At 64.9% G+C, this 56,300-nt stretch carries 53 protein-coding genes and 1 pseudogene (2 of these 54 cut by a window edge); 28 read left to right on the forward strand and 26 right to left on the reverse strand.

Annotation, left to right across the window (positions count from 1 at the left end; translation table 11 throughout):
• Positions 1-194, reverse strand: partial view of a YajD family HNH nuclease gene (locus tag CCOS865_RS20105; protein ID WP_119144066.1) — the 5' portion only. 172 nt of this gene lie to the left of the window's left edge; the window shows 194 of its 366 coding nt (coding positions 1-194); it begins with the start codon at positions 192-194; the stop codon falls past the left edge of the window.
• 132 nt (positions 195-326) lie between these two features.
• Between CCOS865_RS20105 and CCOS865_RS20110 the strand changes: the two genes are divergently transcribed.
• The gene (locus tag CCOS865_RS20110; RefSeq protein ID WP_119144068.1) at positions 327-605 is read left to right on the forward strand and encodes a hypothetical protein; all 279 of its coding nucleotides are present in this window, start codon (positions 327-329) and stop codon (positions 603-605) included.
• Here CCOS865_RS20110 and CCOS865_RS20115 read toward each other — a convergent pair.
• Positions 602-1,069 carry a cyclic nucleotide-binding domain-containing protein gene (locus CCOS865_RS20115; RefSeq protein WP_119144070.1) on the reverse strand — a complete coding sequence of 156 codons (468 nt, stop codon included), beginning with the start codon at positions 1,067-1,069 and terminating at the stop codon, positions 602-604. The genes CCOS865_RS20110 and CCOS865_RS20115 overlap by 4 nt on opposite strands.
• A 92-nt stretch (positions 1,070-1,161) precedes the next feature.
• The gene (locus tag CCOS865_RS20120) at positions 1,162-3,207 is read right to left on the reverse strand and encodes a S9 family peptidase (protein ID WP_119144072.1); all 2,046 of its coding nucleotides are present in this window, start codon (positions 3,205-3,207) and stop codon (positions 1,162-1,164) included.
• A 203-nt stretch (positions 3,208-3,410) separates the two neighbouring features.
• Here CCOS865_RS20120 and CCOS865_RS20125 point away from each other — a divergent pair, with 203 nt between their 5' ends.
• The 11 genes from CCOS865_RS20125 to CCOS865_RS20175 all read left to right on the forward strand — a co-directional run bounded on the left by CCOS865_RS20125 (position 3,411) and on the right by CCOS865_RS20175 (position 17,660).
• Positions 3,411-3,905: an MFS transporter gene (locus tag CCOS865_RS20125; protein ID WP_119144074.1), complete on the forward strand. Its 495-nt coding sequence runs from the start codon at positions 3,411-3,413 to the stop codon at positions 3,903-3,905.
• 13 nt (positions 3,906-3,918) lie between these two features.
• Positions 3,919-4,692, forward strand: coding sequence for a class II glutamine amidotransferase (locus tag CCOS865_RS20130; protein ID WP_119144076.1), 774 nt, complete (start codon positions 3,919-3,921; stop codon positions 4,690-4,692).
• A 9-nt stretch (positions 4,693-4,701) separates the two neighbouring features.
• Positions 4,702-5,223: a DUF2937 family protein gene (locus CCOS865_RS20135; protein WP_119144078.1), complete on the forward strand. Its 522-nt coding sequence runs from the start codon at positions 4,702-4,704 to the stop codon at positions 5,221-5,223.
• A gap of 642 nt (positions 5,224-5,865) precedes the next feature.
• The gene (locus CCOS865_RS20140) at positions 5,866-7,662 is read left to right on the forward strand and encodes a phospholipase D-like domain-containing protein (RefSeq protein WP_119144080.1); all 1,797 of its coding nucleotides are present in this window, start codon (positions 5,866-5,868) and stop codon (positions 7,660-7,662) included.
• An 86-nt stretch (positions 7,663-7,748) separates the two neighbouring features.
• Positions 7,749-8,927: an SEL1-like repeat protein gene (locus CCOS865_RS20145; RefSeq protein ID WP_341868397.1), complete on the forward strand. Its 1,179-nt coding sequence runs from the start codon at positions 7,749-7,751 to the stop codon at positions 8,925-8,927.
• 60 nt (positions 8,928-8,987) lie between these two features.
• Entirely contained in the window at positions 8,988-10,253 is a 1,266-nt protein-coding gene (locus CCOS865_RS20150) for an SEL1-like repeat protein (protein WP_119144084.1), read from the forward strand.
• A 61-nt stretch (positions 10,254-10,314) separates the two neighbouring features.
• Positions 10,315-11,604 carry an SEL1-like repeat protein gene (locus CCOS865_RS20155; RefSeq protein ID WP_119144086.1) on the forward strand — a complete coding sequence of 430 codons (1,290 nt, stop codon included), beginning with the start codon at positions 10,315-10,317 and terminating at the stop codon, positions 11,602-11,604.
• A 59-nt stretch (positions 11,605-11,663) separates the two neighbouring features.
• Positions 11,664-12,833, forward strand: coding sequence for an SEL1-like repeat protein (locus tag CCOS865_RS20160; protein WP_244216145.1), 1,170 nt, complete (start codon positions 11,664-11,666; stop codon positions 12,831-12,833).
• An 8-nt stretch (positions 12,834-12,841) separates the two neighbouring features.
• Entirely contained in the window at positions 12,842-13,105 is a 264-nt protein-coding gene (locus tag CCOS865_RS20165) for a PAAR domain-containing protein (protein ID WP_119144088.1), read from the forward strand.
• Between the two features lie 115 nt (positions 13,106-13,220).
• Complete coding sequence (locus CCOS865_RS20170; protein ID WP_244216146.1) at positions 13,221-14,339, forward strand: hypothetical protein; 1,119 nt, start codon at positions 13,221-13,223, stop codon at positions 14,337-14,339.
• Between the two features lie 9 nt (positions 14,340-14,348).
• Positions 14,349-17,660: an ImcF-related family protein gene (locus tag CCOS865_RS20175; RefSeq protein ID WP_119144092.1), complete on the forward strand. Its 3,312-nt coding sequence runs from the start codon at positions 14,349-14,351 to the stop codon at positions 17,658-17,660.
• Positions 17,661-17,676: 16 nt separating this feature from the next.
• Here CCOS865_RS20175 and CCOS865_RS20180 read toward each other — a convergent pair whose 3' ends face one another.
• Entirely contained in the window at positions 17,677-18,294 is a 618-nt protein-coding gene (locus tag CCOS865_RS20180; RefSeq protein ID WP_119144094.1) for a LysE family transporter, read from the reverse strand.
• A gap of 179 nt (positions 18,295-18,473) precedes the next feature.
• Between CCOS865_RS20180 and CCOS865_RS20185 the strand changes: the two genes are divergently transcribed.
• From CCOS865_RS20185 to CCOS865_RS20200, 4 genes are read left to right on the forward strand one after another with little or no spacing between them, the layout of a single operon-like run.
• On the forward strand, positions 18,474-18,695 hold the full coding sequence (locus CCOS865_RS20185; RefSeq protein ID WP_119144096.1) for an MbtH family protein: 222 nt from the start codon (positions 18,474-18,476) through the stop codon (positions 18,693-18,695).
• A 10-nt stretch (positions 18,696-18,705) separates the two neighbouring features.
• Complete coding sequence (locus tag CCOS865_RS20190; protein ID WP_119144099.1) at positions 18,706-19,425, forward strand: thioesterase II family protein; 720 nt, start codon at positions 18,706-18,708, stop codon at positions 19,423-19,425.
• Positions 19,426-19,482: 57 nt separating this feature from the next.
• Positions 19,483-20,034 (forward strand): hydrolase, encoded by a 552-nt coding sequence (locus CCOS865_RS20195; RefSeq protein ID WP_119144101.1) that lies wholly within the window; start codon positions 19,483-19,485, stop codon positions 20,032-20,034.
• Positions 20,031-21,113 carry a DUF1615 domain-containing protein gene (locus CCOS865_RS20200; RefSeq protein ID WP_415842722.1) on the forward strand — a complete coding sequence of 361 codons (1,083 nt, stop codon included), beginning with the start codon at positions 20,031-20,033 and terminating at the stop codon, positions 21,111-21,113. The genes CCOS865_RS20195 and CCOS865_RS20200 overlap by 4 nt, the downstream gene beginning before the upstream one ends.
• 90 nt (positions 21,114-21,203) lie before the next feature.
• Here the strand turns inward: CCOS865_RS20200 and CCOS865_RS20205 are convergent, their stop codons facing one another.
• The 9 genes from CCOS865_RS20205 to CCOS865_RS20245 form a co-directional block, all read right to left on the reverse strand.
• A complete protein-coding gene (locus CCOS865_RS20205; RefSeq protein ID WP_119144103.1) occupies positions 21,204-22,109 on the reverse strand; it encodes a metal ABC transporter substrate-binding protein in 906 nt (301 codons plus the stop codon).
• Positions 22,106-23,005 carry a metal ABC transporter permease gene (locus CCOS865_RS20210; protein WP_119144105.1) on the reverse strand — a complete coding sequence of 300 codons (900 nt, stop codon included), beginning with the start codon at positions 23,003-23,005 and terminating at the stop codon, positions 22,106-22,108. The genes CCOS865_RS20205 and CCOS865_RS20210 overlap by 4 nt, the downstream gene beginning before the upstream one ends.
• On the reverse strand, positions 23,005-23,751 hold the full coding sequence (locus CCOS865_RS20215; RefSeq protein WP_119144107.1) for a metal ABC transporter ATP-binding protein: 747 nt from the start codon (positions 23,749-23,751) through the stop codon (positions 23,005-23,007). Before CCOS865_RS20215 ends, CCOS865_RS20210 begins: the two co-directional genes overlap by 1 nt.
• On the reverse strand, positions 23,748-24,665 hold the full coding sequence (locus tag CCOS865_RS20220; protein ID WP_119144109.1) for a metal ABC transporter substrate-binding protein: 918 nt from the start codon (positions 24,663-24,665) through the stop codon (positions 23,748-23,750). Before CCOS865_RS20220 ends, CCOS865_RS20215 begins: the two co-directional genes overlap by 4 nt.
• Positions 24,666-24,681: 16 nt before the next feature.
• The gene (locus CCOS865_RS20225; protein ID WP_119144111.1) at positions 24,682-25,251 is read right to left on the reverse strand and encodes a DUF6162 family protein; all 570 of its coding nucleotides are present in this window, start codon (positions 25,249-25,251) and stop codon (positions 24,682-24,684) included.
• Complete coding sequence (locus CCOS865_RS20230; protein WP_119144113.1) at positions 25,248-25,568, reverse strand: hypothetical protein; 321 nt, start codon at positions 25,566-25,568, stop codon at positions 25,248-25,250. The genes CCOS865_RS20225 and CCOS865_RS20230 overlap by 4 nt, the downstream gene beginning before the upstream one ends.
• Complete coding sequence (locus CCOS865_RS20235) at positions 25,565-26,104, reverse strand: thiamine pyrophosphate-binding protein (protein WP_119144115.1); 540 nt, start codon at positions 26,102-26,104, stop codon at positions 25,565-25,567. Before CCOS865_RS20235 ends, CCOS865_RS20230 begins: the two co-directional genes overlap by 4 nt.
• Positions 26,101-27,300, reverse strand: a complete 1,200-nt coding sequence (locus CCOS865_RS20240; RefSeq protein ID WP_119144117.1) for a PepSY-associated TM helix domain-containing protein — start codon at positions 27,298-27,300, stop codon at positions 26,101-26,103. Before CCOS865_RS20240 ends, CCOS865_RS20235 begins: the two co-directional genes overlap by 4 nt.
• A 175-nt stretch (positions 27,301-27,475) precedes the next feature.
• The gene (locus CCOS865_RS20245; protein WP_119144119.1) at positions 27,476-28,804 is read right to left on the reverse strand and encodes a lysine N(6)-hydroxylase/L-ornithine N(5)-oxygenase family protein; all 1,329 of its coding nucleotides are present in this window, start codon (positions 28,802-28,804) and stop codon (positions 27,476-27,478) included.
• 197 nt (positions 28,805-29,001) lie between these two features.
• Between CCOS865_RS20245 and CCOS865_RS20250 the strand changes: the two genes are divergently transcribed.
• Positions 29,002-29,445 (forward strand): hypothetical protein, encoded by a 444-nt coding sequence (locus CCOS865_RS20250; RefSeq protein ID WP_119144121.1) that lies wholly within the window; start codon positions 29,002-29,004, stop codon positions 29,443-29,445.
• 68 nt (positions 29,446-29,513) lie between these two features.
• Here the strand turns inward: CCOS865_RS20250 and pbpG are convergent, their stop codons facing one another.
• The 3 genes from pbpG to CCOS865_RS20265 all read right to left on the reverse strand — a co-directional run bounded on the left by pbpG (position 29,514) and on the right by CCOS865_RS20265 (position 34,409).
• A complete protein-coding gene (gene pbpG / locus CCOS865_RS20255; RefSeq protein WP_119144123.1) occupies positions 29,514-30,434 on the reverse strand; it encodes a D-alanyl-D-alanine endopeptidase in 921 nt (306 codons plus the stop codon).
• A gap of 1,027 nt (positions 30,435-31,461) precedes the next feature.
• A complete protein-coding gene (locus tag CCOS865_RS20260) occupies positions 31,462-33,003 on the reverse strand; it encodes an FAD-dependent oxidoreductase (RefSeq protein ID WP_119144125.1) in 1,542 nt (513 codons plus the stop codon).
• A gap of 77 nt (positions 33,004-33,080) precedes the next feature.
• Positions 33,081-34,409, reverse strand: coding sequence for an MFS transporter (locus tag CCOS865_RS20265; RefSeq protein WP_119144127.1), 1,329 nt, complete (start codon positions 34,407-34,409; stop codon positions 33,081-33,083).
• Positions 34,410-34,571: 162 nt separating this feature from the next.
• On the opposite strand from CCOS865_RS20265, the gene CCOS865_RS20270 reads away from it, so the two are divergent.
• Together CCOS865_RS20270 and CCOS865_RS20275 are read left to right on the forward strand one after the other, a co-directional pair.
• A complete protein-coding gene (locus CCOS865_RS20270) occupies positions 34,572-35,669 on the forward strand; it encodes a sugar diacid recognition domain-containing protein (protein ID WP_119144129.1) in 1,098 nt (365 codons plus the stop codon).
• Positions 35,670-35,791: 122 nt separating this feature from the next.
• Entirely contained in the window at positions 35,792-36,937 is a 1,146-nt protein-coding gene (locus tag CCOS865_RS20275; RefSeq protein WP_119144131.1) for a glycerate kinase, read from the forward strand.
• A 2-nt stretch (positions 36,938-36,939) separates the two neighbouring features.
• Here the strand turns inward: CCOS865_RS20275 and CCOS865_RS20280 are convergent, their stop codons facing one another.
• A complete protein-coding gene (locus CCOS865_RS20280) occupies positions 36,940-38,124 on the reverse strand; it encodes an MFS transporter (protein ID WP_119144133.1) in 1,185 nt (394 codons plus the stop codon).
• A 289-nt stretch (positions 38,125-38,413) separates the two neighbouring features.
• Between CCOS865_RS20280 and CCOS865_RS20285 the strand changes: the two genes are divergently transcribed.
• From CCOS865_RS20285 to asnB, 7 genes are read left to right on the forward strand one after another with little or no spacing between them, the layout of a single operon-like run.
• Entirely contained in the window at positions 38,414-39,730 is a 1,317-nt protein-coding gene (locus CCOS865_RS20285) for a phenylacetate--CoA ligase family protein (RefSeq protein WP_119144135.1), read from the forward strand.
• A complete protein-coding gene (locus CCOS865_RS20290; RefSeq protein WP_119144137.1) occupies positions 39,727-41,457 on the forward strand; it encodes a prenyltransferase/squalene oxidase repeat-containing protein in 1,731 nt (576 codons plus the stop codon). The genes CCOS865_RS20285 and CCOS865_RS20290 overlap by 4 nt, the downstream gene beginning before the upstream one ends.
• Before the next feature lie 10 nt (positions 41,458-41,467).
• Positions 41,468-41,875 carry a hypothetical protein gene (locus CCOS865_RS20295; protein ID WP_119144139.1) on the forward strand — a complete coding sequence of 136 codons (408 nt, stop codon included), beginning with the start codon at positions 41,468-41,470 and terminating at the stop codon, positions 41,873-41,875.
• Entirely contained in the window at positions 41,872-42,156 is a 285-nt protein-coding gene (locus CCOS865_RS20300; RefSeq protein WP_119144141.1) for an acyl carrier protein, read from the forward strand. The genes CCOS865_RS20295 and CCOS865_RS20300 overlap by 4 nt, the downstream gene beginning before the upstream one ends.
• The gene (locus tag CCOS865_RS20305) at positions 42,153-43,145 is read left to right on the forward strand and encodes an acyl-CoA synthetase family protein (protein WP_119144143.1); all 993 of its coding nucleotides are present in this window, start codon (positions 42,153-42,155) and stop codon (positions 43,143-43,145) included. The genes CCOS865_RS20300 and CCOS865_RS20305 overlap by 4 nt, the downstream gene beginning before the upstream one ends.
• A complete protein-coding gene (locus CCOS865_RS20310; RefSeq protein ID WP_119144145.1) occupies positions 43,132-44,517 on the forward strand; it encodes an amidase family protein in 1,386 nt (461 codons plus the stop codon). The genes CCOS865_RS20305 and CCOS865_RS20310 overlap by 14 nt, the downstream gene beginning before the upstream one ends.
• 11 nt (positions 44,518-44,528) lie before the next feature.
• Positions 44,529-46,364, forward strand: a complete 1,836-nt coding sequence (gene asnB / locus CCOS865_RS20315) for an asparagine synthase (glutamine-hydrolyzing) (RefSeq protein ID WP_119144148.1) — start codon at positions 44,529-44,531, stop codon at positions 46,362-46,364.
• Here the strand turns inward: asnB and CCOS865_RS20320 are convergent.
• Positions 46,353-47,324 (reverse strand): LysR family transcriptional regulator, encoded by a 972-nt coding sequence (locus CCOS865_RS20320; RefSeq protein ID WP_119144150.1) that lies wholly within the window; start codon positions 47,322-47,324, stop codon positions 46,353-46,355. The genes asnB and CCOS865_RS20320 overlap by 12 nt on opposite strands.
• 271 nt (positions 47,325-47,595) lie before the next feature.
• On the opposite strand from CCOS865_RS20320, the pseudogene CCOS865_RS28470 reads away from it, so the two are divergent.
• Positions 47,596-48,204, forward strand: a pseudogene (locus tag CCOS865_RS28470) (SDR family NAD(P)-dependent oxidoreductase); the annotation flags it as partial.
• Positions 48,205-48,255: 51 nt separating this feature from the next.
• Positions 48,256-49,308, forward strand: coding sequence for an SMP-30/gluconolactonase/LRE family protein (locus CCOS865_RS28475; RefSeq protein WP_244216162.1), 1,053 nt, complete (start codon positions 48,256-48,258; stop codon positions 49,306-49,308).
• Here CCOS865_RS28475 and CCOS865_RS20330 read toward each other — a convergent pair.
• The 8 genes from CCOS865_RS20330 to CCOS865_RS20365 all read right to left on the reverse strand — a co-directional run.
• Positions 49,298-50,248, reverse strand: a complete 951-nt coding sequence (locus CCOS865_RS20330; protein WP_119144154.1) for a site-specific integrase — start codon at positions 50,246-50,248, stop codon at positions 49,298-49,300. The genes CCOS865_RS28475 and CCOS865_RS20330 overlap by 11 nt on opposite strands.
• A 59-nt stretch (positions 50,249-50,307) precedes the next feature.
• Positions 50,308-50,559: a P-loop NTPase family protein gene (locus tag CCOS865_RS20335; protein ID WP_119144156.1), complete on the reverse strand. Its 252-nt coding sequence runs from the start codon at positions 50,557-50,559 to the stop codon at positions 50,308-50,310.
• 127 nt (positions 50,560-50,686) lie between these two features.
• On the reverse strand, positions 50,687-51,631 hold the full coding sequence (locus tag CCOS865_RS20340) for a PDR/VanB family oxidoreductase (protein WP_119144158.1): 945 nt from the start codon (positions 51,629-51,631) through the stop codon (positions 50,687-50,689).
• The gene (locus CCOS865_RS20345; RefSeq protein ID WP_119144160.1) at positions 51,628-53,058 is read right to left on the reverse strand and encodes an amidohydrolase family protein; all 1,431 of its coding nucleotides are present in this window, start codon (positions 53,056-53,058) and stop codon (positions 51,628-51,630) included. The genes CCOS865_RS20340 and CCOS865_RS20345 overlap by 4 nt, the downstream gene beginning before the upstream one ends.
• Before the next feature lie 44 nt (positions 53,059-53,102).
• Entirely contained in the window at positions 53,103-53,831 is a 729-nt protein-coding gene (locus CCOS865_RS20350) for an ABC transporter permease (RefSeq protein WP_341868398.1), read from the reverse strand.
• Positions 53,832-53,916: 85 nt separating this feature from the next.
• The gene (locus tag CCOS865_RS20355) at positions 53,917-54,762 is read right to left on the reverse strand and encodes an ABC transporter ATP-binding protein (RefSeq protein ID WP_119144164.1); all 846 of its coding nucleotides are present in this window, start codon (positions 54,760-54,762) and stop codon (positions 53,917-53,919) included.
• A gap of 69 nt (positions 54,763-54,831) precedes the next feature.
• Complete coding sequence (locus CCOS865_RS20360; protein WP_119144166.1) at positions 54,832-55,857, reverse strand: aromatic ring-hydroxylating dioxygenase subunit alpha; 1,026 nt, start codon at positions 55,855-55,857, stop codon at positions 54,832-54,834.
• 30 nt (positions 55,858-55,887) lie between these two features.
• On the reverse strand, positions 55,888-56,300 hold the 3' portion of the coding sequence (locus tag CCOS865_RS20365; protein ID WP_119144168.1) for an ABC transporter substrate-binding protein. Its footprint extends 622 nt past the window's final position; the window shows 413 of its 1,035 coding nt (coding positions 623-1,035); its start codon lies off the right edge, out of view — the gene reads right to left on this strand; its stop codon occupies positions 55,888-55,890.

Here is a 56,300-nt window from a genome sequence, read left to right on the forward strand (position 1 = left end):
TTGTTGTCGTGGTTGTGGTCACGGTGGTGCACGGTCAGCTCCGACAGGCGCTTGCCGGCAAACTCACGGGCGCAGCGCCCACAGACGTGCGGGTACATCTTCAGGGCCTTGTCGCGGTAGCCCATTTCCTTGTCGCGCTTGGCGTCGGCAATGATCCGGTCGAGGCGGGCGGTGGCGGAGAGGGTGGAGCTCATGGTGTTACCTTTCTTGTAATCAGGCGAATGACGGTTATAGGGTTGAGTCTAGCGCGCTTGCGGGCCAGCCGGACAGGCAAAAACCGCAACAAGCGCGTAGGCTGTAAACAGATTCCCGACAGGAGGTTGCAGATGTTGCATGCGATCCTCGCCGCATTGATCGTGGCTGCCGTACCGTTGGCCGAAGCCGCTGGGCAGCAGCCACGCATCAGCACCCCGGTGCCTGGCGCACCGGGCACGGCCACGCCCACGCCGTACCCACAGATCACCCCCAGCGCGCCGCCCAAGGCTTACGACAGCCAGCCCGGCGCGCCACTGCTGCCGCCCATGCCGGTGCCCGGGCCGCCCAGGGACCAGCCGTTGCCCGGCCTCCAGCAACCGCCGTCGCGGCCGCCACCCAAGGACGACTAGACCTGCGCCAGGCGCTGGCCGTCCTGCATGCGCAGGCGTTTCGACAGGGCCACGGCCAGCGCGCGGATGATCCGTGCGGCGATGCGCGGCGCCTCGTTGAGCATCTTTTCCAGCGAGTCCTTGCCCAGGGTGAGCAGCTGGCACTCGCTGGCGGCAATGCAACTGGCCGAGCGCCGCTCGCCGTCGAGCACGGCCATTTCACCGAAAGCGCCGCGGCGCAGGGTGGCGATCTCGACTTGCTGGCCAGCGCTGTCGGTCTTGCGCACCGAGACCTGGCCACGGTGCAGGATGCACATGAAGGTGCCGGCGTCGCCTTCTGCAAAAATGCTTTCACCCGCATTCATGTGGGCGAGGCTGAAGTAGCCGGCGACGGCCTGGAATTCGGTGGGTTGCAGGGTATCGAACAAGCCGCAGTCCATGAGCATGTCGCGGATCTCGGCATTCAGCTGGGATTGGTCAGGCATCTGTTGTTCTTCTGTTCATCTCGCGGACGCGCGGTCGGCGCGCCCACGAGGGAGTGTTGTCGGTCGCAGGCTATGACAACCAAAAACGCGTTTTACGCCACGCCCAGCTCATTGAACACGAACGCATATTCCAGCGCCACATCACGCAGGCCCTGGTAACGCCCGCTCATGCCGCCGTGCCCGGCGCCCATCTCGGTCTTGAGCAGCAGCAGGTTGTCGTCGGTCTTGTGCGTGCGCAGGCGTGCCACCCACTTGGCCGCTTCCCAGTACTGCACGCGGCTGTCGTTATAGCCGGCGACCACCAGCATCGCCGGATAAGCCTGCGCCTTGACGTTCTCGTAGGGTGCGTAGGCCTTGATCCGCGCGTGCACCTCGGGCTCCTCGGGGTTGCCCCATTCGTCGTACTCGGTGACGGTCAGCGGTAGCTCGGGGTCGAGCATGGTGTTGAGCACGTCGACGAACGGTACTTCGGCAATCGCGCAGCGGAACAGCTCCGGGCGTTGGTTGAGCACTGCGCCGATCAGCAGGCCACCGGCGCTGCCACCGCTGATCGCCAGCCGGTCACTGCGGGTGACGCCTGCGGCGATCAGGTGCTCGGCGCAGGCGATGAAGTCGTCGAAGGTGTTCTGCTTGTGTTCCTGCTTGCCGGCGCGGTACCACGCCTCGCCGAGCTCGCCACCGCCGCGCACATGGGCGATGGCAAAGGCCACGCCACGCTCCAGCAGGCTCAGGCGGGCGTGCGAGAACCACGGGTCGAGGCTTTCGCCGTAGGCACCATAACCATACAGATAGAGCGGCACGACCTGGTCGAGCTGGTCACGGCGGCGGACCAGGCTGATCGGCACCTGGGTGCCGTCCTGGGCGGTCGCCCACAGGCGCTGGCTGACGTAGGCATCGGCGTCGAAGGCGCCGAGTACCGGGGTCTGCTTGAGCACCTGCTGGGCGCCGTTGGCGAGCTCCAGCTGGCGCACCTGGGCCGGGCGGTTGAGCGCCTCGTAGCGCAGCCGGATGCGCGTGCTGGCGAACTCCAGGCTGTCTTGCACGTACAGGCTGTAGGCCGCGTCCGGCAGCTCGACGCGGTACGGCGCGAGGCCCTGCGGGTGGACTTCGATGATCGGCAGGCCTCCTTCGCGCAGGCTCAGCGACAAGGCGCTGGCATTCAGGCTGAGGCCTTCGAGCATGATGGTTTCGCGGTGGGCTACCAGGACCTGCCACTGATCGCGGCTGGGCACCTGCGCGGCCGGTGCCTGGTACAGGGCGAAGTTGATGCCGTCCTGGTTGCTGCGGATAAACCAGCGCCATTCGCCGTCGAGCTGACCGTGGTCGGGGTAGTACTCGTGGTCTTCCTGGCGCGCCGCCAGGCAGGTGAAGTCGCCGTGCGGGGTATCGGCATCGAGCACCCAGGCTTCGCTGGTGGTCTTGCTGTTGAGCAGCAGGATCAGCTGGCGCTCGGAGCTGGCCCGGTAGCAATGCAGGAAGAAGCGCCCGTCCGGCTCTTCGAACACGGTCTGCGCGTCGGCCTCGCCCAGCGTGTGGCGGCGCAGGCGCCAAGGGCGGTGGGTGTCGTCGAGTTCGGCGAACAACAGCGTCTGGCTGTCGTTGGCCCAGGTCATGCTGCCGTCGCAGTCCTCGAAGGGCAGGGTGGTGATGCCACCGCTGGCCAGGTCCTTGACGTACAAGGTGTAGGTTTCTTCGCCGCTGGTGTCGAGGCTGTAGGCCAGCAGGCGGTGGTCGGGGCTGACGTTGAACGCGCCGAGCGAGAGAAAACCGCCGGCGGCCAGGGCGTTGGGGTCGAGCAGCAGTTGTTCGTGGCTTTCGTCGACCGTGTTGCTGTCGTCGGCCGGGCGCGGGCAGCGGTAGTGGCGCGGGTATTCGTCACCGGCGGTGGTGCGCGTGTAGTAGAGCCAGGGGCCCCACGGTGAGGGCAGCGACAGGTCGGTTTCGAGGATGCGGCTTTTGATTTCCTCGAACAATTGTTCGCGCAACGGGGCCTGGTCGGCCAGGCAGGCTTCCTGGTAAGCGTTTTCGGCTTGCAGGTAGGCCAGCACCTCGGGGGTGTCGCGGTCCTGGAGCCAGGCGTACGGGTCATCGCCGGGGGCCTGGTGGGCGAGGGGGGCGAGGGCGGGTTTGGCGGACATCGATGTTCCTCTGGCTCTGAACGTAGGGTGGCTTTACCGCCCTCTTCGCGGGTAAACCCGCTCCCACAGAGTCTGCGCGAATCTCTGTGGGAGCGGCTTTACCCGCGAAGGGGCCATAACAGGCGCCTTGGATTGGCTGAGCGGGCGCCTGCGCCTAAAAGTGTTTATCATAGGCATCTCTTTGCCTGGCTTGCACGAACACCATGACCGAGAACGACTATACCCTCGCCTGGGGCCTCTACGCCGTGGCCGCACTGGGCTGTCTGCTGGTGAGCTTCAAACTCACTGGCTGGATGTGGCGTTGGCTGCGCGAACCGCTGCGGGTGATCGTCGCGGTGCTGCTGCTGACCCCGACCATCGTCGACCCGGTCAAGGAGAGCTTCGCCCCGGCCATCGCCATCAGCGCCCTGGATATCGCCTTCAAGGTCGGTAACAACGCCTGGCGCGCGGCCTCCGACCTGGCCATGTACGGGATGCTCGCGTTTGCCCTGTACCTGGTGTTCGTGCTGGTCCGTTGGCCGCTGGAAAAACGCGCCCGTGAGCGCCGCGAGCAGGCCGATGCCGCCGCCCAGCGCCAGCTCGAGGAAGACGACCAGGTGCTGGTCGAGGCGCCGGTCGCCGCCGACCGCAATGACCGTTACCGCAACGATCCGCCGCCTGCGGCCCCTGACCGTGGTCGGGTCGAGCCACGTCTTTAAGGGAAGCGCGAGTATGTGCGAACTGCTGGGCATGAGTGCCAACGTCCCCACCGATATCGTTTTCAGCTTTACCGGCCTGATGCAGCGCGGCGGCCGTACCGGCCCGCACCGCGATGGCTGGGGCATCGCCTTCTATGAGGGCCGTGGCCTGCGCCTGTTCCAGGACCCGGCGGCGAGCTGCGAGTCGGAAGTGGCCAACCTGGTGCAGCGTTACCCGATCAAGAGCGAGGTGGTCATCGGCCACATTCGCCAGGCCAACGTCGGCAAGGTCTGCCTGACCAACACCCACCCGTTCGTGCGCGAACTGTGGGGCCACAACTGGTGCTTCGCGCACAACGGCCAGTTGGCCGAATTCAGCGGCCAGACCAGCTTCTACCGGCCGGTTGGCGACACCGACAGCGAAGCGGCCTTCTGCGACCTGCTCAACCGCGTGCGCAGCGCCTTCCCCGAGCCGGTCGAGGTAGAGCAGTTGCTGCCGGTGCTGGTCGAAGCCTGTGCCGAGTACCGCGGCAAGGGCGTGTTCAACGGCTTGCTGAGCAACGGCGACTGGCTGTTCTGCTTCTGCTCGACCAAGCTGGTGCACATCACCCGTCGTGCCCCGTTTGGCCCGGCGCGGCTCAAGGATGTCGACGTGATCGTCGATTTCCAGGCCGAAACCACTCCCAATGACGTGGTCACGGTGATCGCCACCGAGGCCCTGACCGAGAACGAGACCTGGAACCGCTACGAGCCCGGGCAATGGGCCTTGTGGCGGCATGGCGAATGCGTCGCCCATGGGCAGAGCTAAGGACCCGGCATGTTCAGAAGTTACCTGCGGTTGCTGTTGTTCACCTTCGGCCTGCTGGCCGGTATCCAGGTCCCGGGTGTAGTCAAAGACTACAGCCAGCGGGTCGAGGCGCATGTGCTCGAGTCGCGCGAGGCGCTGTCGGGCTTCCAGGAAACCGCCCAGCGCTTCTTCAATGGCGACCTGCAGGCCTTGCTGCGCCATTACCGCACGAGCGATGACCCGGTGTTCGTCAGCGACGCCAACAGCATCGAGAGCCTGCTGACCCGCAACGAACTGCTCGAACGCGAGTGGCAGGCGCTGCAGGGCTCGTGGTTGAGCCAGAGCTGGCATGTGCTGGTGCAGGCCGACCCGCAACTGCGCGAAGAGACCTTGAAGGGCTACAGCTACCAGATCCTGCTGGTGCCCGAGGCGATTGGCTGGGGCCTGGGGGCAGGCTTCCTGCTGGCCTTCATGGTCGAGAGCGTGCTGCTGTTGCTGGGCTGGGTGATCATGGGTGGGCGGCGCAAGATCGTCAAAGAGAGCTGGCGCTAGTGCCCTGAGTTCAACGAATCAAAAAGACCACAGGTCGAGCAATTCGATCAGTGTAGCTATGCCCTCCAAGCTATATCGGGCGCGTCCCCCACGACGCCCGAAGCGCAACCCATATAGTCTTCGTTCTATTCTGCATCCATGGACCTGCTGTGAGATGCCTGAAATGCAGCGCACTGCTGATTTTTCATGACTGTAGGATATAAAGTAAAACTATGTAGGATCTTTCCTAAAGCCTTATCTGCAGTGGCAAGGACGCTCATTGTAGGGCATCGTTGTTTGAGTTTGCTGGCTTGGCTTTTTTGGTGTGTCGTGTTTGAGGTCGTTTTGCACTTGAAGATATCGAGTGGTTTTCGATTGCTTTTTACCTTCATGCACGCTTTCCTTAGTATAGGTAGTTGTATGGTGTGCGTGTTTCGTTACCCCGTATTGCCAATGGCGTTGAAATAATAGTCAGTAAATTTATATGCTTCTACTGTTGGTTATGTGTCGCTGCAAGTGCCCATGGATAACCTCGGGTATAGGGCAAGTTGTCATGAGTTGAATTGGGTGGTCTCTCTTCGGCACTCAGAGGCTGGACCTTAAAAGACCTGGCTTAATAGGCCAAGGTTTGGAGTGCCTGTTCGAAACGAAAGGAGACTCTCAATGAAGCAGGCCGATATCGTCGTACCGCTCGTTTTGAAGCACACCCGCACGGTGACCTGTGTCCCTCGCTGGTTTGTCCAGGAAAGCCAGTACCACCCTGAAATCGCCACGTTCACGCCGTTGATCAACGGCGAAGAAACATTTGCGGCCGTGCACCACGCGATTGCCAACGCGACCAAGACGATCGACATCATTTGCTGGGGGTTTCAGCCGTCCATGTATTTCATCCGCGACGGCAACGCCCCGAGCATTGGCGAGCTGCTCAAGAGCAAGGCGGCGCAAGGTGTGCGCGTGCGCGTATTGGGCTGGGAAATGCCAGCCAATGTCGCCGGTGCGGCGGGTGAGGCCAATTTACCGGGCAAGAGCCAGCACTTCGGTCGTGTGCTCCTGGATTGGGATCGGGCGCTGCAAAGTTCCACCGACCGCCAGTACAGCGAAGACATCGACTGGTTCAAGGACTTCGAGGTCGCAGGCAACAAGGCAGTTGAGCGCATCGCCGCTGGGGTGCCGCTGTTTGTCAGTCGAGGTTTTAGCGCCCGTGAGCGCTTGAGCATTTACAAGGAGGTGAGCAAGGGCAGCCTGGATCGGCAAATCGGCTTGAAGATGATCGCGGCGCTGATGGGCGTTCCGACCCATCATCAGAAAAGTGTGCTGGTTGACTACGAGTTGCCGCAGCAAGCGGTCGGCTTTGTCATGGGCCACAACATGCTGGACGAGTACTGGGACACCCCGGCGCATTCGGCGCTAAACCGTAGTGACTACACCCGCCCGGCACCCAATCGCGGCCCGCGCGGCTATAGCCCGCGACAGGATATTTCCAGCCAGGTCAGCGGACCGATCCTGGAGCATCTGCACCACAACTTTGCCATGGCCTGGACCAAGGAGACCGGTGAAGAACTGCTCAAGGCACGCTCGTCGATCGAGGTCGGGCGCAAGCTTCAATGCCATCACGGCACTCCGCAGATGGCGCAGTTGCTGCGCACTCAGGCGCAGGAGGGTTTGCGTGAAATCGAGCAGCTTTACCTGCAGGCAATCAACAACGCCACCCAGTTCATCTACATCGAGAATCAGTACTTTCGCTGGCCGCCCCTGGCCGAGGCGATCAAGCGCGCCGCCGCCATGCAGACCGCCGAGGGCCGCGACCCTGGGTTGCATGGCGTGCTGCACCTGTTCGTGGTCACCAACGCCAGCGACGACGCCATAGGCGCCGGTACGGCGAACACCCAGCGCATGCTCGAAAGCCTCGGGCGTGCCGACACCATCCCTGAGGTTACTCGCCTGCAGCGCATCGAACAGGCCAGGCGAGAGATCCCGGCGCCACTGGACCCGCGTGACCGGATGGGCACGCTGAAGCTGGAGGCGCAGACCGAAGCCATCAATGCCAGCGTGATCAAACCGGAAGAAATCCCAGGCTTGAAGATTCACGTGTGCTCACTGGTCGCCCCCGACTCGCCAGCAGGCTGGCCATGGATGCCGGTGTATATCCACAGCAAGTTGATGATTATCGACGACGTGTTCACCACGCTGGGGTCGGCCAATATCAATACTCGCAGTATGCAGGTGGATAGCGAACTGAATATTGCGCATGAGTGGCCGAGTGTGACGAAGGCGATGCGGCAAAGGTTGTGGGATCTGCATACGGGTGGGGAGGGGGCGCAGGATAAACCGGCTGAGGCGTTTGATACGTGGAAAGAAATTATTGATGATAATAAAAATCGTCAGCGTGACAAGGGCGTGCCACGGTGTTCGGTTGTTGAGTTTTATTATGAAAATGCGATTTTGAAGGATCTTGACTAATGCGCTGTCTGTTAGTGGCTTGTAGCGTGTTGCTGGCGTCTTGTGACGCTGATGGAAAATTCGTTTTCTCGACCAAGGAGATTTTTGTGAAACCACTTAGTGGCGTCGAGATCAACCTGATATTTACCTGTGCTCATGAGGAGATCCCTGCTCCACAGCCAGACACTGATTTGCTGTTTCAGTACGCACGCTGGATGCAGAAAAACAATCAGCTGAAGAAGGTAAAGGCAGTGAGTTTGGAGGTCGAGCGCTTGTATCGGATAAGTAGTGAAAATGGTCACTTTAAAGCCAATATAAACTTGCAGAACGGTGCTATGCGCGGGGATTTTGAGCTTCGTGGCGATGAATATTTGCGTCTGAGTCAGCAGTTGATTGAGGCGAAAGTTGCAACGGGATACTACTTTGTCGCTATTTTCTTACAGCAGGGTGCGGCCGGCCTGCGGATGGATCCAGAGATGGCAATGCGTTACTACCGTAAAGCTGCTGACGAGGGGAGCGCTCAGGCTCAGTATTATGTGGCTGACAAACTAGCTCCACGTGATATAGCCCCAGATATTGCTCGGCAGATGTATCGCTGTGCCGCTACGCAAGGTAATGGCAGGGCTGCAGTGTTCGCGGGTATGGAACGTCGGGACACAGAAAATTATCAAGAAGCGCTGGAATTCTTTCAGATGGCGGCCGCAGCGGGTTACAGCAGTGCCGCCAGCCGTTTGGTGAAAGCATTCCGAACCACCGAACCCGATGGTCGAGTTTATTACCTTGGTCAACGGGAGGATCTTGAGCGTGCTGATCGCTACAAAAGCATCTGGCGGGTACTCTCCAACTACTCCTATGCCGCCCCCAGCGTCCCCGAGATCAACGAAATTGTCCCGTTGCCCCCTGCAACGCTGCCACCTTGGGACGGTAAGTTGCAATGGCTTGAAACACGCCTGGCCAATGTCCCTCCGGAAAAGCCCAGTGAAGTACTGATTCATCAGTTGGCCAAGGCTAAAGTTCTCGATCCTGCTACCGGCAAACCCATGCCTGGCTCACCAGCCTTCAGCGATGCAAATTTTCCGGTCATGACCTGCGTCAGTGGTGAAGTGTGCCCGCAAACCGGTTACTGGAAAATAATCTTGACCAGTTGGACCGAGCACATCCGCTATTTCGAGGAGGGTGATGTTATGCCGCGGCATTTAATGACCTGGCCTGAACCTCGACTGTGGCCGCTGCGCGACAAGATTGTTCAGCGTGAAGAACGCGTGAGGTGGGGGCTCCTTGGGTGAAGCGGGCGGGCCGAAATAGTTGCGTGTTCTGACGGTACATGTTCTAGAGGGTTTCGACTGATGCGCTGGATGATGCTGGTACTCTCACTACTTTTAACGGGCTGTGATGAGAGTGGGGAATTTGTTTTTTCCACTAGGGAACCTGTCGTGGATTCGCTTGATGCGACGGACATAGACCTGAAATTCACGTGCGTCCATGAGCAAGTGCCTGCTCCGCAGTCGGGCCCAGATGTTCTGTTTAAGTACGCTCGGTGGCTGCAGAAGAATAATCAGCTTAAGCAGGACAGGCTAATCGATAGCGAGATCGAACGGCTATACCGTATCGGGGCTGAAAATGGACATTTTAAGGCTAGTATAAATTTACAAAATGGCGCGATGCGCGGGAGATTCCAGCTCTATGGCGACGAGCACCTGCGTCTAAGTCAGAAATTAATAGAGGCCGAGATAGCGACGGGTTACTATTTTGTTGCGATTTTTTTGCAGCAGGGTAGCGCCGGTCTTCAGAGAGATCAGGAGATGTCACTGCGTTACTATCGCAAGGCAGCATATCTAGGTAATGTTCAGGCTCTATATCATGTTGCATCAAAACTAGCGCCAGTTGATTTTGCCCCTGATGTGGCTCGGCAGATGCGCCGCTGCGCTGCTGAACAAGGTGACGGCAGAGCAGCACTAGCTCTCGCCACTCATTTCCAGTTGGTTGGTAGTTTTAAGGAGGCTGTAGATCTATTTCAGTTGGGCGTAGGTGCTGGTAATTCCGTCGCTGCACTTGCACTTAGAGAGGGGTTTCGAGAATTCTCCCCTCCTGATGAACGCAATTACCTTGGGCTGAGAGAGGACTTAGAGCGCTCGGAGCGTTATAGGCGGATCGGCACCGTACTCAGTAACTATTCATATGCGAGCCCCTCAGTCCCTGAAATTAACGATATTGTCCCACTTCCTCCTGCCAAGTTACCCCCGTGGGACGGAAAACTGCAATGGCTTGAAGCACGTCTGGCCAATGTTCCTCCGGAAAAACCCAGCGAAGTACTGATTCATCAGTTGGCCAAAGCGAAGGTTCTCGACCCTGCCACTGGTAAGCCCATGCCAGGTTATCCGGCCTTCAGCGACGCCAGCTTCCCTATCATGACCTGCGTCAGTGGCGACGGGTGTCCGCGACCGGGTTACTGGAAAATAATCTTGACCAGTTGGACTGAGCATATTCGGTATTTCGAGGAGGGTGATGTTATGCCGCAGCATTTAATGACCTGGCCTGAACCTCGACTGTGGCCGCTGCGCGACAAGATTGTTCAGCGTGAAGAACGCGTGAGGTGGGGGCTCCTTGGGTGAAAACTGGTGGGCCGAAATGGTTGCGTGTTTCGACGGTACATGTTCTAGAGGATTTCGACTGATGCGCTGGATGCTGCTGGTGTTTTCACTAATTCTAACGGGCTGTGATGAGAGTACAGACTTTGTTTTTTTCACCAAGAACAGTCCATCCTCTCACGGGAAGAAGCTAACAATGAATCCGGGAGTTAATGATTACGGGAGGCTAATATTCACGTGCGCCCGCGAGCTGGCTCCGGCTCTACCCCCGGATGCAAACATTTTATTTGAGTATGCGCGATGGCTGCAAAAAAATAATTTGCTCAAGCGAGACGCAAGCGTTAACGCAGAAATTGCACGGCTGTATCGTATTGCTGCTGAGCACGGGCATTATAAAGCCAACATCAATCTGCAGAATGGCGCGATGCGTGGACGCTTTTCAATGCGCGCAGGCGAGCATTTAAGGTTCAGTCAGCAGCTAATCGATGCTGGTGTCGCCAGTGGGTATTGGTTTATAGGTTACTTCCTCCAGCAGGGGAGCGCCGGACTAAAGCGGGATCCAGAGATGGCACTACGTTATTTTCGCCGGGCCGCAGATGAAGGGAGTGCTGAGGCTCAGTATTCCCTAGCAGAGAAACTAGCACCTATCGACATCGCTCCGGAGATTGCTAGAGAAATGCGTCGTTGCGCTGCCGAACAAGGGCATGGAAAAGCAGCGCTCGCGTTGGGTATTAATCTCTCGAACAGCGGCCATTACCGTGAAGCGATGACGGTATACCAGCTCGGGGCGGCAGCAGGCAATAGTACCTCTGCATCGCTGTTGCGGCATGGGTTCGAGGGGGTGGATCCCAGTGATCAGCTGTATTACCTGGCACAACAGGAGGACGTAGAGCGTGCGGAGCGGTATCACAAGATCTGGCGAATTTTGGCGAACTATTCCTACGCCAGTCCATCTGTCCCCGACCTCAATGACATCGTTCCCCTCCCTCCCGCAAAATTGCCGCCATGGGATGGAAAACTGCAATGGTTGGAAGCACACCTGGCTAATGTACCCCCGGAAAAGCCGAGCGAGGTACTGATCCATACTTTGGCCAAAGCCAAGGTTCTCGACCCCGCTACTGGCAAGCCGATGCCAGGCTCACCGGCCTTCAGCGAAGCAAACTTCCCGGTCATGACCTGCATCAGTGGCGAGCCCTGTCCGGAAAGTGGCTATTGGAAAATAATCTGGACTAGTTGGACCGAGCATATCCGCTATTTCGAGGAGGGCGATGTTATGCCGCGGCATTTAATGACCTGGCCTGAACCTCGACTGTGGCCGCTGCGCGACAAGATTGTTCAGCGTGAAGAACGCGTGAGGTGGGGGCTCCTGGGGTGAAGCGGGCGGGCCTAAATAGTTGCGTGTTCTGACGGTACAGTTCTAGAGGATTTCGACTGATGCGCTGGATGCTGCTGGTACTTTCACTACTTCTAACGGGCTGTGATGAGAGTGGGAACTTTGTTTTTTCCACCAGGGAGCCTGTCGTGGATTCGCTTGATGCGACGGACATAGATCTGGAATTCACGTGCGTCCATGAGCGTGTGCCTGCTCCGCAGTCGGGCCCAGATATTCTGTTTAAGTACGCGCGCTGGCTGCAAAAAAATAACCAACTCAAACAAGACAAGGTCGTCCGTGTTGAGGTTGAACGGTTGTATCGTATAAGTAGCGAGAATGGCCATGTCAAAGCGAATATAAACTTGCAGAACGGCGCTATGCGCGGACATTTCGAGCTTCATGGCGAAGAGTACTTGCGTCTGAGTCAACAGTTGATCGAGGCGGGCGTTGCAACAGGCTATTATTTTGTCGGTATTTTCTTGCGGCAAGGTGCGGCCGGTTTGCGGGAGGATCCGGAAATGGCATTGCGTTACTACCGTAAAGCTGCTGATGAGGGGAGCGCCCAGGCTCAGTCTTATGTGGCTGGGAAACTGGCTCCGATCGATGTAGCCCCCGCCGTTGCTCTGCGGATGCGCAAGTGTGCAGCAACGCAAGGCAACGGCGACGCGGCTTCCTCATTGGGCGTGACATTGAAAAGAATGGGGAGCTACAGAGAGGCAATTGAAGCATTTCAGCTAGGCGTGGCTGCAGGTGACGAAGTCTCAAGCTCTTTTTTAGATAAAGGTTTTCGAGGTCCTTTACCGAATGACCGATTGCACTATCTGGGACAGTCAACCGATATGGAACGCGCCGAGCGGTACAAAAAAATATGGCGGATACTTGCTAATTACTCCTACGCTGACCCCAAAGTCCCAGAAATCAACGACATTGTTCCGCTACCTCCCGCAAAGTTGCCGCCTTGGGACGGCAAGCTGCAATGGTTGGAGGCACGCCTGGCCAATGTTCCACCAGAAAAACCCAGCGAGGCACTGATCCATAAGTTGGCGAAAGACAAACTCCTCAATCCAGCCACCGGCAAGCCCATGCCGGGCTCACCGCACTTCATCCGAGCGAACTTCCAATCCATGCCATGCCCCAGTGGCAAGGCCTGCCCCGAGAGTATTCAGCGTGAATCGGAGGCAGTTCGGATGAACGCCCTAGTCACCACTCAAACCCATCTTTCGGTCCAGTGAGGCAAACTATGCGCGGAATTATCCGTATCGGCGACAAAACGACCGGCGGCGGCAACGTGCTGTCGGGGTCCACCGTCATGAAATTCAGCGGTATCGGTGTAGCCCGTGTTGGCGACCCGGTGCAATGCCCTTTACCCGGCCACGGCCGAACAGCCATCGCCGAGGGCCACCCGACTTTCAAGGACAACGGTGCAGCCGTAGCCTTCAATGGCCACCTTTGCGCCTGCGGCTGTGCCTTGGTGTGTTCGCTGCCCGAAGCCGGTGCAAGCTGACATGCCTGTCCACCTCAACCAGCTCCCGCCATTGGCCCCGCGCTCAGCTCCCCCTCGGCTCGGACTCTGGTGTGCCCTGTTAGGCCTTTGCCTGCTGGGTGGCGTGGCAGGGTGGATGCTCTTTGCCGATCAAGCGCTGCGTGAGCGGCCAGCAGCGTTCTGGACACTGGCGCTGGGAGTGCCATTCCTGTGCTGGTGCGTGGTGACCCTAGGTCGCGTGATGCACTACCTCGGCCAGCAGCGTTTGGCGGATAGCTGGGACCAGGCCCGCTTAGATGACCGAACCTTGAGGGTTAGTCAGGGCCGCCGTTGCCTACAGGTACTGGGCGTTAGCCTGTACACCGCGCTGCGGGATAAAGAGCAAGGACCGGCAGCCCAACTCGAAGACTTATTGAGCGGCGCCAAGGCCCTCAAGACGCAGGTGAGCTGGCGGGGCGATGCCGCCCGGCACAGCCAGTTGCCCCGTGAACCTGAAATGGCTGCTGATGAGGTGCTCCTGGAGACACTGGGTCGGGTGCTGGCCGAGCTAGGCAACGTGCTGGCAGGGCTGCCAGAGCAAATGCCCGTGGCGCTGCTGCTGGACATCGACAGCAGTCTGCCGCCAAGCGAGGTGAGCCGAGTCTGGCAGCAGGCGTGGGAAAATTCAGTCATCCGCCAGCCGGTGAAGCTGCTCGAAGGAGGAGGCGGGCTGGAGCGGGTGGACCAGTGGCTCGACCAGCGCCATGACGACGCCGCGCTGCTCATGGTGGTCGCACTCCAGCTTGCGCCTGATCAACCCGCAGGCACGGCGGAAGCCGCCGTTGGGTTGCTACTCGGCAATCCCCAACTCTCCACCCCGCAAACACCGATAGCGCGCTTGCACCGACCACAACAGGAACCGCAGCCGATCACCAGCGCTTGGCTCGACACCGTACGGCAGTCCCTGGACTGGGTGCCGGCGGCAGCCGATGCAATCTCGCACACCTGGCGAGCAGGTATCGATACCCAGCGCGAAGCGGCCATTACTACGGCACTCGTTGAGCTGCAGTTGCCCTCAAAGCACAACCAGACCCTCCACGACCTGGACAGCACCCTGGGACTACCCGGCAGGGTGGCGCCCTGGCTGGCCATCGCGGCAGCGGCCCAGACCATTCAACGCGGTGCAGGTGCGCAACTCATCGTCACAGGCGGCGCCTGCGCAAACACCACGCTCTGGAGCGTGGTGCTGACGCCTGCTGCACCTCTATCGACATAGGGAACTCGAATGCACGCACGACGGACTGTGAAGTGGGGTGTCGCACTCGGCATCCTGCTGTTGGTGACAACGCTACTTGGTCTTTGGCTATGGTGGCATCCAGAGACACTCGACCTGGTGGCCGGTGGTGACCGGCAAACCGCTCTGCTGCAGTTGATCGCTGGGTGGGGCGTGCTCATGTTGGGGCTGTTGGGTGGGCAACTGCTGCTGAGCCGTTGGCTCGGCAACTGGGCGTATCGTCGCCAGCAGGTGCAGGCCCCCGCGCCCGAGATGATCCTTGGCGTTGCGGGTCAGCCTGCGACTACCGAAACGATCATCGAGAACCTGCGCGAGCGGTATGGCTGGAGGTGGCGCCACAAGGTGCGCCTGTACCTGGTCGTGGGTGAGCCTGAGCAGATCGAAGCCATCGCCCCAGGCCTGGCTGAGCAGCGCTGGTTACTCAACGATCGCACGGTGCTGATCTGGGGCGGCAGCGTGCAGGCGCCGTTGGATAAAAGCCTGGTCGCTGAATGGCGAGCACTTTGTCGCTGGCGAGGGTTCACCGGCGTTGTCTGGGCGCTGGGTGACCAGCCTGACGCCGCCCAGGCGATGCACATGAGTGCTTACCACCTGCGGGGCTTGGCCAGCGGCCTGCGCTGGCAGTTGCCGCTGCACCTGTGGCAGGTGTGCAGCAGTGGCTGGTCACAGCACAGGCGCAAGGTGCAGCCAGTGGGCTGCGTGTTACCTGCACGGTTCACCCGCGAGGACTTGGATGAGCGCTTACGGTATCTGCATAAATCCTTAAGCGACCACGGCTGGGCCGAGATGGCCACCGAGCTGAAACATGATTTCCTGCTGCGCTTGTCGCGTGACCTTCAAGTCGAAGGCCGAGGCGATTGGCGTGATGCGCTGGCTGCCGTAGGTCGGCGGCGCAATCTGCTGCTGCGGGGGCTGTGGTTCAGCCTGCCAGCGCGGCGCAACGAACATTCGGCACTGGACCACCACAGCCTGCTCGACCCGTCCTGGTCGGGTGTGCTGGGCGACACACGAGGCAGGCCGCGTAGAGTAGGCTTGAGCGCCGCTCGCATGGGTTACGTCGGTGTGTTGGGCTTTGCCGCCGTATGGGGCGCTGGCCTGCTGCTGTCCTTCGCCAGCAACCGTGCCGAAATCGGACGGGTAGGGCAGGCGCTGGCGGCGCTCCAGCAACCGGCATCCGCCACCGACCCACTGGGCGCATTGGGCGAGCTGGCTCGCGAGCTGTCGCGCCAGGATTACCGCGCCGAACATGGCGCCCCCTGGTACCAGCGCTTCGGCCTGGACCGTAGCGAAGCGTTGCGCGACATTCTGTGGCCGCACTATGTGCAAGCCAGCAACCAACTCCTCCGCGATCCGGCAGCAGCAAGTTTGCAAGCACATCTCAGTGCCTTGGTCGGGCTACCGCCCGGCAGCCCCGAGCGCGCCAAGCGGGCGCAAGATGCCTATGCGCAACTGAAGGCCTACCTGATGCTGGTCCGTCCGGAAAAAGCCGACGCAGCGTTCCTGGTTCAGACCTTGGGTACTGAAGAACCTGCGCTGTGGAAGTTCTACACCCAGCAACTGCCTGCCAACCCCGACTGGGCCATCGAAGCGGCCCCAAAACTGATCGCCCAAGTCCGCCAGGTCCTGCTCGCCCAACTCGGCCAGCGCAACGCCGAAACCAGCCTCTACCAGCAGATCCTCGACACCGCCGCCAATCACTACCCACCGTTGGACCTGCAACACACGGTCGGTGAAACCGACGCAAAAACGCTGTTCGCCACCACCGCCAGCGTACCGGGCGTATTCACCCGGCAGGCCTGGGAAGGCCAGGTGCGCCCAGCTATCGCTGAAGCGGCCAAGGCGCGTCGCGAGGAGATCGACTGGGTGCTCAGTGACAGCCCGGCCGATATAGCTGCCGAGCTCAGCCCGAGCGAGCTTGAAGCGCGCCTCACCGCTCGCTACTTCCAGGACTACAGCCGCGCCTGGTTGGATTTCCTCAACAGCCTGCGCTGGCAACAGCGCAAGAGCCTGGACGAGGTAATCGCCCAACTGACCCTGATGAGCGACGCCCGCCATTCCCCGTTGATCGCGCTGATGAACACCCTGGCCTACCAAGGGCAAGCCGGTATCCGTGGCCAGGCCCTGGCGGACTCGCTGATCAAGTCGGCGCAAAACCTGATGGGCCAGGACAAGACAGCCTTGATCGATCAACGCCCACAAAGCCAGACCGGTCCGCTGGACAGCACGTTCGGCCCTCTCTTGGCCCTGCTCGGCAAACACCCTGATGTCCAGTCCGCTAATGACGACCTGAGCCTGCAAGCCTTCCTCATCCGAGTCACCAGCGTGCGCCTGAAATTGCAGCAAGTGACCAGCGCCGCCGACCCGCAAGCCATGACCCAAGCCCTCGCGCAGACGGTATTCCAGGGCAAGCAGGTCGACCTCACCGACACCCGTGCCTACGGCAGTTTGATTGCCGCCAGCCTGGGCGCGGAGTGGGGGCGGGCGGCCCAGACCTTGTTCGTACAACCGCTGGAACACGCCTGGCAGCGCGTCCTGCAGCCCTCGGCCGTGGGCCTCAACCGCGAATGGCAACGGGCAATCGTCGACCCCTGGCAGGGCGCATTCGCCGGCCGCTACCCGTTTGCCGCGACCAGCAGCGATGCCTCGCTGCCGATGCTCGGGAAGATGATCCGCGCCGATTCCGGGCGCATCGAGCAGTTCCTGCGCGAGCAGCTCTCAGGGCTGTTACGCAAGGAGGGCAGTCGCTGGGTCGCTGACCCGCGCAATGGCCAAGGCTTGCGTTTCAACCCCAAGTTCCTGGCGGCGATCAACCAGCTCGGCCACCTGGCCGATGTGCTCTACACCGACGGCGGCATGGGCCTGAGTTTCGAACTGCGGGGCAAGCCGGTGCGTGATGTGGTGCAGACCACCTTCATGCTCAACGGCGAAATCCATCACTACTTCAACCAGCGCGAGCGCTGGCAGCGTTTTCGCTGGCCTGGGCTCGGCGAATATCCCGGTACCCGCCTGACCTGGACCAGCGTCGATGCCGGTGAGCGGCTGTTTGCCGACTACGAGGGGACCTGGGGCCTGATCCGCTTGCTCGAACAGGCCCAGGTAACCGCGCTCAACGACGGCGACAGCCACTTCCGCCTGGTGATCAAGGCGCCGGACGGCATCGGCCTGACCTGGAACCTGCGCACCGAGCTGGGCATGGGCCCCTTGGCCTTGCTCACGCTGCGCGACTTCAGCCTGCCGCAGGAGATCTTCCTGGTCGAGGAGCGAAAAGCCCGGCCGTCCGGCCGGGCGAAGGGTTCGAGCTAACGAGCGAGGCTTCGCCTCAGCGCATCGCCGCCAGCTTGATCCCAAACCCCACCAGGCAAGCCCCGGCCAACCGTTCCAGCAGGTTGGCCATCTTCGGGCTGGCGCGCATGCGCTCAGCCAAATGATGGGTCAGCAGCACCGCAACCAGCCCGTAGAGCAAGGTCAGGGCGGCCACGGTCACGGCCATGAAGGCAAAAGTGATCATGCCCTGGTGATGGACCGGATCGACGAACAGCGGAAAGAAGGCCATGTAGAACATGATCGCCTTGGGGTTGAGCAGGGTGATCATCATGGTCTGGCGCAGGTACTGGCCGCTGTCCATGCGGGTGGTGCGCGGGGCGCCGCCGGGTTTGCTCAGCAGCATGCGCAAGCCGAGCCAGGCGAGGTACGCGGCGCCGGCCCACTGCACCACGTGAAACGCCGCGGGGTAGGCCGCCAGCAACGTGGCGACGCCGGCCACGGCCAGCCACATGAGCACCTGGTCGCCGAGGATGACCCCGCAGGTCGCGGCCAGGCCGCCTTTGATGCCGCCCTTGCCGGTGGCGGTGATCAAGGCGAAGTTGCCCGGGCCGGGGATGGCCAGCAGGAGCAGGAAGGCAATCACGAAGGCGCCATAGTCGGTCACGCCGAGCATCGGTAGATCTCCAGTTGAGGCAGTGCGGTCGGTCACTCGATATATGCCACCTTCTGCCGCGCTTGCAAAGCCATGGCTGAAATTGCCGGGCGATTAATTTTTCTGAGGTTTCCTACGTTTACTTGAGAGCAGCCCTGCGCCGTGCGCGTATCTGCCTTCATCATTCAAGGAGACAGGCAATGACTTCCGTTTTCGACCGCGACGACATCGTGTTCCAGGTAGTGGTCAACCACGAAGAGCAGTATTCCATCTGGCCAGACTACAAGGCGATCCCGACCGGCTGGCGCGCGGCGGGCAAGAGCGGGCTGAAAAAGGACTGCCTGGCCTACATCGACGAGGTCTGGACCGACATGCGGCCATTGAGCCTGCGCCAGAAGATGGCAGAAGTCGCGGCGCAGTGAGGCCTGGCCGGTGAGTGCAGTGAACCTGTTTTGCCTGCCGTACTCCGGCGCCAGCGCCATGGTCTACAGCCGCTGGCGGCGCAAGCTGCCGGCCTGGCTGCAGGTGCGGCCGGTGGAACTGCCCGGGCGCGGTGCACGCATGGCCGAGCCGCTGCAGACCGACCTGCAGGCGCTGGCCCGGCAGTTGGCCAGCGAGCAGCGCCTGGCCGCCAATACCCCCTATGCGTTGCTCGGGCACAGCCTGGGCGCGCTGCTGGCGTTCGAACTGGCGCACGAGCTGCAGGCGTTGGGTTGCCCGCCGCCGTTGGCGTTGTTTGCCTGTGGCACCGCGGCGCCGACCCGGCGTGAGGAATACGACGGCATCAAGTGGCGTGAGCCGCGCAGCGACGCGGAGCTGATCGACGAGCTGCGCGAGCTGCAGGGCACGCCGGAGGAGGTGCTGGCCAATCACGAGTTGATGAGCCTGACCTTGCCTATCCTGCAGGCCGACTTCCTCTTGTGTGGGCGTTACAGCTACCGCCAGCGCCCGCCGCTGGGTTGCCCGCTGCATGTGCTGGGCGGCGACGCCGACCGGGCCAACCCCGAGCAGTTGCAGGCCTGGGGCCAGGAAACCCTGGGGGCGTTTTCGGTGGAGACCTTCCCCGGCGGGCATTTCTTCATCCATGAGCATGAGGACCGGGTGCTCGGGGTGTTGGCCGAAGCGCTCGAGCCGCACCGCCTGTCTGCCTGATTGACGCCATCCCTTGCTTGCGAGAGGCTTGAGTTTTTCCTACGCAAGGGATGGACAATGCTGATCGACCCTCTCAAGGCCACGCTGCTGGTCGTCGACATCCAGGAAAAACTCATCGGCGCCATGAGCGACCCCGAGGGCACACGGGCGCGTGCGCGCTGGCTGCTGGCGGCGACCGCCGAGCTGGAGCTGCCTACGGTGATCTCCGAGCAATACCCCAAAGGCCTCGGCCACACCTTGGCCGAGCTCACGGCCGCCGCGCCTGCGGCCGAGGTGGTGGAAAAACAGCATTTCTCCTGCGTGGCCGCCAACTGCCTGCCGGCCAGCCTGCTGGCGCGTGAGCAGGTGATCGTCTGCGGCATGGAAACCCACGTCTGCGTCCTGCAGACGGTGCTTGGCCTGCTCGGCCTGGGCAAGCAGGTGTTCGTCGTCGAGGACGCCTGCGACAGCCGCACGGCGGCGAGCAAGGCGGCGGGCCTGGCGCGAATGCGCGCCGCCGGGGCGCAGGTGGTCACCCGCGAGATGGTCCTGTTCGAGCTGCTGGGCAGTGCCAGCCACCCGTTGTTCCGCCACATCAGCAAGGCCTACCTGGTCGGTGAACAGCCCTGAACGCGCGCCTGGCGAGCTCGGGGTTGCTGATCCTGGCACTGCTGCAAGGTTGCGCCGGGCGCCTGGAGGAAACCCCAGAAGCCGATCCGGGCAAGGTTCGCTCACAGCTATTGCGGCTGTTGCCGGCCCAGGCCAAGGATCGCCAAGGCTGGGCCGAGGACATCCAGGTGGCCTTCACGGCCCAGCGCCTGGCGCCGAGCAAGAGCAACCTGTGTGCGGTGCTGGCGGTCACGGAGCAGGAGTCGACCTTCAACGCCGACCCGCAGGTCCCCAACCTGGGCCGTATCGCCCGGCAAGAGATCGACCGCCGTGCCGGGCGCCTGCACATCCCCAAGCTGCTGGTCGATGGCGCCCTGATGACCCCTTCGGGCAACGGCCAGACTTACCAGCAGCGGCTGCTGGCGGTGCGCAGTGAAAAGCAGCTGAGTGCGCTGTTCGACGACTTCATCGCCGGCCTGCCGCTGGGCAAGACCTTGCTCGGCGGGCTGAACCCGGTGCATACCGGTGGGCCGATGCAGGTCAGCATCGACTTCGCCGAGCGGCATGCCAAGGACTATCCCTACACGTACCAGGGCACGATCCGCCAGGAGGTGTTCAGCCGCAGGGGCGGGATGTACTTCGGCATCGCCCACTTGTTGGGTTACCCGACCCACTATGAGCGCCCGCTGTATCGCTTCGCCGATTTCAACGCGGGTTGGTACGCCAGTCGCAATGCGGCGTTTCAGGCGGCGTTGAGCCGGGCGACCGGGGTCAGTCTGGCGCTCGACGGGGACCTGATCGCGCCAGGGGCGATCATGCCGGGCACCACCGAGCAGGCGGCGCGCAAGTTGGGGGTGAAGCTGGGGCTGCGTAATAGCCAGATTCGCAGTCAGCTGGAGCAGGGCGATAGCCTGGAATTCGAGGACACTGAGTTGTATGACGGGGTGTTTGACTTGGCGGATGCCAAGGCGGGCAAGAAAGTTGCGCGGGCGGTGTTGCCGGGGATCGAGCTGAAAAGTCCTAAGATCACCCGCAAGTTGACCACGGCGTGGTTTGCGGGGCGGGTGGATGAGCGGTATCAGCGCTGCATGAAGCGTTGAGAAGGGTGTCTGACCCATGGGGCTGCTTTGCAGCCCATCGCGGGCAAGCCCGCTCCTACAGGGAACGGGCTTGCGCGTGAAGGGTCAGCCTTACTGCAGGACGCCGATCACCTGCTCGACACTGGCCTTGAGCCCGGCGACGGTGTCGTCCGGGTCACTGTCTAGCACCAGCAGCTTGGCGCCGGACGCCTTGATCACCTCGGCGACCTCGGGCGCAGGCTGGCGATGGTGCACCACCAGCGCCACGTCCTGGGCCTCGAGGGTGTCCGCCAATGCCTTCAGCGCTGCCTCGTCCCATTTGTCATCGGCCGGCAGCGGCTGGTCGACCACGTCCAGGTTCAAGCCACGGGTGAGGTAATCCAGGCGCTCCGACAGGCTCACCACGCTGAGGTTGTCGGCCTCGGCGAGGCGTGTCTGGCTGCTCGAGATCAGCTCCAGCATCTGCCGCTTGAGCCCGGCCAGGTTGGCCTGGATCTTGTCCTTGTCCGCCGGCGACAGCCGCTCCAGGTCATTGGCCATGACGTCGGCTATGCGCCCCAGGTTGGTCGGGTTGAGCCACGGATAACCGGCAATGGCCTCGTCGCCTTGCACCGCGATGCCTGGCAGCGCGCCGTCGACCGGGCGCGCGGCATCGATCTCGACAATGCGGATGTTGCTGCGCCGCGCCATCGGGTACAGCGGGTCGTCACGCCAGATCGAGCGCAGGCCGATCACCGCGTCGGCCTGGCGTGCGGCTTTGTCCAGGCTGGCGCCGCCACGGCCGCTGAAGTACGACGGCTGACGGGTGGCCGGCAGGTTGGCCGGCGCGGCGCGCGTGAGTTGCACCGAGGTGCCCTCGAGCAGGGTGGCGGCCAGGCTGTGGGTCACCGGCAGGGTGGTCAGCACGCTGGTGGCGGCGGTCGCTTGCGCGGGTGCGCTGGGTTGCGCGGCCAGGGCCAGGGCAGGCAGGCCAGCCAGGGCCAAGGCCAGGGTCAGTTGCTTGAGCGTGAGAGTCATGCCGGGTTTCCTTGCAGGCGTGGTACGAGGGCGCGGGCCAGCGCAGCGAGGGCGAAGCACACGCCGGCCACCAGGATGATCGCGGCGCCGGACGGCACCGGCAGGTCGAAGACGATCGGCAGGAGGATGCCGCACAAGGTGCTCAGCGTGGCGATCAGCACCGAAACGAAGAAAAACCCCTTCAGTGACTGGCTGACCAAGCGCGCGGCGGCTGCCGGGATCACCAGCAGGGCGCCGACCAGGATCGCCCCGATGACCTTCACCGAGGCCACGGTCACCAGCGTCACCAGCACCACGAACAGGTAGTCCAGGGTCTTCACCGCGACCCCGCGCACGGCGGCCAGTTGCGGGTTGAAGCTGGCCAGCATGATGCGGTTGTACAGCGGCAGGGCCAGGGCCAGCACCAGTACCGCGACGATACCCAGCACCACCAGGTCCTGCGCGCTCACCGTCAGCACCGAGCCGAACAGCACGTTCTCGAGGATGTGCACGTTGATCTTGCCGGCCAGCATCAGCAGCAGGCTCGCCCCCAGCGCCAGCGACACCGAAAGAAACACGCCGATCAGCGTATCGGGTGACAGCCCGGTGCGGTTCCGCAGGAAGTTCAGCAGGATGCCGAACAGCAGGCAGTAGCCGAACAGGCTGCCGTACGGCCCGGTGTACGGCTCGCCGAGCAGGATGCCGATGGCCACGCCGGTCAGCGCGGCGTGGCCGACCGCTTCGGAGAAGAAGGCGAAGCGCTTGACCACGACGAGGGTGCCAAGGCCGCCGAGCACCGGGCCGATCATCAGGCCGGCGATCAGCGCGTTGATCACGAAACCGTAGGCCAGGGCCTCCGGCAGGTAGCCAGCGCTGGCCCATTCCTGGACCAGTTGGCGAAAGGCTTCAAAGCTCATCAGGCGAGGCTCTCGCTGCGGGGGTGGACGGAGAACAGCCCAAGCAGGCGCTCCGGGGTCAGGGCTTGCGCCGGCGGGGCGTCGAACAGCACCTTGCGGCTCAGCCCGGTAACCCGGTCGGCCAGGCGCAGCACCGCTTCCAGGTCGTGCTCGATCCACAGCACGGTGGTGCCAGCCTGGCGCCAGCCGTGCAGCAGTTGCTCGAACACCTGGATGCCGGCTTCGTCGAGGGCCGACATCGGCTCGTCGAGCACCAGCAGTTGCGGTTCGGGGATCAGCCCCTGGGCCAGCAGCACGCGCTGACGCTCGCCACCCGACAGCGCGCCCATGCGCCGCTTGCGCTTGTCGAGCATGCCGACCCGCGCCAGGGCGGCGTCGATGGCCGGCTGCACGCGCCGCGACAGGCCGAGAAACGCCGGGCGGCGCTGGCACATGGCGGCCATGAAGTCGTCCACCGTCATCGGCAGGCCGCGGTCGAACTCCAGCGCTTGTGGCACATAGCCGATCACTTCGCGCTCGGTCGGCCAGTGCAGGGTCAACTGGCCCTGGTGCGGCATCTGCCCGAGCAGGGTCTTGATCAACGAGCTCTTGCCGCCGCCGTTGGGGCCGACGATGGCGTGCACGCTGCCCGGCGCGGCGCTGAAGCCGACGTGCTCGAGGATGCGCGTGCGGCCGAGGGTCAGGTCGATGTCGGCGAACTCGATGCGTGGCCCATGGATGGCGCTGAGGTTGGCCGCGGCGGTCATGCGCGGTTCTCCTGGATCGCCTTGACCACGGTATCGAGGTTGCGCTTCATCTCCACTTCGTACTTGTCCTTGGTGTATTCACCGTAGGAAATGTGCGTCAGTGGGTAGATGTGCACGCCGGATTCACGCTGGATGGTCTCGACGTAGGCCGAGGGGAAGTCCATCTCGGAGAAGATCACCTTGACGTCCAGCGCCTTGAGCTGGTCGATGGTCTTCTTCAGCTGCGCCGGGCTCGGCTCGATGCCGTGGGCCGGTTCGACCACGGCGGTGACTTCCAGGCCAAAGTCGCGCACCAGGTAGTCGTAGGCGGCATGGATGGTGGCGACGCGAAACTCGGCGTTGGGCGCCTCGGTGACCTTGGCCAGGGCATCGGCGCGCAGTTTGCGCAGGCGCTTGGCGTAGGCGCGAGCGTTTTGGGTGTAGAACTTGGCGTTGTCCGGGTCGAGCTTGCCCAGCTCGCGGGCGATGTTGTTGACCTGGGCGATGGTGGCGCTGATCGACAGGAAGGTGTGCGGGTTGACCACCTTGCCGGCGCCGCGCGCGGCGATGCCGGTGGCCGCCAGCAGCGGCACGTTGGCGTTGGACTCGATGGTCTTGATCTGCGGTTTTTCGCTGGCGGCGATCATCCGGTCGGCGAAGTCATCATGGCCGACACCGTTGAGCACGATCACATCCAGGCTGCCGATGCGCTTGATGTCCTCGGCGCGCGGTTCGTACGCGTGCGGGTTGAAGCCGGCCGGAATCAGCGGCACCACCTCGGCCTTGTCGCCGACGATGTTGCTCACGTAGCTGTAGTAGGGGTGCAGGGTGATGCCGATGCGCAGCGGCTTGCCATTCTCGGCCTGGGCCAGGGCGGGCAGGGCGCAGGCCAGGAGCAGGGCGAGCGCGCGGCGGACGAATGCGGAGCGAAGCATGGGGGAGTCCTTGGGTTCAGTGACGGTGTTGGCGGGTGACGCCGGCGTCGTAGTGGCTGATCACCTGCTGCCAACCGGCGGCGATCAGGGCCTCGTGGCCGAGATCGTCCGGCGCCACGGCGGCGCTGTCACGGCGCAGCCAGACATCGGCCGGGGCGTCGGCCTGGGCGGGCAGGATCAACAGAAAGCTGCCGGCCACCTGGGCGTCCTGGCTGCGGCCAAGGTAGGCACCGGCCTCGAGCCACTGCCATTGATGACGGCCACGGCTGTCGCTGGCGGCATCGCTGACGAACGGCGGCAGGCCGTCATCGGCCAGGCTGGCGACCGTTGGCACGCTGTTGTCTTCGGCACGCAGCATCTGGATCTCGTCGAACGCCACCCAGAGGTCGGTGAACACCCCCTGTTCGGCGGCATTGAGATCGCGGCGCACGTCGAGCTGGTGGCTGGCGATGCTGACTTCGTCTTCGCGTTCGCCGCGCAGCGTCACCACCGTGGCCGCGAGGGCGACGATCAGCAGGGCCACCAGCAGCACATAAAGGGTCTCGTGCCCGGCACCGGCCGGGCGTATCACCTGGGCGCGGCTCATGGCTCGCCTATGTCGGCATGGTCGATTTCGACGACATGGCCGGGGCCTGCATCGAACAACACGTAGAACTCGCCGTCCGGGCGTTTGAAGGTGAGGGTGGAGTCTTCGCCGAGCTTGCTCTCGACCAGTTTCTGTTCGTCATAGCCGATCACATCGAGGATCACCCCCGGTGCGCCGCTGCCGTCGGAGAAGCCGCCCGTGCACTTGATCTGATCGCTGCCCACCGGCTCGCAGTCGCACATCGGGTTGTGCGCCAGGGCCGGGCCGGCGGCCAGGGTCAGCAGGGGCAGGGCGAGCCTGCGCAACAGGTGTTTCATTTCTTGCCTCCTTGTTTCTCGAGCCAGGCCACGGTGGCCGGGGATGCCTGGGCCAGCGCGACCGGGGCCTGGTGCATGCTGCCGTCCCAGCCTTCGATGGTGATCCAGATCTGCGCGTCGGGCTTGGTCTTTGGCGGCACCGGCAGCGAGGTGATCATGCGGTACGGCGCGCCGAAGAAGATCGTCCCGGCGGCGCGCAGGCTGCGCGGCTTGCCGATGCGCAGGTAGACCGCCTTGACCTGTTGGGTGCAGGCCTTGCACAGGGCGGCGTTGAACAGCTTGAAGTGGCCCGCCGGGCCATCGGCCTTGGGGGCTTCGTCGCGCAGCTCGGCGAGGTCCAGGGTGTACGGGCCGACCTGGATGTTGTTGATCGGGTTGGCCCCCAGGCCGCTGTCGCCGCGGAACATCGCCGCATCGGCGAAGTACTTGGGCATGAAGCCCAGCGGGATGAGGATCAGCAGGATGTTCAGGTGGAAGCGCCATTTCAGCCAGAGCTGTTTCAACGGGCGTGCGGGCAGGGCTTGGGCCTGGCTCATGGCTGGATCTCCACGGGGGTTTCACTGCGTGCCTTGCGCGTGCGCGGTGCGCGCTCGCTGCGCTTGAGGGCGGCGGCGGTCGCCTGGGCGGTGCGCTTGGTCCAGATCAGCAGGCCGCTGAGCACCATCAGGGTCAGCACCAGGCCGAAGAAGAACCAGATCAGCTTGATCGCCAGGCCACCGAAATCGCCGGTGTGCAGCGGGCGCATGGACTCGGTGACGAACTCCAGGGTCGAGCGGTCTTCGAGCACCGATTTGCTGTCGACGTTGCGCGTGTAGGGGTTGATCGAGGCGCTCTGGAACATCAGCGGGTACCAGCCGCGGCCGCCCATGCTGACGTGGCTGTAGGCCGTGCTCGGCAACGTGATGAAGGTCACTTCCAGGCCGGGAATGGCCGTGGTGGCGATGCGTGCCGCTTCATCCAGGCCGATCCGTGGGGCCGGGCTGCCATCGGCGGTGTGCGGTACGTCCTCGCGGGAGATCACCGGCACCACCGGTTCGGTGGAGATGGTGATGTGGTTGTCGGCGAGGATCGCCTGGATCAGGAACCACGTGCCGGTGATGGCGATCACGGCGATGAACCAGATCGACCAGACCCCGGCCAGGCGGTGTACGTCACCCCAGAAGATCCGCGAGCCGTGCCCACTGCGCACCGGCTTGAAGAAGCCCCGCCAGAACTTCTTGTAGACCACCAGCCCGGTCACCAGCGAGGCCAGCATCGGCAGGCCGAGCAACGACACCAGGTACCAGCCCCAGCTGTAGCCGCTGGTGAACGGCACCAGCCACCAGCCATGCAGGGCGCGGGTAAAGCCCTCGAAGTTGAAGTCCGGCATCTTGCCCTGGATCACCCCCGTGTACGGGTTGACGTAGAGGGTCGGCGAGGTGCCGTCGGGGTAGGTGACGGCAGCGGTCACGGCGAAGTGCGAGCCGTCTGGCTGCGACAGCCGGCGCACGGCGATGTCGGGTTCGGCCTTGTTCATGGCTTCCAGGATCTGCTGGAAACTCAAGCGCTCGGCGGCGTCATCCGGCTTGTTCGCGCGCACGTCCGAGTCGGCCAGCCAGACGATCTCCTGGCTGACCACGGCCAGCATGCCGGTAAAACAGACGATCAGGACAAAGAACCAGATCGGCAGGGCGAGCCAGCTGTGCACCAGAAACCACAGCTTGGACTTGGACTTCTTCGTTGATTGGGCCATCGGTCATCTTCTGAAAATGAGGGTCGAGCGCATGCTCAACCGTGTAAGGCTGCATTAATAAGGACGAATGAGAATGCAAATCCCGTCTTTTTAAATGCAAGCAAATATTTCAGAAAGCACAAACCGGCATGCGCGCGGGGGCGACATGCCGGCTCGGGGCCCTGTTCTAGAGGGCTTAGGCGCGGGTCAGGGCGACCGCCGGCTGATGGCTGACGGGCTGTCGGGCGAGGTCTTTGTAGAGTGCCTGGCCGATCTCTGCAGCGCGTGCCGGGAGTACCGAGAGCAACGTGTCGCTCAGCCCATGGGTGGTTTCGCAGAAGCCCTGCAGGTACACCGAGGCGTGCAGGTCCGGGCTGGTCAGCAGGCGGTAGTTACGGTCGGCGCTGAAGTCATCCAGGTAGCCTTGCAGCGGTGCCAGCAGGTCGCGGTGCGACCGGCGCTCGTAACCGGTGGCGAGGATCACCGCGTCGTAGCGGTGGGTCTGCTGCTGGTCGGTGGCGAGGTCGCGCAGGGTTAGCTCGATGCCTTCGGCGGTGGCCACGACTGCTTCGACGTTACGTCGGCACAGCACGTTGTGGCGGTACTGGTGGGCGACCTTCTGGCGATAGAGGATGCCGTAGATCCGATCGATCAGGTCAAGGTCGACCACTGAGTAGTTGGTGTTGTGGTACTCGCCGATCAGCTTGCTGCGTTGCTCGGCCGGCTCGTTGTAGACCAGGTCGGTGTAGTCCGGGGCGAAGATCTCGTTGACGAACGGGCTGTCGTCGGCCGGCTTCAAGGCGGTGGCGCGCAGGATCATGTCGACCTTGACCGACGGATAGCTGTCGTTCAGGTCGATGAACGCCTCGGCGGCGCTTTGCCCCGAGCCGATCACCGCGATGCGCATCGGCTTGCCGTCGGCGCAGGCCAGCTTGGCCAGGCCGCTGAGGTATCTGGAGTGGTGGAATACCCGCGGATCGTCCTTGAACGCGCTGAACTTCTCGGGGATTTTTGGTGTGCCGCCACTGCCGATCACCACCGAACGGGTGCGTCGGCTGTACTCGCGGCCTTGGGCGTCACGCGAGATCAGGCGCAGGTGTTCGACCCGGCCGCTGTGCACTTCCGGCTCGATGCGCAGCACCTCTTCACCGTACACCGCCTGCGTGGCGAAGTGCTCGGCGGCCCAGCGCAGGTAGTCGTTGTACTCCAGGCGGCACGGGTAGAAGGTGCCGAGGTTGATGAAGTCGGCCAGGCGCTGCTTCTGGTGCAGGTAGTTGACGAAGCTGTACGGGCTGGTCGGGTTGCGCAGCGAGACCAGGTCCTTGAGGAAGGAAATCTGCAGCTCGCTCTGGGTCGCCAGGGTGTCGCCATGCCAGCGGTAGTTCTGTTGCTTGTCGATGAACAGGGCATCGAGGGCATGACCTTGGCTCTGCGCCAGTTCTTCCAGGGCGATGGCCAAGGCCAGGTTGGACGGGCCGAAACCCACGCCGATCAGATCTTTGATTGTTTCTGGGGTCTGGCTCATGGCTGCGATTCCCTTAAGTTCGAATGTGGACGCCCGCCGGGGCTCCGGCTCCTGCGCCTTTACACATTCTGGAACGAGCCAGCTTTGGGGGAATTTAGCGCGTGGCTGGCCCTGTGCTGCTGCAACGCGCTAAAGGATTGCTGAAGCCGGCCGATAAGGTGGTCAACGCAAGGACCCCCTCAAAGCAGGTAGATAAAATGGTTGGCATCACTATCAGCAGCGCCGTTTCGCTGGACACCGCGAGCAAGGCCGCCGTGCAGCCCACGCAGGCGCAAGCGACCGAGCAGTCCGAAGCGTCGGGGTCGAGCACTCAGGTCGATATGTCCAAGTTGGCTGCGGGCGGCCAGGCTCAGGCGGCGGGCGGCGCCAGTGAGAGCAGCAGTAGCGAGTCGGAGGCGATCAAGCAACTGCGCGAGACGATCAAGCAGTTGCAGAAACAGTTGGCCGAAGAACAGAAGCAACTGGCCAACCTGGAAGCGCAGAAAACCGACGATGCGGCCAAGCTGTCGGCAATCACCGGCAAACAAGCCAGCATCGCCACGCTCAATGGCGAGATTCTGTCGGCAACGGCGCAGTTGCTGGAAGCGCTGACCCAGTCGGGCAGCAGCACCTCCGGCAGCATGGTCAATACCCAGGTCTGAGCCCCGTCGTGGCCAGGCCATCGCGGGCTCGCCCGCGATGGCCTGGCGTAACAGCGATCAGGCTGCTGTCAGTCGGTCGCCACGCGCGTGCGACGCTCGGCCTTGTACTGCATCGCCACCGCCGGTGCCGGCTTGGCTGCTCCGGTTTCCAGCCACTGGCGCATACGGCTGGCGTCGGCGAAGTGGGTGTACTTGCCGAACGCATCGAGGATGACCATCGCCACCGGGCGGTTGTCCATCCGGGTCAGCAGCACCAGGCAATGCCCGGCTTCATTGGTGAAGCCGGTCTTGGTCAGCTTGATGTCCCAGTTGCTCTTGTTGACCAGGTGGTCGGTATTACGAAAGCCCAGGGTGTAGTTGGGCTTGCGGAAGGCCACGGTCTTCTCGCGGGTGGTCGACAGGTCGCTGAGCTGTGGGTATTTGCGCGACGCCATCAGCAGCTTGGCCAGGTCGCGGGCGGTGGACACGTTCAGGGTCGACAGGCCGGTCGGCTCGACGTAGCGGGTATGCGCCATGCCGAGGCTGCGGGCCTTGGCGTTCATGGCCTTGATGAACGCGCCATAACCGCCCGGGTAATGGTTGGCCAAGGTGTTGGCGGCGCGGTTTTCCGACGACATGAGGGTGATCAGCAGGGTCTCCTTGCGGTCCAGCTGGCTGCCCAGGCGAACCCGTGAATAGACGCCTTTCATCTCCGGGTTGTTGGCGATGGTCATGGTGAGCATTTCGTCCATGGGCAACTTGGCATCCAGCACTACCATCGCGGTCATCAGTTTGGTGACCGATGCGATGGGTACCACGCGGTCGGCGTGGCTTGAGTACAGCTCCTGATTGGTGTTCAGGTCGATCAGCAGGGCGCTGCCGGAGGCCAGGTGCAGTTTGGATGGGTCGCGTTGGACCTGGGCCGGGGGTTGTGCAGCAGCGGTCGACGGGAGGGTCGCGGTTCCTGTGAGCAACAGCAGCAGGCTGAGGATGGACAGGGAAGTTTTCACGTGGAGGCTCACTAAAAGTTGGTATGTCGTTGGCTGTGCAAGGGTTTTCCCCAAAAAACCGCTGCATTGTGGAGTATGGCTGAAAGTGTGTCGAATGCCTTATGACTAAAGGGCGCAAGGTGAACGGAATTTAATCCTGTGCCAATTCTGTACCAATTCTGTACTAAGCGTTGGGTTGGTGAGGCTTTGGTTTTTGGGGGCATATCCGATTGATTTGGTGGCTCTTCTGGCCCCTTCCGCCCTTACGGCGGGTCACTTTTTTTCTTGGAAAAAAGTAACCAAAAACCGCTTGCTCCTGCATCCGGCCCTTCGCTGCGCTACGGGTTCCCTCACTCCGGTCTTGCTCCCGCGAGGACCGGGCTGTACGGGCCTTCCTGGCCCGCAGCCCTTGCCGGCCTTCCTGGCCGTCACCTCGCTTCGCAAGACCTCCGTTCGGCCTCCTGAAGTCGCAGTAGATCAAGATCAACGGCCAGATCAAGTGCCAGGGCAACGGCTGGCGAATCGCTTCGCTCTCGCTGCTTTATAAGGGCGGTACAGCGCGTCAGCGCCAGAATTTGCATTGGCAGTCCCGGCCTATTCGCGGGGCAAGCCCGCTCCCACAGGATCTCCGCTGACAGAAAGAGCGACGCTATCCTGTGGGAGCGGGCTTGCCCCGCGAATAGGCCCGAATAACCACCACCATTGCCACTGTCGAAGATAACGCCAGCCCAGGCGCCGCCCCTAACTCGGCGACCTCAGGAGGCCGAACGGAGGTCTTGCGGAGCGGGGTGACGGCCAGGAAGGCCGGCAAGGGCTGGGGGCCAGGAAGGCCCCTACAGCCCGGTCCACGCGGGAGCAAGGCCGGAGTGAGGGAACCCGCAGCGCAGCGGAGGGCCGTATGTGGGAGCCAGCGGTTTTTGGTTACTTTTTTCCAAGAAAAAAAGTGACCCGCCGTAAGGGCGGAAGGGGCCATAAGCGCCACCACATCGAACGGATAAGCCCACCAATCTCAAGGCACCAGCACCCGACCCGACGAAGGGAATCTCAGCTACCCCGCCAACTCCGGCCACGCATCGATCACCTCCCGCGCATCCTTGCTCGACAACGGCCGCTTCATCCGCTGCGACAGCACCCCCATGGCTCGGCCATAGCCCATGGCGATCACCGCCTCGACCTGATCGTCGACACACTGCAGCGCAATGAAATCGCCTTTTTCCGGCTCACCCACATACTCGATCCGGTTCCAGCTCCGAGCATGCCCAAGCACCTCATAGGTCCGCCCATGCTGATAGGTCCAGAAGTACGGCACATCGTCATAACGCCGACGTTCGCCAAGCATGTTGGCCGCGGCGATCACCGCCTGCTGCTGCGCCAGGCGCCAGTGCTCGATGCGCACCGCGTGGCCGCTGAGCGGGAAGGTCGCCACATCACCCGCAGCCCAGAGGCCCTCAGCGGCTTGCATATGCGCGTCGACCGGCAACGAATCATCGTCCGCCAACGGCATGCCCTTGACGCAGGCCGTTGCCGGTGTAACGCCCGTGCCGAGCAGCACCAGCGAAGTCGCCAGCCGTTCGCCGTTCGCCAGCAGCACGCCAGTGACCTGGTCGTCGCCTTCAAAACGGCTGACCTCGGTGGGGCCGTGAAAGACCACACCCTTGCGTTCATGCAGGGCCTTGATGCTGCGCCCGATGCGCTCACCCAGTTGCTTGCCCAACGGAAACGCGTGGCGGCTCACCACATGCACCTGCAGCCCGTACTGATGCAGGGCTGAGGCGGCTTCCAGGCCGATGAAGCCGTCGCCGACGATCACCACGGCCTGGCCGGGCTCGGCCGCATCCAGCAGGTGCGCGGCATCCTCGCGCGAGCGCAGCACGCAGACGCCCGCCAATTGCGCCCCGGGGATGTCCGGGCGCACGGGTTTGCCGCCAGTCGCCAGCAAGGCATGGTCGTACTTGATCCGCTGGTTGTCGCTGAGCACGATCTGCCGCTTGCCGGCATCCAGCAGGCGCACCTTGGCGTACACGCGCTCGAGCTGGCCGCGACGCAGGTCGTCCGCGTCCAGCAGTGCAGGGACTTCATCGGGGGGCATTTCGCCAGCGATGACGAACTTGCTCAGGGCGGTGCGATCGTAGGCCGCTGGGCGCTCCTGGTCGATCCACACCAGGCGACCGCCGAAGCCGTGGGCGAGCAGGGTGGCTACTGCGGCTGAACCCGCAGCGCCGGCCCCGACCACCACAAAACAGCGAGCGTCCGCATGACGCGGGGGTTGGATCGCGGGCAGCGCCTGATCGTCGACCCAGACCTGGCCATCCTGGACCTGGGTCGGGTAACGGCGCAGATCCGCCAGGGCCGGCGGTTCACAGACGACCCCGTCATCGACGGCGAAGGCCGCCCGGTGCCAAGGGCAGATCAGCATGCCGGCGCAGACCACGCCTTCTTCGAGGGGGGCGCCGGCGTGCGGGCAGTTGGCCTGAAAGGCCAGTACCCGCTCGCCCTGACGGATCAGGACGAGTTCTTCGCTGCCTGCCTGCACCCGCTGCGGCTGGTGCTCTGCAAGTTGCTCGAGGCGGACCACGGCGTGCAAGCTCATCGGCGTTTCTCCAATAGACCCATGTGGCTATTGGACGCCATCGCCCCGCAGAGGGTGCACTGAGCTGACGATTGGCCTCAGTGGGCCCGTGCCGCCTGCAACGCACCCTTGCGGGTCACGCGCAAGGCCACCAGGCTACCGACCACGATCAACCCGGCCAGCGAGTACAGCGCGGCATCGGTCGAGCCGGTCTGGTCCTTGATGAACCCCACCAGGTAGGGGCTGAGAAAGCCTGCCATCTGCCCCACCGAGTTGATCAGCGCCAGTCCCGCCACTGCGGCGCCGGCACTGAGCAGTGCGGTCGGCATTGGCCAGAACATCGGCAAACCGGTCAAGGCGCCCATGGTGGCGATCGACAGGCCCAGAATGGCAATCGTCGGGTTGGCGGCAAAGTTGACCGCGATCAGCAGGCCGATGGCGCCCATCAGCATCGGCACCACTAGGTGCCAGCGGCGCTCGTTGCGCAGGTCGGCCGAGCGCCCGACGAGGATCATGAACACCCCGGCCAGCAAATACGGAATGGCGCTCAGCCAGCCGATCAGCAGCGGGCTGTCGAAGCCCATGCCCTTGATGATCGAAGGCAGCCAGAAGTTGATCGCGTAGACCCCGCTCTGGATGCAGAAGTAGATGAAGCCGAACGTCCAGATCAGCGGGTTGCGCAGCACCGAGAGCACACTCTCGCCGGTGGTGACTGGCTTGCTGGCGGCATCGGCCTCGAGGTCGGCGGCGATCATCTGGCGCTCGGCCGCGCTCAGCCAGTCGGCCTTCTGGTAGCCGTCACTGAGCAGCTTGATGGCCAGCAAACCCAACACCACGGTCGGCAGGCCCTGGATCAGGAACAGCCATTGCCAGCCGGCCAAACCGTGCTGGCCGGCGGCGAAGTGCTGCAGGATCCAGCCGGAGAACGGCCCGCCGAGCAAACCGGAGACCGGGATCGCCGACATGAACAGGGCCATGATCCGGCCACGGCGGTCCGCCGGGAACCAGCGCGAAAGGTACAGCACCACGCCCGGGAAGAAGCCTGCCTCGGCGGCGCCGGTCAGCAGGCGCAGGGCGTAGAACTCGGTGGGCGTAGTGACGAACAGCAGGCAGGTCGAAAGGCTGCCCCAGGCGATCATCATCAGGGCGATCCAGCGCCGAGGGCCAAAGCGGTTGAGCGCCAGGTTGCTGGGCAGGCCGCACAACACGTAGCCGATGAAGAAGATCCCGGCCCCGAGGCCGTAGACGGTTTCGCTGAATTTCAGCGCGTCGAGCATCTGCAGCTTGGCAAAGCCGACGTTGACGCGGTCCAGGTAGTTGAACAGGTAGCAGATGAAAATGAACGGAATCAGCCGCAAGGTGATGCGCCGGTAGAGCGCGTTGCGGGTGATGTCGTGGCCTTGGTCAGGGGCAGGGCTGTGTGCCATGATCGTGATCTCTGTTGTTATGATTGTCGCCGCGTCGCCTGTGCCGGCGCTTGCCCTGACGAGTCTCGGGGACCGCAGCGCGGCTGTCTTTGTGCTTTCGCACAGCCAAGGCGGCCGACGGCTGTGCCTCGGCCCAAAGCCTACCACCGCAAGGACTGTTGAATGTTCGAACTGGACCATGACCTGGCGCAGGACATCGTCGACCGGGCGATGGCCATCCTGCCGTGCAACGTCAATGTCATGGACAGCCAGGGCCTGATCCTTGGCAGCGGCGAACCGGAGCGGATCAACACCCGCCACGAAGGCGCGCAACTGGTGTTGGCCAACGGTCGCATCGTCGAACTCGACGTCGACGCCGCCAAGTGCCTGAAAGGCGTGCAGCCTGGGGTGAACCTGCCGCTGATGCTCGACGGCCGGCTGATCGGGGTGCTCGGGCTGACCGGCGACCCGCAGCACCTGCGCACCTTTGGCGAGCTGGTGCGGATGACCGCCGAAATGCTCCTGGCCCAGCGCCATCTGCAGGTCGAGCAGCAATGGCGACGGCAGCGCTGCGATGACTTGCTGGCGCTGCTGCTGGGCAGCAGCGGTGACTCGCCGCGCCTCCTCGACGAAGCCCAGCAACTCGGCCTCAAGCCGCAACTGGCCCGGGTGCCGTGTCTGTTCGAGCTCGCGTCGGGGCCGCCGGCCGAAGCGCTGTCGGCCTGGCTGATGAGCCGCTACCCGGACAGCTGGTGCGTCAGCCCCGCGCGGCAATCGCTGCTGTGGTGCCGCCCGGCCGGGGTTGCGCTCGACGAGCTGCGCTTGCTCGAGCGGTTGCAGCGCCATGGCTGGCAGGTTCAGCGGGTGGCGTTGGGCCAGGCGACGCAAAGCCTGGAGCAGTTGCGCAAAGGCTACCGGCGGGTGCGCGACCTGCTCGCCTACGGGCGTGAGGTGCTGCCGGGTGAACAGGTGTTGAGCCTTGCCCGTTATCGCTTGCCGACACTGCTCTGGCGGCATCGCAACGACGATGCGCTGGATGAACTGCTCGAGCCCTTGCAGCGCATCCGCGCCAAGGATGCCAGCGGCCAGCTGCTGACTACGCTACGCGCCTGGTGCGCGCACGATGGCCAGAGCCAGGCCTGCGCCGACGCCCTGGGCATTCACCGCAACAGCCTGCGCTACCGGCTGGAGCGGATCGCCGAACTGGGCGAGGTGGACCCACAGCGGCTCGAAGGCATGCTCAGCCTGTACCTGGGGTTGCAGTTGATGCCGGTCGAGTAACCCGGCCCAGGCGTGGCGCACAGGCATATGCCCAAACACGCTGGCCCGCCTTTGTGCATCCGACCGAGGCCGCGGGCCTGCGCAGCTGTCAGCATGCGCCTATCTGGATCAGGAGAATCCCCATGAAAGTCGTTATCGCCCCCGATTCGTTCAAGGACAGCCTCGACGCTGCCGGCGTGGCCAAGGCCATTGCCCGCGGCCTGGCCGAAGTGTGGCCGGATGCCGAGTACCGCGAATGCCCCATGGCCGATGGCGGCGAGGGCACCATGGAGGCGATCCTGGCGGCCAGCCAGGGCGAGCTGCGTCGGCACACCGTGCGCGGGCCCTTGGGCCAACCTGCCGACGCCGGTTGGGGCTGGCTCGCCGACAGCCACACGGCGATCATCGAAATGGCCCAGGCCAGCGGCCTGCAGCTGCTGCCGACCGGCCAGCGTGACGCTTGCCGCAGCAGCACCTGGGGCACCGGCGAACTGATCGCTGAGGCGCTGGCCGCCGGTGCCCGACGGATCGTCCTGGCGATTGGTGGCAGTGCTACCAACGATGGCGGCAGCGGCATGCTGCGTGCGCTCGGCCTGCGCCTGCTGGACGCGGACGGGCAAGCGCTGGAGGAGGGCGGCCTGGCCTTGGCGCAACTGGCCCGCATCGATGCCAGTGGGCTTGACCCGCGCCTGGCCGACGTTCAGGTCGAGGTGGCGGCGGATGTCGACAACCCGCTGTGCGGCGCCAACGGTGCCTCGGCCATCTTTGGCCCGCAGAAGGGCGCCAGCCCGCAGCAAGTCCAGGCCCTCGACCACGCACTGGGCCACTTTGCCGACCTCTGCGCGGCCTTGCTCGGCGACGATGTGCGTGACTTCCCCGGGTGTGGCGCGGCGGGCGGCATGGGCTTCGCCGCCAAGGCGTTCTTGGGCGCGCGGTTCCGCCCTGGGGTGGAAGTGGTGGCCGAGCTGGCTGGCCTGGATGCGCTGGTGCAGGGGGCTGACCTGGTGATCACCGGTGAAGGCCGGTTCGACGCGCAGACCCTGCGCGGCAAGACCCCAATGGGCGTGGCGCGGGTCGCCAAGCGTCATGGCGTGCCGGTGGTGGTGCTCGCCGGGACCCTCGGCGAGGGTTACCAGCAGCTGTATGCGCATGGCATCGATGCCGCCTTCGCCCTGGCCAGCGGGCCGATGAGCCTGGAGCAGGCCTGTGCCGATGCGCCGGCCCTGTTGCAGGCGCGGGCCAGCGACATTGCCCGGCTCTGGCGCTGTGCCGGCAAGGCTCACGCCTGACCTTACCGTTCCAATTCGGCGCCCACGGCGGGCGCCGGTGCGAGCTGGCCCGCCAGCACCAGCATCGCCAATAATGCCGCGCCGACCCCGGCCAGCGGCAGATAAGCCAGGCCCACCTGGTCGATCAGCCAGCCACCCAGCCCGCCGCCCAGCGCCGTGCCGAGGTTGAACGCAGCGATGCTCAGCCCGGACGCCACCCCACTGGCCTGGGGTGCCAGCGTCTGCGCCAGATTGAGCAGGCGCAGGGTCGACAGGGTGACGATGGCGAAGAACACGGCCCCCAGCGCCCCGACCAGCACCAGGACCGCCCAGGGCGATTGTTTGAAGCTGTAGAGCAAGGCGAGGGTGGTGGCCAGCAGGGCCAGGGCCACCATCAGGCAGCGGCCTGGCTCGAAGCGGTCCGCCACATACCCCCCGAGCAGATTGCCGACCAAGGTGCAGCCGCCGAACATCAGCATGCCCAGGCCCAACAGCCGCAGCCCGCCCTGGGTGACGTCGAGCAGAAACGGCGACACATAGGTGAAGAACGAAAACACCGCCACGCTGACCAGCATGGCGATGCTCGCAGCCGCCAGCAAAGGCCGCTGCAGCAGCGCGCTCAACCCCGCCCTGCGTGCACCCGGCTGATCCGCCAGCGGCTGCGCCTGGCGTGGCATCAGCCGCAACAGCCCGAGCAGGCTGAACAGCCCCAGCACGCCGAGCACGACGAAGATCAGCCGCCACGACCAGAAGCTGCCCAGCACCGTGCCCAGCGGTACCCCCAACGCCAGCGACAAGGTAAGGCCGACCCACACCACCGACAGTGCCCGACCGCCACGCGACGGCTCAACCAGCTTGACCGCCACGTTGGACGCCACGGCCATGAACACCCCATGGGCCAGGCCAATCACGAACCGCACCAGGTGCAACGCCAGCAGTTGCTCCACGCTGGCCAGCAGCAGACTGCCCAGGGCGAGCACGGCGAGGGTCAGCAGCAGCACCGAGCGATCGCGCCAGGTCACCAGCAGCGCAGTCAGCAGCGGTGCGCCGATGGCGGCGCCCAGGGCATAGGCGGCGATGGCCGCACCGACGGCCGTGACCGGGCGCTGGAGGTCGTCGGCCATGGCCGAAACCAGCCCGGCGACGATGAATTCGGACAAGCCGAAGGTGAAGGTACAGAGGGAAAACACATAGATGACAATGGGCATTGCGGTATCCGATTCGTCCGTGATTGCGGCAGTGACTGAACTCAGTGGCGCTCAGTGTGCGCAGTGGGCGAACGGCTGGGAAATACCGAAAATGTCTTTGTCTGATATGCAGCGCTATCCCCGATGGCTGCGGGACCGGATACCTGGGCGGTGTTCAAACGCTGCCGTAAACCCCTGATTCAAGTGCGATTAATACTTTGCGACTATCACCGAGGGTCCGAAAAAAATATTTTACGCAAGCCTGCCGCTCGCCAATTCTCGTCGCGACTTATTGGAGAGGGGCGGGTCGATGTTGGTTCACACGGATAATGACTACGCAGTCGTAAGGGACGCCGAGGGCGAACTTCGACAGCAGGGCGAGCGACTGCCTGATCAGACTTTTTACACCGCCAAGTTGCAGGCGGCCTGGGAACGCGCTCGCAACAGCGCCTTCTATGCCGACCTCGGGCCCTTCAGCTTCACTGCATTCGAGCAACTGCCAGCCACCCCCAAGGCCAGCCTCAAGGCGCGGCCGCTGGACTTCTGCACGGTCAGCCTCGGCCAGGCCGCCAAGTACTACGCCACCACCGGCACCACCGGTGAGCCGACGCCGACACCGCGGCTCAAGCAAGACATCATCTGGAACGCCATCAGCGTTGCCAGCCACTGGCGCTCGGTGTTGCGCCCTGGCGCGCGGGTGGCCAACCTGATGCCGTCGGACATCGTCCCGGTCGGCGACCTGATCGCCAACGTCTGCGAGTACCTCGACGTCTCGCATGTGCGGTTGTACCCGTTCACCACCGGCATCACCGACTGGGAGCGGGTGTGCACGACGTTTGCCACCTACCAGCCGACGGTGCTGTTCATCGCCCCGGGGGTGCTGGTACAGCTGACCCGTTACCTCAAACAGCGCGAGATGCTCGACGGCTTCGCCCGCTCGGTGCGCTCGATCATGCTGCTCGGTGAGGTCAACACCCAGCCGTTTCGCCAGCGCCTGGCGCGCTGGTGGCAGTGCGAGGTGTTCGACGCCAGCTATGGCAGCACCGAGACCGGCACCCTGGCTGCGGTCGGCGAAGACCAGTGCATGCGCCTGGCCACCGCCACCAACTATTTCGAGCTGCTGTTGGCGGACGGTCGCCTGGTGCCGCTGGCCCGCGGCCTGACCGGTCGCCTTGTGGTCACACCGTTGAACCTGTACGCGCGGCCGCTGCTGCGCCTCGACACCGGCGACAGCGTGACCATCACCAGCGAGTGCAGTCCGGGCCAGGTCAACCCGACCCTGCTGGTCAACGGCCGTGACCACGACAGCATCGTCGTATCGGGTGTGGGTTTGGAAATCCGTGCCGTCGAGGAGGTGGTGTACGGCAATTGCGACGCCACCGGCTACATGATCGAAGTGGACCGCGACAGCGACACGGCGGCGTTGATCCTGGAGCGCGACGTGGTCTGGGACAACCAGCAGGAGGCCGACCTGCAACTGCGCCTGCAAGCGCAGTCCGAAGCGCTGATGCGCCTGCGCTGGAGCCGCATCCTGTTCGTCAACAACCTCTCCGCGCTGAACAAGAGCGGGGCCTCGCAGAAAAGCTGGAAGAAGACCAACCTGCGGTTCGTCGGGGGCCAGCCATGAGCCCGCGGCCACCGCAGCAAGCCCGCTTCCCGCAGGGTCGGGGCCTGGGCAATCACCAGCCAGACCTCTGGTGCACCTATGCGGCGATCCGCAGCCTGGCCTGGGTCGAGCGCCTGGCCAGCGCCGATGGCGTGCAACTGCAAGGCTACATCCAGTCGCGGCGCAACCGCGATGGCGGCTATGCCTGGAGCAAGGGCATGCCCTCCGATGCCTGGGCGACCTTCTATTGCACCGAAACCCTGAAGGACCTTGGCGCGCCGGTCGACCGCCGCGAAGCCACCGCCGAGTGGATTCACACACTGTTCGACGGTGCTGCCTACGCCATGTGCCCGGGGCAGACCGCCGACGCCTGGGCGACCCACTACGCGCTGCGCACCCTGATCGAGGTCTGCCAGGGCCAAGTGCAGGACCCCGAGGCCCTGTACGCCTGGCTCGAAGGCCTGCAATGCGCCAACGGCGGCCTGAGCTGGTCGGCCGACTTCGCCAGGCGCGACCTGGCCGACACCCGCGCCTGCTTCTATGGCGTGATGGCGGCGCGCGCGCTTGAGCGCGCCGGCAGGCCTGTGCCGAACTGGGACCGGCCGCGGCTGATCGGCTGGTTGCAGGCGCAACAGCTGGAGCAGGGCGGCTTTCGTTTCAGTGAAAGCGCCGACTCGCCATGCCTGTGGGCGACCTACCGGGCGACCGCCAGCCTGGCCGAGCTCGGCGCGCAGCCCGCAGACCGGCAGCGCTGCGTGCACTGGATCGAAGGCCTGCGTGGCCCAACGGGCGGTTTCGTGCGCTGGGACGGTTATGACGGTGAGGATGTCTGGGCCGTGTTCTGCGCCGTCGGCTCGCTCAAGGCACTGACGGCGCCGGTCGAGCAGTTGGCCGACGCCGTCGCGGCGTTCATCGCCCGTCTGGCGATGCCGCAGGGGGGCTACAGCTACCGTGAAGCCGCCGATGCGGCGGATGTCCTCAGCACCGCCTCAGGCGTGCTCGGCAATACCCTGACGGGCGCTGAGCGCGACGCCGCGGTGCGCTGGATCGAAGGCTGCCAGATGCCCAACGAAGCGGGGATCATGTACATGCCGGGGCGCGGCGCCGAAGTGCGCTGTACCGCCTGGGGCCTGGCGGCCGGGGCATTTGCCGATGCGCCACGGGCACGGCAGGCGATCGGCCACTGGCTGGCCTCGTTGCAGAACCCCGACGGCGGGTTCGGCTTCTGGGAAGGGCGTGGCTCGGACCTGGTTTCCACTGCCTCGGCCGTGGCGATCCTCGAGCATCTGGGCGACAGCGCCGGGGTGGCGCTGGACAGCCTGCAAGGCTTTGTCGCCAGTTGCCGCCGTGACGACGGCTACGCCGCCTACCCACGCGGCCAGGCGTCGCTGCGATCGGGCCTGCAGGCCCTGGCTTGCCTGGCCTACCTGGGCCATGAGGTGAAAACGCACGCTTCACGGCTGCTGGCCGCACACAAAGTGCGCCAAGGCGGTTTTGCCAATCAGGGCCAACGCATCCCCGACCTGCTCAGTACCTATCAGGCGGTCGCCTTGTCGCGCTCGCTCGACCTGCCCGTGGAGACCGCGCACCTGCGCTTCTTCCTCGACAAGGTGGGCACAGGGCAGGGCTTTGCCTGGTCGCCGCTGTACCTGGAAGGCCAGGACGCCATGTCGGCGTGCCTCGGTCGGCTGCTGCTGGCCTGGGTCGATGACCCCCGCGCGCCACTGCCCAACCTCTACCTGTCGTAAGGATCGCTCCATGCCAACCATCACCGTCGCCTGCGCGCCGCTGGCGCTCATCGAGCGCAAGCGCATCGCCCTGGGTTTTACCCGCGTGCTCAAAGGCCTGGGCGCCGACCCGGTGCACTGCATGGTGTTTTTCGCGCCGTTGCCGCTGGACTGCGTGTTCAGTGCCGGCATGCCCTTGCCGAGCATCGACCGCAATGGCCAACCGGCGCAATTCCACGTGCGCATCACCCTCTCCGAAGCGCGCGACAGGCTCGCGCAACAGGCCCTCGCCGACGGTTTGTACAACGGCCTGCGCGGCAGCTACAGCGAGGCATTCATCTATCTGCAATTCGACCCGATCGCGCCTGAACAGGTGTTCTACAGCGCGGGCGCGGCACTCATCAACGCAGGCTCTCTACAAGGAAGCACAGGCTCGTGAACACCCTTACCATTGAACAACGCATCCGCCAGACCCTCGAGCAACTGCTCGGTGCGGACGTCACCACGATCGACCGTCACGCGAGTTTCCGTGACTTTATCGGCGAGCGCTTCGACAGCCTGATGGCGGTCGAGGTGATCACGGCTATCGAAGGCTGCTTCGCCATCGAAGTGGACTACCTCAGCGACGACGTGCGCTTCTGGTTCGAAACCCTGGACAAGATGGAGCGCTTCGTCGCCCAGAAAGTCGAGGATCAACAGACTCTGCAGGCCAACGCGTGAGCGACGCGCGGCTGTTCCACACCTCAGGCTCGACCGGCGCCCCGCGCCAGTGGCTGCGCAGCCGTGAGCAGCTGGAGCGCGAGGCGCGGCTGATCTACCAGCGCTGGGCGCCGCAGGTCGGTGAGATCATCGCCTTTGCCCCGGCCAGCCACAGCTACGGGCAGATCCTCGGCGAAACCGCCGCGCGGGTACTGGGCGTGCCCGTGCAGTTCTGCTCGCTGGAACACCAGCAGCTGCCACAGCTGGACGGCCAGGGCCATTGCGTGATCCTCGCCATCGCCAGCACCTGGCGGTTGCTGCCGGCCGTGCTGGCGCGCCTGGCCGGGCGCCCGGTCGTGGTGCTGCACAGCGCGTCGCTGCTGCCGCCCGACGCACTGGCCACGGTGCACGTCCACGCCGGGCCGCAGGTGCGCTTCATCGAACTGCTCGGCGCCACGGAAACCGGCGCCATGGCGTTTCGTGAACTGGACGCGGCAAGCGACGCCGAGCAGCCCTGGACCCTGCTCGAGGATGTCGAGTTGCTGACGCCGCTTGGCCAGCCGGCGCAGCTGGAAGTCGCCAGCTCGCGCATCGCCATCGAGCACGGGCAGCGCCGCGCCGCGCCCAGCCACCGCTGCGACGACCTGGTCGAGCCCTTGGACGCACGCCGCTTCCGCTGGCTGGGCCGGGCCAGCAGCCTGATCAAGGTCAACGGCGTGCGCCTCGACCTGGCCAGGCTGGCCAGCGCGCTGGGCGCCCACCTTGGCTGCCCGTCGCTGGCCTGTGTGCCGGTGGGCGACGCCCTGCGCGCCGAGGCCTACCACGTGCTGTTCAGTTCCACCGGGTTGACCGAGCGCGAGGTGCTGGCCGGGTTCAGCGCCTTGCCGCCCGGCACCCCCCGGCCGGTCGCGGTACGCCGCGTCGACCAGCTTCCCCTGTCTGCCACTGGCAAGCCGCAACCCTGGGCGGCTTCACTCACTGTCAAGGAATACACCGATGTCCCCTGCTAGCACCCAAGATGCCATCAACCGCTACCTCGCCACCTGCGGCGCCGAGCCGTCCTGCGGGCAGGCCCAGCCCGATTACCTGGCGCTGAGCCTGCGTGAACGGCATGCGCGCCTCGAAGCCAACCCAGCCCTGGCCGCCGAATGGGCCGCGCAATACGCGCAATGGCACGAGCACGCCGACCAGCACTACCGCTGCCTGGTCAGCACCCGGCCCGTGCAGGCGCCGTGGTACCGCCTGGGCGTCAAGGACACGGTCGACGTCGCCGGCCTGCCGACCCGGCTGGGCCTGCGCAGCTACCGCCACTATCCGGCGCGCAGCGCCGAGGCGCTGACCTGGCTCGACCCGCGTGTCGGGCTGACCTGCAAGGTCACCACCACCGAGCTGAACATCGCCTTTGGCGGTGGCTGCCGCAACCCGCGCTTCCCAAGCATCGATGCGTCCGGCTCGAGCACCGGTTCCGCGGTGTCGGTCGCGGCGGGGCTGTGTGATATCTCGCTGGGCACCGATGTGCTCGGCTCGGTGCGCTGGCCGGCGTCGCATTGCGGCATGGTCGGCCTGCGCATGACCCACAAGGCCGAGAGCCTGGCCGGGGTGTTCCCGCTGTCGCCGCGCATGGACGCCCTGGGTTGGGTGGCGCGCAGCGCCGACGACCTCGAGTTCATGTTGCCGCTGCTGGGCATCGAAGGCTTGCTCGGTGAGCAACAGCCGCTCAAGCAACACTACCGGGTCGGTTTTCTGGCGCATGTGCATGAGCCGGGCCTGACCAGTGCGCAGATGCTCGGCATGCTCGGCCAGGTGCGCGACGCCATGACCGAACTGGGCATGGCCCAGGCCGAGGTCGAGATGCCTGAACTGTGGGCCAGCCGCGGCGACGCCTGGCAACTGTGCGCCCGTGATGCCTGGCTGGCATCGGCCGCCTGGCAGCAGGCGTTCGACTGCGAGCTGCACTGGTCGACGCGCAGTGCGCTGGAGGTCGGAGCGGGCGTGAGTGACAGCGAGTACCAGCGCATTCAGCAGCGCATGGACCAGGTCCGCGCCGGCATCGATGGCTGGTTCGACGCAGCACAGGTCGACTTCGTGGTGTTCCCCATGGACCCCAACCGGCCGTTCGACCGGCGCAATCCGCAACCCGGTGACTCGACCATCCCGTCGCCGGCCGACAGCGACTACGCGCAGAAGATCAGCTTTACCCCGCTGGCCAGCTTCAGCGGGTTGCCGGCGATCACCGTGCCGATCACCCAGAGTACCGATGGCAAGGCCGCGCTGGCGGTGCAGATCATGGGCCGGCGCGACAGCGAGCGGCAGTTGCTGGACATCGCCAAGCGCCTGCAGGCGCGCGTTGGCCAGGTACCAGCCGATCACCAGGGCGAGTAGGAGCAGCGAGCATGTGTGGAATTACCGGTTGGGTGGACTTCACCCGCGACCTCTTGCAAGACCCCAACGCCCTCGGCGCCATGACTGCGACCCTGGCCCTGCGCGGGCCGGATGCCAGCGGTAGCTGGCGCCATCGGCACGCGTTGCTCGGCCACCGCCGGCTGGCGATCATCGACCTGGCCGGCGGCGTGCAGCCGATGACCTACCAGTTTGCCAACGGCGAGCAGGTGGCCCTGGTGTACACCGGCGAGGTCTACAACCACGACGCCTTGCGCGAGCGCCTGCGCCTGGCGGGCCATCAGTTCCAGACCCGCAGTGATACCGAGGTGGTGCTGCACGCCTACCTGGAGTGGGGCGAGGACTGCTGCGAATACCTCTCGGGGATGTTCGCCTTCGCCGTGTTCGACAGCCGCGACGGGCACTTCCTGCTGGTTCGCGACCGCCTTGGGGTCAAGCCGCTGTATTACGCCCGGCAGGGCCAGGGGCTGCTGTTCGGCTCGGAGATCAAGGCGATCCTGGCGCACCCGGAGTTTACCGCGGCACTCGACGTGGTCGGCCTGGTGGACGGCCTGAGCCTGTCCCGGGCCACCGCGCGCACGCCGTTCAGGGGCATCAGCGAGCTGCCGCCGGGGCATCGGTTGTCGTGGCGGCCACAGGGCCAGGTCAAGCTCAGCCGCTACTGGCAGCTGCGTCGGCGCGCGCACGAGGACGACACGGCCAGCACCGTGCAGCGGACTCGCGAGCTGCTCGGCAAGGCGTTGGGCGAGCAGTTGTACGCCGACGTGCCGGTCTGTTCGCTGCTGTCCGGCGGGCTCGACTCGACCATCCTCACCGCCATGGCCCAGCGCAAGCTGCGGGCGGAGCAGGGCGGCACGGTCAATTCGTTCTCGGTGGACTTCGTCGGCCAGGCCGAGCAGTTCCAGGGCGATGCGTTCCGCCCCGAGCGCGACGAGCCTTACGCCCTGGCCGCGGCCGAGCACATTGGCAGCCAGCACCAGACCATCCTCATCGACAACCGCGAGCTGATCGCCGACCCGGCCCGCGAGGCGGTGTACCGGGCCAACGACTCGGCGGCCACCTTCGGCGATGTCGACACCTCGCTGTACCTGCTGTTCAAGGCCATCCGTGGGCACTCGACGGTGGCCATCTCGGGCGAAGCGGCCGACGAGGTGTTCGGCGGCTATGCGTGGTTCCGTGACCCGCAGGCGATCGCCGCGCCGCGCATGCCGTGGTTGTCGCGCATGCAACTGCTGCAGCCCGAGCTGATCAACCCCGACTTCAACCGCCAGTGCGACTTCGCGGCCTACCAGGACAGCGCCTACCACCAGGCCCTGGACCGCGTCGAGCACCTGCCCGGCGACAGCCCGCAAGAGCGGCGCATGCGTGAGTTCAGCCACCTGCACCTGCAGCACTGGCTGCCGATCCTGCTCGACCGCAAGGACCGCCTGAGCATGGCCGCCAGCCTCGAGGTACGGGTGCCCTACACCGACCATGAACTGGTGGAGTACGTGCACAACGTGCCGTGGGCGATCAAGGGCAAGGATGGCCAGGAGAAGTGGCTGCTCAAGCAGGCCTGCGCCGACCTGCTGCCGGCCTCGGTGCTGGAGCGCAGGAAGAGCCCGTACCCGACCTCGGCCAACCTGGCCTACGAGCGCTTCCTGCGGGCGCGTGCCCAGCAACTCCTGGGCACGCCGGACAGCCCGGTGTTCGCGGTCATCGAGCGCGGCCGCCTGGCCGCGCAACTGAACCAGCCAGAGGGGTACTTCAACTCGCAGCTGCGCCGCAACAACCTGGAGACCGCCCTGGCCCTGGACGCCTGGCTGCGGCTGTACGGGCTAGCGGTGTAGCTCGCGCCGGACGATGTCTTCCTGGGTCGCGAGGTCCAGGAGGGTGTCGCTGAAGCGCTTGGGCGCGCCGAAGTCGAGCATCGAAATGAAGCTGCCCAGGGCCGGCGAGGCGTTCTGGCTGTTCCAGTTCATGTACAGGCCCATGCTCGGGTTGGCCTGCTCGTTGACCGGGCGGATCGGGCGGAACAGCACCCGGTCGCGCAGGGTCGAGTGAGCAATCGACTCCGGCACCAGCGCCACCCCGAAGCCACACGCGACCAGGCCGATCAGGGTATGGATCTGCGCAGCCTCCTGCACCACCCTGGGGTAGAAACCGGCCGCCTCGCACAGCGCCATCAGCTGGCTGAAGTAGCCGTTGCCCAGGGCCTGCGGGGTAAACACGAAATCCTCTTCGGCAAAATCGCGCAGGTCGACCATCGACTGCCGGGCCTTTTCATGATGGGCCGGCAACGCCATGACGATCTGCTCGTTGAGGATCAGCCGCGACTCGATGATGTCCGGCGGCATCGGCAGCTTGCGCATGAAAGCGATGTCCGCTTCACCCGCCATCAACGCCGTGGCCTGCGACGCCGAGGGCATCTCGCGGATGGTCAGCTTGACGTTGGGGTAGGTCGCACGAAAGCGCCGCAGCGAATTGAGCAATGACTCGTAGTAGGCGATGGAAATCGCCGTGATGGTCAGTTTGCCGCAGACCCCTTCGGAGACATTGCGCGCGTACTCGATGCCCTGTTCCAGCTCCTTGAGGGTGCGGTAGGCGGTTTCCAGAAAGGCCATACCGGCCGCCGTCAGCTTGACCCCGCGCTTGTTGCGCAAGAACAGGCTGAAACCGAGTTTTTCCTCGAGTCGGTTGATCGCTTGGCTCAGGGGCGGTTGGGCCATGTGCAGGCGGATGGCTGCCTTGTGAAAGTGCAGCTCCTCGGCCACGGCGATGAATTGCCTGAGCAAACGTGTCTCGATCATTTTCATTCCTTCATCGAGTCGGACTGGTGCGAGGGTCAGGGCGGACGCCTGTGATGCCTGCAAGCGCGCCATCATAGAGCCTGACTCGACGGCGCAGAAGCCTCTAGAACGCGGCTTTGCCTATCTGAATGCACAGCTTGCGGTGGCTGGAACACGCAAACGGTCAGCTTCGGTGATATCCAGGAGATATCAAGGTTGCATGCTTTTAGTATTAAGTCATTGATTTTTTTATTGTTATCGTTTGTGAATGAGAATCGGGGGGGATTCGACGATGCCATTCACGAACAAAGTCGCCATTGTCACCGGCGGTGGCCAGGGCCTGGGGCTCGATTATGCCCGCGCCTTGCTTGCCCGCGGCGCGCGCGTGGTGATCAGCGACCTGGGCACCGACCGGGCCGGCGAGGGTGCCGACCAGGCGCTGGTCGAGCAGGCAGTACTCGCCTTGCAGGCCCAGGGCGGCGACGTGGTTGCGCATATCGGCCGGCTGGATGACGAGCCCGGCTGCCAGCAGCTGGTCGAACTGGCCATCGAGCGCTTCGGTGCACTGGACATCCTCATCCACAATGCCGGCTGGGTCGGTTACCAGGACATCGAAGACCAGCAAGAGGCGTTTCTCGAGCGCGCCCTGGGGATCAGCGTGCACGCTCCGGTGTGGCTGGCCAAGCATGCCTGGAAGCACCTCAAGCGCTCGACTGCGCCGCGCATCGTGCTGACCACCTCCGACCGCGCCATGTACCAGCGCTACGCCCAGCCGGGGCTGGTGGCCTATGCGGCGGGCAAGATGGCCCAGGTCGGCATCATGAACGCCTTGAGCATGGAAGGCCTGGAACACGGCATCCTGGTCAACGCCATCTCGCCGGTGGCCAAGACCCGCATGTGGGGCGTCAGCCAGCCGACGGAAGACCTCAAGCCCGAGTGGGTCACGCCGGGCCTGCTCTACCTGGCCAGTGACCTGTGCCGCGACACCGGGTTCATCCTGCGCGCCGCCAACGGCCAGTTCACCGCCACGCGCTTCTGCGAGAACAGCGGTGTCACCTATCCGCGTGATCTGGCCCGGGTCCGCGCGGCGAGCCTGAACGAAGTGGCCGAGCGCTGGAGCCGCATCAAGGAATGCCACTACCTGCCGACCAAGGTTGCCCGCACCCGCGCCGACCTGGGCGAGAGCCCGGTGTGGGATGCGCATAACGGCGTGCTGTATTTCGTCGACATTTCCGGTGGCCGGATCAACCGCCTGAACCCTCAGGGTGAAGTCGACCGGGTCTACGAGTCGGCTGCGCGCATCGGTGCCCTGGCGCTGACCGACCGCGGCAACCTGATCTTTACCGAGGACCTCAGCACGGCGTTGCTCGACGTCGCCGAGGGCAAGGTGCGCCAGTACTCGGCGGCGCTCAATCACCGTTCCAGCTATCGCTTCAACGACGGCGCCTGCGACCCCCAGGGCAACTTCGTCACCGGTTTGATGGACGAGGGGCCGAGCGGCAAGACCGGCGCCTTGTACCGCTTCGATTCCGAGCTGCACGCCGAAGTCATCCAGCGCAACCTGTCGCTGCCCAATGGCCTGGCCTGGTCCGAGGACGGCCAGACGCTGTTCTTCGTCGATTCGGTCGCGCGTTCGATCCTGCGGGCCGACTACGCGCCGGACGGCACCCTGGGGCCGGTCACGCTGTTTGCCGAAACCCCCGCCGAACTCGGTCGCCCGGACGGTATCGCGCTGGACCGTGAGGGCGGCCTGTGGGTCTGCCAGTTCAATGGCAGCTGCCTGCTGCGTTATGACCGCAACGGGCACCTGAGCGATCAGGTGCTGATGCCGGTGCCGCGCCCGACCAGCTGCTGCTTCGGCGGCGAAGGCCTGGATACGCTGTACATCACCACCGCGCGGTTCGGCATGACGCCGGCGCAACTGCTCGACTATCCGGATGCCGGTGACCTGTACATGATCCGCCCGGAGGTGCCCGGCGTCGCCCGTCACCCGTTCAGGGAATAAGGCTGCGTTCCTGGCCCGACGGCAATACCGCCAGGTCGCCAAAGCGCTGCGCTGCATCGATGTAGCGCAGCGCTGACTTGGCGTCCTTCCAGCCGATGTAGCTCATCAGTGACTTCAGCTCCCAGCCGTTGGCCGTGGCCCAGGTGGCAAAACCGCGGCGCAACGAGTGCCCGCTGTACAGCGCCGCCGGCACTCCGGCGCGCTCGAGCATGCCGCGCAGCAGCGCCACCAGGCTGTTGCTGTTGAGCGGCGCCTGGCCCAGGTTGCCCCAGCGGTCGAGCTTGCGAAACACCGGGCCGTGGGCGATCCCGGCCACTTCCAGCCATTGCAGGTAGGCCGTGACCGGGCACAGCGCCTTCAGTGCCGGGGTGCGGTGCTGCACGCCCAACGCTTCGCGGTCGCCCTTGCTGCGCGGCAGGAACAGGGTCAGGCCGACCCCGGCCTCGGCCTGGATATGCTCGATGCGCAGGCGCGCCAGTTCATCGCCGCGCAGGCCGCGCCAGAACCCCAGCAACAGCAGCGCGGTGTCGCGCCGGGCGCGCAGCAGGGTGGCCAGGTCGTGCTGCTGCTGGGCCTGCAACGCCTCTTGCTCGAAGCGCGCGACGGCGGTCTGCAGGTGTTGCAGCAGGAGTGGGGCGGCTTGCTTGGGCGGTGCCGGGTGCAGGGTACGGATGCCGCGCAAGACCTGGCGCACCAGCGGCGCCTTGGTCGGGTCGGGGAAGCCCTGGCTGACGTGCCACTGGCTGAGTGCCGCCAGGCGTTGGCGCAAGGTGCTCACGGCGTGCTGCTCGGCGTGCTCGACCAGGTAGCGGGCAATACTGTCGGCAGTGGCCGGCAGAAAGCCGCCCCAGCGCACCTCGAAGTGTTCGATGGCGGCCTGGTAGCTGCGCCGGGTGTTGTCGCGGGTGGCGGCGCGGACGTAGCGCTCGATGTCGGTCATGGGGTCGATGCAGCAGTGGTTCGAGGTGACACGATAAACCAGCTGGGCGCGGCTGGCGATCAGCCGCTGAACGGCGCCCGTGCCTGCACGCTGTCGGCCACCACCTCAGCGGTGTCGGCGCGCAGGATCGCCACGCGCTGGCGTTCGTACTCTTCGTGGGTCAGGCCTTGGCGCGCCAGCGCTTCGAGTTGCAGCTGGCGCGTCTCCTCGGCGGTGTAGGGGCGCAGTTCCGGATGATTGGCACAGCCGCTCAGTACGGTAATGGCGGTGGCGATCAGGGCAGCGAGTACCAGGCGGGCTGTGGTGTTCATCGGGAGGTCTCCTTGAGTCCGGGGATTCGTGTGTGTCGAATCGATGGAGCAAGGTTATGCGCCGGCCTCCTTCAGCAGAAATTGCCCGTGTCGATAGTGACTATCGGCGTGGCCGGATGCCTGGGCGTCAGGCATCGATCACCAGGCGCGCACCGCGACAACCCGAGACGCACGGCGCGATCCATTCACCGCTGGTGCGCTGCGCCTCGCTCAGGCATTCATCGCGGTGTTCGGGGTCGCCCTCGATGACCCGGCTGACGCAGGCGCCGCAGATGCCCATGCCACAAGACACGGGCAGCGCCACGCCGGCCCTGGCCGCGGCCTGCATCAGGCTCTCACCGGCGTTGACCCGGACTTCGCAGCCGGTGCGCTGCAGCACCAGCGTGCAGCCTTGCGCGGCGGGCACGGCGGCGACCGCGGGCTGGAAGTGCTCACGGTGCAACGCGTCGGCCGGCCAGCCATGCGCCAGGGCGGTCTGTTGCACGCAGTCCATGAACCCCGCAGGGCCGCAGCAATACACGCTGGCGTGGGCTTCACGGGTCGACAACCGCTGGCCCAGGCATTCGGCGATCTGCGGCGCGCGCAGGCCGCTGTACCACTCGATGCCCGCGTCCAACGGTTGCAGCAGGGGCAGCGCTTGGGCATCGCGGCTGAAATACAGCAAGCGCACTGGGCGACCCTGGCGCTGACAGGCGCGGTACATGGGCAGCAGCGGCGTGATGCCGATGCCGGCCGCGACCAGGGTCACCGGGCCGTCGCCGGGTTGCACGGCAAACAGGTTGCGCGGCGGGCCGACCTCGATCCGCGCGCCCAGGCGCAGGTGCTCGTGCAGCCACTGCGAACCGCCACGCGAAGCGGGCTCGCGCTTGATGCCCAGGTACACGTGGCCGTGCTCGGGCAAGCTGACCACCGAGTACTGGCGCACCACGCCATTGCCCAGGCGCAGGTCGACGTGGGCGCCTGGGGTCCAGCTGAAGGGCAGGGCGGCGTTACCCGGCAGGGCCAGTTCGACCCCGAGCACGTCGGCGGCCTCCAGGCGCAAGGCGCGTACTTGCAGCGATGTCCAGCTCATGCACGCACCCCCGCCGCCTGTTGCAGGCGCAGCACGGCGGCGCGCGCCTGGTGGCCCAGTTCGGCCAGGTCGACCCCCGCCATCACGTCGTTGTCCACGCTCAGGCGCCCGCCGACCAACAAGGCGCGCAAGGTCGGCCGCCCGCCACTCACCACCGGTGCGATGCCCAGGTCATGCAGGCCAAAGTGGCGCGGCTGGTCGAGCCGGTAGATTGCCAGGTCGGCGGCCATGCCCACCTGCAGCGTCCCCAGCCCGTCCAGCCCGAGCACCTGCGCGCCGCCAGCCGTGCCCCAGCGCACCACGTCTTCGACGCTGGCGGCATGCGCACCGCCCTCCTGCTCGCCGCCGGCATGGCGGGGCAAGGCCCGTTCGCCGGCCTTGGCCCGTTGCAGCAGCCAGGCGGCGTGGGTTTCGCTGAGCATGTCGCAGGCTTCGTTGGACGCCGCGCCATCGACGCCGATCGAGATCGGCATGCCCGCGGCTTCCATGGCGACGATATCGGCAATGCCGCTGCCCAGCCGGCCGTTGCTCTGCGGGCAGTGGGCGATGCCGGTGCCGGTGGCGCCCAGCAGGCGGATCTCTTCGCTGCTGAGCTTGACCAGGTGGGCGAACCAGACGTCCGCGCCGAGCCAGTCGTGCTCGGCGCAGAAGGCCACGGGCGACAGGCCATGGCGGCTGTACACCTCGTTCTGGTACTCGACGGTCTCACTCAGGTGGCTGTGCAGGCGGATACCCATCCGCCGTGCGGCGCGGGCCGTCTCGCGCAGGTGCTCGGGGGGCATCGAGTACGGCGGGCTGGTCGGCGCCATCACCACCCGTCGCCAGGCATCGGCGGCCGGGTCATGGTAACGGCGCACCAGCCGCTCGACGTCGTCGAGGTACTGCTCGAGGGTCTCTGGCCCGGCGCAGGCACTGCCCTCGGCCTGGCGCGCCTGGGTTGCGCCACCGCGGCAGAGGACAAAACGCAGGCCCAGGCTTTCGGCCTCCTCGAACAGGATCTGCGCGCTGTCGAAGGGCATGCCGGGCAGGTACAGGTAATGGTGGTCGGCGACGGTGCTGCAGCCCGAGCGCGCCAGCTCGACCAGGCCGACCCGCGCCGCCAGGCGGAAGCTCTGTTCGTCGAACAGCCCACGGTAGCGATACGGCACCGCCCCCAACCAGGCGCCGAGGCTCTGGTCGATGCCGGCGGGGATACCCTTGAGCAGCGACTGGAACAGGTGATGGTGGGTGTTCACCCAACCGGGATAGACCACGCAATCGGTGGCGTCGATCAGCCGTTCACCCGGCAGCGGTTGCAAACTGCCGAGGGCGGCGATACGGCCCGCGGTAATGCGGATGTCGGGCCCGGCATGGCGGGCAGCGTCGCCGCGCAAGCCGGTGAGGATGGCGCTGGTGTTGCGGATCAGCCAGCTGTCGCACTGTGTCATGTATGCCTCCAGGCGCCGCGGGAGGCGGCGCTGCAAAGTTCGGGTCAGCCCAGTTCGCTTTCATGCCAGTGGCGCAGGCTCAGCCGGGCCAATACGGCCATCAGGCTGAACAGCGCCACGCCGGTCAGGGCGATCAGCACCAGGGCGGCGAACAGCCGGGGAATGTTCAGTTGGAAGCCCGCCTGCAGGATCTGGTACGCCAGCCCTGCGCCGGTGCCCCCGGTGCCGGCAACGAACTCGGCCACCACCGCGCCGATCAAGGCCAGGCCGCTGGCGATCCGCAGCCCGGCGAAAAAGCACGGCAAGGCACTCGGGATGCGCAGGCGCAACAGCACTTGCCAGCGGCTCGCGCGGTTCAGGCGGAACAGGTTGAGCAGCCCGGGGTTGACGCTGCGCAGCCCCAGCACGGTGTTGGCGATCACTGGGAAGATCGCCACCAGGGTGGCGCAGATCACCAGGGCCAGCGTGGTGTCGCTGCACCAGATGATGATCAGCGGCGCGATGGCCACCACCGGGGTCACCTGCAGCAGGATCGCGTAGGGGAACAGGCTCGCTTCGAGCACTCGGCTCTGCACGAAGACGAACGCCGCCAGGGTGCCGATAAGCACCGCGAGGGCGAACGACAAGAAGGTGATCTTCAAGGTCATCCACAACGCGCCGAGCAACAGCGGGCCATCGCTGATCAACGTTCGGCCGATGTCGGCGGGCGAGGGCACCAGGTACACCGGCACTTGCCAGGCGATGCACGCAAGCTGCCAGAAACCGAGCAGCACCGCGCCCACCAGCAGCGGCGAGGCGATGCGCAGTACCGCGGGGTGGCGCAACCAGGGCGTAGAGGTTTGGCTCATGATCAGGCTCTCAGGAAGGCTCGCCATTGGCCTGGGCCAACAGCCGGGACAGGTGCGCGCACTGCGCGATGAACTCAGGCGAGGTGCGGAACGCCTCGTCGCGCTGCAAGGGGCCGTCGACCGCCACGTCGGCGATCACCCGCCCCGGCCGGGCGCCCATCACCACCACCCGCGACGACAGGTACACCGCCTCGAAGATGCTGTGGGTGACGAACACCACGGTCAGGTCGCGCCCGGCCCAGAGCTGGCGCAGGTCGCTGTCGAGCTTGTTGCGGGTGAACTCGTCGAGGGCGCCGAACGGCTCGTCCATCAGCAGCAGGTTGGGCTCGGTGGCCAAGGCCCGGGCGATCGAGGCGCGCATCTGCATGCCGCCGGACAGCTCGCGCGGGTACACCGCGGCGAACTGGCCGAGGCCGACCAGCGCCAGCGCTGCCTCGACCTTGGGTTGGCTGAGCGCCTTGGGCACGCCCGCCAGGTCCAGCGGCAAACGCACGTTGTCCTCGACCTTGGCCCAGGGCATCAGGGTCGCCTCCTGGAACACCATGGCCAGGCTGCGACCGGCGCGCGAGTCGCCGTCCGGGGCGTCCTTGCCCCACCAGCGGACATGGCCGGCGGACGGCTGTTCGAGGCCGGCGAACATTTTCAGCAAGGTGCTCTTGCCGCAGCCCGACGGGCCGAGCAGCGAGACGAACTCGCCGCGCTGGATCGCCAGCTTGACCCGGCTCAAGGCATGGGTGCCGTTGCTGTAGGTCTTTTCCACCTGATTGGCGAACAGCGGGGTGTCCAGGCCAACGGCGTCGAGGGTCGGCAGGGCCTGCGGCTGGGCACCGGCGCGGGATAGGGTGTGCATCAACATAGCGCTCTCCCCGTGGGTCATGAGCGGTGGTGTGTGCCCCGGCGTACCGGGGTGCTGATAAACCGGCGGTCAGTGGCTGTGGAACACTTCGCTCTCGCCATGCGCTTCGAGCAGGCCCAGCAGTTGCCGGCGGATCACCAGCCCGGGCTTGTCCGACGGCATGTGCAGCTCGACCCGGCGGCGCGTATCGACACAGGCATCGGGGTCGGTGGCCTCGAGGATCTCGCGGTCCTCGGCGGTGATCGCCGCGTCCCAGTCGATCAGCGCCTGGGTCGAGCAGTGTTCCTCGCTGTCGTTGCGGTACAGCCACTGCACCAGCATCAGCCGGCCGTCGTCGATCGGCGTGGCACAGTTGTAGATGATGTGGTGGATGCCGCTGTCCGGGTACATGCAGCCAAAGCGCCGGGAGAACGGCAGGTAATAGCGGTTGACCAGGTGGCGCTCGGTGATCGGCGCAGTGCTGCCGGTGATCCGGAAGCTCGCTTCGGGGTTGCGGATCGGCACGCGGGTTTCGGCTTCGAAGCCGTAGTCGGTTTCGCGAAATTCATAGCTGGCCGGTTGCGGCTGGTCGAACAGGCCGAAGTTGGCCTTGTGCACGAACGAGAAGTGCGAGTTGTCAAAGGAGTTCTCCATGACCCGCAGCGGGCTGGTCTGCCACTCTTCGTAGAACTGGAAGATGCGCCGGTAGCCAGCGGCGCCGTCTTCGGGGAAGTCAGGGATCGGCTGCAGCGGGTCGTCGAGGGCGACCCAGGCATAACCGTACCGGGCCTGGCAGTGATAGGCCTTGACGGCCGCGCCGGGCGGAATGGCGCCGCTGGGGTTCTGCGGGATCTTCACGCAGGTGCCGCTGCAGTCGTACTCCCAGCCGTGGTAGCCGCAGGCGATATTGCCGTCTTCGCTGACAAAGCCCTTGGACAGCTTGGCGGTGCGGTGGCAGCAGCGGTCGCGCATGGCGACCGGGGTGCCATCGGGGCGCTTCCACAGCACCAGGGCCTCACCCAGCAAGGTGAACGGCTTGGGCCCGTCGTCCAGGGCGGTCATGGGCAGCAGGGCGTACCAGAAACGGCGCAACACAGGTTGTTTGGTGACCAACATGATCAGGTGTCCTCACGGCATCGAGTATTGTTATGGGATCCAGCGGCTGGCGGCTTGCTCGGCGGCGGGGAGCACCCGCAGGCCTTGCACGAAGCGGGTGGTGTAGGCCTGCTGCCACGGCGCGGCGGCGCCGAGCAGGCCGGCTGCGACCATGAAGTCGCGGGTCGCCTGCCAGCGGGCGTCGGTCATGGTGCCGATGCCTTGGGTCGCCGCGTCGCCTCCACTGACCAGGCGGTATTGCTTGAGGGTCGAGACGCCCCAGGCGAGCAGCTCGTCGCTCATGTTGGGGTTGTCGCGCTTGATCAGCGCGTTGCCGGCGGTGGGGTCTTCGAGGTAGCGCTTCCAGCCTTCGAGCGAGGCGCGGACAAACCCGGCGACGCGCTCGGGGTGTTGCGCGATCAGGTCCTGGCGGGTGGCGATCGTGGAGCCGTAGGGCGGGTAGC

Origin of the sequence: Pseudomonas reidholzensis (assembly GCF_900536025.1) — a bacterium.
GTDB classification, from domain to species: Bacteria; Pseudomonadota; Gammaproteobacteria; order Pseudomonadales; family Pseudomonadaceae; genus Aquipseudomonas; species Aquipseudomonas reidholzensis.

Coding starts and splice junctions, on each gene's coding strand:
- CCOS865_RS20110 (WP_119144068.1), top strand. CDS start 327: ATGTTGCATGCGATCCTCGCCGCATTGATCGTGGCTGCCGTACCGTTG.
- CCOS865_RS20115 (WP_119144070.1), bottom strand. CDS start 1,069: ATGCCTGACCAATCCCAGCTGAATGCCGAGATCCGCGACATGCTCATG.
- CCOS865_RS20120 (WP_119144072.1), bottom strand. CDS start 3,207: ATGTCCGCCAAACCCGCCCTCGCCCCCCTCGCCCACCAGGCCCCCGGC.
- CCOS865_RS20125 (WP_119144074.1), top strand. CDS start 3,411: ATGACCGAGAACGACTATACCCTCGCCTGGGGCCTCTACGCCGTGGCC.
- CCOS865_RS20130 (WP_119144076.1), top strand. CDS start 3,919: ATGTGCGAACTGCTGGGCATGAGTGCCAACGTCCCCACCGATATCGTT.
- CCOS865_RS20135 (WP_119144078.1), top strand. CDS start 4,702: ATGTTCAGAAGTTACCTGCGGTTGCTGTTGTTCACCTTCGGCCTGCTG.
- CCOS865_RS20140 (WP_119144080.1), top strand. CDS start 5,866: ATGAAGCAGGCCGATATCGTCGTACCGCTCGTTTTGAAGCACACCCGC.
- CCOS865_RS20150 (WP_119144084.1), top strand. CDS start 8,988: ATGCGCTGGATGATGCTGGTACTCTCACTACTTTTAACGGGCTGTGAT.
- CCOS865_RS20155 (WP_119144086.1), top strand. CDS start 10,315: ATGCGCTGGATGCTGCTGGTGTTTTCACTAATTCTAACGGGCTGTGAT.
- CCOS865_RS20160 (WP_244216145.1), top strand. CDS start 11,664: ATGCGCTGGATGCTGCTGGTACTTTCACTACTTCTAACGGGCTGTGAT.
- CCOS865_RS20165 (WP_119144088.1), top strand. CDS start 12,842: ATGCGCGGAATTATCCGTATCGGCGACAAAACGACCGGCGGCGGCAAC.
- CCOS865_RS20170 (WP_244216146.1), top strand. CDS start 13,221: ATGCTCTTTGCCGATCAAGCGCTGCGTGAGCGGCCAGCAGCGTTCTGG.
- CCOS865_RS20175 (WP_119144092.1), top strand. CDS start 14,349: ATGCACGCACGACGGACTGTGAAGTGGGGTGTCGCACTCGGCATCCTG.
- CCOS865_RS20180 (WP_119144094.1), bottom strand. CDS start 18,294: ATGCTCGGCGTGACCGACTATGGCGCCTTCGTGATTGCCTTCCTGCTC.
- CCOS865_RS20185 (WP_119144096.1), top strand. CDS start 18,474: ATGACTTCCGTTTTCGACCGCGACGACATCGTGTTCCAGGTAGTGGTC.
- CCOS865_RS20195 (WP_119144101.1), top strand. CDS start 19,483: ATGCTGATCGACCCTCTCAAGGCCACGCTGCTGGTCGTCGACATCCAG.
- CCOS865_RS20205 (WP_119144103.1), bottom strand. CDS start 22,109: ATGACTCTCACGCTCAAGCAACTGACCCTGGCCTTGGCCCTGGCTGGC.
- CCOS865_RS20210 (WP_119144105.1), bottom strand. CDS start 23,005: ATGAGCTTTGAAGCCTTTCGCCAACTGGTCCAGGAATGGGCCAGCGCT.
- CCOS865_RS20215 (WP_119144107.1), bottom strand. CDS start 23,751: ATGACCGCCGCGGCCAACCTCAGCGCCATCCATGGGCCACGCATCGAG.
- CCOS865_RS20220 (WP_119144109.1), bottom strand. CDS start 24,665: ATGCTTCGCTCCGCATTCGTCCGCCGCGCGCTCGCCCTGCTCCTGGCC.
- CCOS865_RS20225 (WP_119144111.1), bottom strand. CDS start 25,251: ATGAGCCGCGCCCAGGTGATACGCCCGGCCGGTGCCGGGCACGAGACC.
- CCOS865_RS20230 (WP_119144113.1), bottom strand. CDS start 25,568: ATGAAACACCTGTTGCGCAGGCTCGCCCTGCCCCTGCTGACCCTGGCC.
- CCOS865_RS20235 (WP_119144115.1), bottom strand. CDS start 26,104: ATGAGCCAGGCCCAAGCCCTGCCCGCACGCCCGTTGAAACAGCTCTGG.
- CCOS865_RS20240 (WP_119144117.1), bottom strand. CDS start 27,300: ATGGCCCAATCAACGAAGAAGTCCAAGTCCAAGCTGTGGTTTCTGGTG.
- CCOS865_RS20245 (WP_119144119.1), bottom strand. CDS start 28,804: ATGAGCCAGACCCCAGAAACAATCAAAGATCTGATCGGCGTGGGTTTC.
- CCOS865_RS20250 (WP_119144121.1), top strand. CDS start 29,002: ATGGTTGGCATCACTATCAGCAGCGCCGTTTCGCTGGACACCGCGAGC.
- CCOS865_RS20260 (WP_119144125.1), bottom strand. CDS start 33,003: ATGAGCTTGCACGCCGTGGTCCGCCTCGAGCAACTTGCAGAGCACCAG.
- CCOS865_RS20265 (WP_119144127.1), bottom strand. CDS start 34,409: ATGGCACACAGCCCTGCCCCTGACCAAGGCCACGACATCACCCGCAAC.
- CCOS865_RS20270 (WP_119144129.1), top strand. CDS start 34,572: ATGTTCGAACTGGACCATGACCTGGCGCAGGACATCGTCGACCGGGCG.
- CCOS865_RS20275 (WP_119144131.1), top strand. CDS start 35,792: ATGAAAGTCGTTATCGCCCCCGATTCGTTCAAGGACAGCCTCGACGCT.
- CCOS865_RS20280 (WP_119144133.1), bottom strand. CDS start 38,124: ATGCCCATTGTCATCTATGTGTTTTCCCTCTGTACCTTCACCTTCGGC.
- CCOS865_RS20285 (WP_119144135.1), top strand. CDS start 38,414: ATGTTGGTTCACACGGATAATGACTACGCAGTCGTAAGGGACGCCGAG.
- CCOS865_RS20290 (WP_119144137.1), top strand. CDS start 39,727: ATGAGCCCGCGGCCACCGCAGCAAGCCCGCTTCCCGCAGGGTCGGGGC.
- CCOS865_RS20295 (WP_119144139.1), top strand. CDS start 41,468: ATGCCAACCATCACCGTCGCCTGCGCGCCGCTGGCGCTCATCGAGCGC.
- CCOS865_RS20310 (WP_119144145.1), top strand. CDS start 43,132: ATGTCCCCTGCTAGCACCCAAGATGCCATCAACCGCTACCTCGCCACC.
- asnB (WP_119144148.1), top strand. CDS start 44,529: ATGTGTGGAATTACCGGTTGGGTGGACTTCACCCGCGACCTCTTGCAA.
- CCOS865_RS20320 (WP_119144150.1), bottom strand. CDS start 47,324: ATGATCGAGACACGTTTGCTCAGGCAATTCATCGCCGTGGCCGAGGAG.
- CCOS865_RS20330 (WP_119144154.1), bottom strand. CDS start 50,248: ATGACCGACATCGAGCGCTACGTCCGCGCCGCCACCCGCGACAACACC.
- CCOS865_RS20335 (WP_119144156.1), bottom strand. CDS start 50,559: ATGAACACCACAGCCCGCCTGGTACTCGCTGCCCTGATCGCCACCGCC.
- CCOS865_RS20340 (WP_119144158.1), bottom strand. CDS start 51,631: ATGAGCTGGACATCGCTGCAAGTACGCGCCTTGCGCCTGGAGGCCGCC.
- CCOS865_RS20345 (WP_119144160.1), bottom strand. CDS start 53,058: ATGACACAGTGCGACAGCTGGCTGATCCGCAACACCAGCGCCATCCTC.
- CCOS865_RS20355 (WP_119144164.1), bottom strand. CDS start 54,762: ATGTTGATGCACACCCTATCCCGCGCCGGTGCCCAGCCGCAGGCCCTG.
- CCOS865_RS20360 (WP_119144166.1), bottom strand. CDS start 55,857: ATGTTGGTCACCAAACAACCTGTGTTGCGCCGTTTCTGGTACGCCCTG.